The sequence below is a fragment of the Streptomyces sp. NPDC101194 genome, assembly GCF_044767885.1.
Classification (GTDB): domain Bacteria; phylum Actinomycetota; class Actinomycetes; order Streptomycetales; family Streptomycetaceae; genus Streptomyces.
This window is the reverse complement of record NZ_JBIWOS010000007.1, coordinates 115,344-171,060: the sequence shown is the minus strand read 5'-3', so window position 1 is coordinate 171,060 and position 55,717 is coordinate 115,344. Positions and strand designations below refer to the sequence as shown.

Annotated in this window: 50 protein-coding genes and 1 tRNA gene (2 of these 51 only partly in view); 25 read left to right on the top strand and 26 right to left on the bottom strand. The window is 71.5% G+C overall.

Translation table 11 applies throughout. The annotated features are described in order from the left end of the window. A protein-coding gene (locus ACIRP2_RS25495) for a hypothetical protein (protein ID WP_404254025.1) crosses the window boundary here: on the bottom strand, positions 1 to 295 show its 5' end (the start). The gene continues 365 nt to the left of window position 1, outside the view; the window shows 295 of its 660 coding nt (coding positions 1–295); the start codon lies at positions 293 to 295; the stop codon falls past the left edge of the window. A 47-nt stretch (positions 296 to 342) separates the two neighbouring features. Between ACIRP2_RS25495 and ACIRP2_RS25490 the strand changes: the two genes are divergently transcribed. Next, positions 343 to 531 (top strand): DUF5703 family protein, encoded by a 189-nt coding sequence (locus tag ACIRP2_RS25490; RefSeq protein ID WP_030918345.1) that lies wholly within the window; start codon positions 343 to 345, stop codon positions 529 to 531. Between the two features lie 67 nt (positions 532 to 598). Here ACIRP2_RS25490 and ACIRP2_RS25485 read toward each other — a convergent pair whose 3' ends face one another. The 3 genes from ACIRP2_RS25485 to ACIRP2_RS25475 all read right to left on the bottom strand — a co-directional run bounded on the left by ACIRP2_RS25485 (position 599) and on the right by ACIRP2_RS25475 (position 3,233). After that, the gene (locus ACIRP2_RS25485; protein ID WP_404254023.1) at positions 599 to 1,339 is read right to left on the bottom strand and encodes a chaplin; all 741 of its coding nucleotides are present in this window, start codon (positions 1,337 to 1,339) and stop codon (positions 599 to 601) included. Positions 1,340 to 1,477: 138 nt separating this feature from the next. Continuing rightward, positions 1,478 to 1,711 (bottom strand): chaplin ChpH, encoded by a 234-nt coding sequence (gene chpH, locus ACIRP2_RS25480; RefSeq protein WP_376278252.1) that lies wholly within the window; start codon positions 1,709 to 1,711, stop codon positions 1,478 to 1,480. Between the two features lie 196 nt (positions 1,712 to 1,907). Then, positions 1,908 to 3,233: a M20/M25/M40 family metallo-hydrolase gene (locus ACIRP2_RS25475; RefSeq protein ID WP_404254021.1), complete on the bottom strand. Its 1,326-nt coding sequence runs from the start codon at positions 3,231 to 3,233 to the stop codon at positions 1,908 to 1,910. A gap of 183 nt (positions 3,234 to 3,416) precedes the next feature. Between ACIRP2_RS25475 and ACIRP2_RS25470 the strand changes: the two genes are divergently transcribed. The 4 genes from ACIRP2_RS25470 to ACIRP2_RS25455 all read left to right on the top strand — a co-directional run bounded on the left by ACIRP2_RS25470 (position 3,417) and on the right by ACIRP2_RS25455 (position 7,428). Continuing rightward, positions 3,417 to 3,501: transfer RNA gene (locus ACIRP2_RS25470), tRNA-Leu, on the top strand. 286 nt (positions 3,502 to 3,787) lie between these two features. Continuing rightward, a complete protein-coding gene (locus tag ACIRP2_RS25465) occupies positions 3,788 to 5,110 on the top strand; it encodes a hypothetical protein (protein WP_404254019.1) in 1,323 nt (440 codons plus the stop codon). Positions 5,111 to 5,145: 35 nt separating this feature from the next. Then, positions 5,146 to 6,375 carry a hypothetical protein gene (locus ACIRP2_RS25460; protein ID WP_404254017.1) on the top strand — a complete coding sequence of 410 codons (1,230 nt, stop codon included), beginning with the start codon at positions 5,146 to 5,148 and terminating at the stop codon, positions 6,373 to 6,375. Positions 6,376 to 6,492: 117 nt separating this feature from the next. Beyond that, on the top strand, positions 6,493 to 7,428 hold the full coding sequence (locus ACIRP2_RS25455) for an RluA family pseudouridine synthase (RefSeq protein WP_404254015.1): 936 nt from the start codon (positions 6,493 to 6,495) through the stop codon (positions 7,426 to 7,428). Between the two features lie 10 nt (positions 7,429 to 7,438). On the opposite strand, the gene ACIRP2_RS25450 is transcribed toward ACIRP2_RS25455, so the two are convergent. Together ACIRP2_RS25450 and ACIRP2_RS25445 are read right to left on the bottom strand one after the other, a co-directional pair. Next, entirely contained in the window at positions 7,439 to 8,068 is a 630-nt protein-coding gene (locus tag ACIRP2_RS25450; RefSeq protein ID WP_404254013.1) for an MBL fold metallo-hydrolase, read from the bottom strand. Further along, the gene (locus ACIRP2_RS25445; protein ID WP_404254011.1) at positions 8,068 to 9,153 is read right to left on the bottom strand and encodes an S-(hydroxymethyl)mycothiol dehydrogenase; all 1,086 of its coding nucleotides are present in this window, start codon (positions 9,151 to 9,153) and stop codon (positions 8,068 to 8,070) included. Before ACIRP2_RS25445 ends, ACIRP2_RS25450 begins: the two co-directional genes overlap by 1 nt. 248 nt (positions 9,154 to 9,401) lie before the next feature. Between ACIRP2_RS25445 and phsA the strand changes: the two genes are divergently transcribed. Further along, a complete protein-coding gene (gene phsA, locus ACIRP2_RS25440) occupies positions 9,402 to 11,321 on the top strand; it encodes an O-aminophenol oxidase PhsA (RefSeq protein WP_404254009.1) in 1,920 nt (639 codons plus the stop codon). A gap of 193 nt (positions 11,322 to 11,514) precedes the next feature. Here the strand turns inward: phsA and ACIRP2_RS25435 are convergent, their stop codons facing one another. Beyond that, complete coding sequence (locus tag ACIRP2_RS25435) at positions 11,515 to 12,216, bottom strand: FCD domain-containing protein (protein WP_351084230.1); 702 nt, start codon at positions 12,214 to 12,216, stop codon at positions 11,515 to 11,517. A 145-nt stretch (positions 12,217 to 12,361) separates the two neighbouring features. On the opposite strand from ACIRP2_RS25435, the gene ACIRP2_RS25430 reads away from it, so the two are divergent. The 3 genes from ACIRP2_RS25430 (at position 12,362) to ACIRP2_RS25420 (ending at position 15,184) form a co-directional block, all read left to right on the top strand. After that, entirely contained in the window at positions 12,362 to 12,871 is a 510-nt protein-coding gene (locus tag ACIRP2_RS25430) for a gluconokinase (RefSeq protein WP_351084232.1), read from the top strand. Between the two features lie 11 nt (positions 12,872 to 12,882). After that, complete coding sequence (locus tag ACIRP2_RS25425) at positions 12,883 to 14,280, top strand: GntP family permease (RefSeq protein WP_404254006.1); 1,398 nt, start codon at positions 12,883 to 12,885, stop codon at positions 14,278 to 14,280. Between the two features lie 454 nt (positions 14,281 to 14,734). Then, positions 14,735 to 15,184: an ASCH domain-containing protein gene (locus tag ACIRP2_RS25420; RefSeq protein WP_404254004.1), complete on the top strand. Its 450-nt coding sequence runs from the start codon at positions 14,735 to 14,737 to the stop codon at positions 15,182 to 15,184. Positions 15,185 to 15,484: 300 nt separating this feature from the next. Here ACIRP2_RS25420 and ACIRP2_RS25415 read toward each other — a convergent pair whose 3' ends face one another. The 3 genes from ACIRP2_RS25415 to ACIRP2_RS25405 form a co-directional block, all read right to left on the bottom strand. Beyond that, positions 15,485 to 17,305 (bottom strand): acyl-CoA dehydrogenase, encoded by a 1,821-nt coding sequence (locus ACIRP2_RS25415; protein WP_404254002.1) that lies wholly within the window; start codon positions 17,303 to 17,305, stop codon positions 15,485 to 15,487. Positions 17,306 to 17,507: 202 nt separating this feature from the next. Beyond that, on the bottom strand, positions 17,508 to 18,023 hold the full coding sequence (locus tag ACIRP2_RS25410) for a hypothetical protein (protein WP_404254000.1): 516 nt from the start codon (positions 18,021 to 18,023) through the stop codon (positions 17,508 to 17,510). Next, positions 17,965 to 19,620 (bottom strand): FAD-binding dehydrogenase, encoded by a 1,656-nt coding sequence (locus ACIRP2_RS25405; protein WP_404253998.1) that lies wholly within the window; start codon positions 19,618 to 19,620, stop codon positions 17,965 to 17,967. The genes ACIRP2_RS25410 and ACIRP2_RS25405 overlap by 59 nt, the downstream gene beginning before the upstream one ends. A gap of 204 nt (positions 19,621 to 19,824) precedes the next feature. Here ACIRP2_RS25405 and ACIRP2_RS25400 point away from each other — a divergent pair, with 204 nt between their 5' ends. The 6 genes from ACIRP2_RS25400 to ACIRP2_RS25375 all read left to right on the top strand — a co-directional run bounded on the left by ACIRP2_RS25400 (position 19,825) and on the right by ACIRP2_RS25375 (position 23,607). Beyond that, positions 19,825 to 20,718, top strand: coding sequence for a DMT family transporter (locus ACIRP2_RS25400; protein ID WP_404253996.1), 894 nt, complete (start codon positions 19,825 to 19,827; stop codon positions 20,716 to 20,718). A gap of 72 nt (positions 20,719 to 20,790) precedes the next feature. Continuing rightward, complete coding sequence (locus ACIRP2_RS25395) at positions 20,791 to 21,453, top strand: TetR/AcrR family transcriptional regulator (protein ID WP_404253994.1); 663 nt, start codon at positions 20,791 to 20,793, stop codon at positions 21,451 to 21,453. Further along, a complete protein-coding gene (locus ACIRP2_RS25390) occupies positions 21,450 to 22,223 on the top strand; it encodes a glucose 1-dehydrogenase (protein WP_404253992.1) in 774 nt (257 codons plus the stop codon). Before ACIRP2_RS25395 ends, ACIRP2_RS25390 begins: the two co-directional genes overlap by 4 nt. Before the next feature lie 31 nt (positions 22,224 to 22,254). Beyond that, positions 22,255 to 22,776 (top strand): NUDIX hydrolase, encoded by a 522-nt coding sequence (locus ACIRP2_RS25385; protein WP_404253990.1) that lies wholly within the window; start codon positions 22,255 to 22,257, stop codon positions 22,774 to 22,776. A 127-nt stretch (positions 22,777 to 22,903) separates the two neighbouring features. Beyond that, positions 22,904 to 23,299: a DUF202 domain-containing protein gene (locus ACIRP2_RS25380; RefSeq protein ID WP_351074890.1), complete on the top strand. Its 396-nt coding sequence runs from the start codon at positions 22,904 to 22,906 to the stop codon at positions 23,297 to 23,299. Continuing rightward, a complete protein-coding gene (locus ACIRP2_RS25375) occupies positions 23,296 to 23,607 on the top strand; it encodes a DUF202 domain-containing protein (RefSeq protein WP_404253988.1) in 312 nt (103 codons plus the stop codon). Before ACIRP2_RS25380 ends, ACIRP2_RS25375 begins: the two co-directional genes overlap by 4 nt. A gap of 27 nt (positions 23,608 to 23,634) precedes the next feature. Here ACIRP2_RS25375 and ACIRP2_RS25370 read toward each other — a convergent pair whose 3' ends face one another. After that, positions 23,635 to 24,579, bottom strand: a complete 945-nt coding sequence (locus tag ACIRP2_RS25370) for an NADP-dependent oxidoreductase (protein ID WP_404253986.1) — start codon at positions 24,577 to 24,579, stop codon at positions 23,635 to 23,637. Between the two features lie 68 nt (positions 24,580 to 24,647). Then, entirely contained in the window at positions 24,648 to 25,937 is a 1,290-nt protein-coding gene (locus ACIRP2_RS25365) for a glucarate dehydratase family protein (protein ID WP_404253984.1), read from the bottom strand. A 152-nt stretch (positions 25,938 to 26,089) separates the two neighbouring features. Here ACIRP2_RS25365 and ACIRP2_RS25360 point away from each other — a divergent pair, with 152 nt between their 5' ends. Together ACIRP2_RS25360 and ACIRP2_RS25355 are read left to right on the top strand one after the other, a co-directional pair. Beyond that, entirely contained in the window at positions 26,090 to 27,112 is a 1,023-nt protein-coding gene (locus tag ACIRP2_RS25360) for a phosphotransferase family protein (protein WP_404253982.1), read from the top strand. An 8-nt stretch (positions 27,113 to 27,120) separates the two neighbouring features. Continuing rightward, complete coding sequence (locus ACIRP2_RS25355; protein ID WP_404253980.1) at positions 27,121 to 28,338, top strand: acyl-CoA dehydrogenase family protein; 1,218 nt, start codon at positions 27,121 to 27,123, stop codon at positions 28,336 to 28,338. A 109-nt stretch (positions 28,339 to 28,447) separates the two neighbouring features. Here the strand turns inward: ACIRP2_RS25355 and ACIRP2_RS25350 are convergent, their stop codons facing one another. Both ACIRP2_RS25350 and ACIRP2_RS25345 read right to left on the bottom strand, forming a co-directional pair. After that, positions 28,448 to 33,103, bottom strand: a complete 4,656-nt coding sequence (locus tag ACIRP2_RS25350) for a HEAT repeat domain-containing protein (RefSeq protein WP_404253978.1) — start codon at positions 33,101 to 33,103, stop codon at positions 28,448 to 28,450. 57 nt (positions 33,104 to 33,160) lie between these two features. Further along, entirely contained in the window at positions 33,161 to 33,325 is a 165-nt protein-coding gene (locus ACIRP2_RS25345) for a hypothetical protein (RefSeq protein WP_404253976.1), read from the bottom strand. Positions 33,326 to 33,399: 74 nt separating this feature from the next. Between ACIRP2_RS25345 and ACIRP2_RS25340 the strand changes: the two genes are divergently transcribed. Further along, positions 33,400 to 34,389: a LysR family transcriptional regulator gene (locus tag ACIRP2_RS25340; protein ID WP_404253974.1), complete on the top strand. Its 990-nt coding sequence runs from the start codon at positions 33,400 to 33,402 to the stop codon at positions 34,387 to 34,389. Here the strand turns inward: ACIRP2_RS25340 and ACIRP2_RS25335 are convergent. The 3 genes from ACIRP2_RS25335 to ACIRP2_RS25325 all read right to left on the bottom strand — a co-directional run bounded on the left by ACIRP2_RS25335 (position 34,328) and on the right by ACIRP2_RS25325 (position 37,438). Further along, entirely contained in the window at positions 34,328 to 34,921 is a 594-nt protein-coding gene (locus ACIRP2_RS25335; protein WP_376208664.1) for a TetR/AcrR family transcriptional regulator, read from the bottom strand. The two genes, ACIRP2_RS25340 and ACIRP2_RS25335, sit on opposite strands and share 62 nt — an antisense overlap. 97 nt (positions 34,922 to 35,018) lie before the next feature. Further along, the gene (locus ACIRP2_RS25330) at positions 35,019 to 36,677 is read right to left on the bottom strand and encodes an AMP-binding protein (RefSeq protein WP_404253972.1); all 1,659 of its coding nucleotides are present in this window, start codon (positions 36,675 to 36,677) and stop codon (positions 35,019 to 35,021) included. Next, the gene (locus tag ACIRP2_RS25325; protein ID WP_404253970.1) at positions 36,674 to 37,438 is read right to left on the bottom strand and encodes an SDR family oxidoreductase; all 765 of its coding nucleotides are present in this window, start codon (positions 37,436 to 37,438) and stop codon (positions 36,674 to 36,676) included. Before ACIRP2_RS25325 ends, ACIRP2_RS25330 begins: the two co-directional genes overlap by 4 nt. A 185-nt stretch (positions 37,439 to 37,623) precedes the next feature. Here ACIRP2_RS25325 and ACIRP2_RS25320 point away from each other — a divergent pair, with 185 nt between their 5' ends. Beyond that, on the top strand, positions 37,624 to 38,898 hold the full coding sequence (locus tag ACIRP2_RS25320; RefSeq protein ID WP_404253968.1) for an exo-beta-N-acetylmuramidase NamZ domain-containing protein: 1,275 nt from the start codon (positions 37,624 to 37,626) through the stop codon (positions 38,896 to 38,898). A gap of 86 nt (positions 38,899 to 38,984) precedes the next feature. Here the strand turns inward: ACIRP2_RS25320 and ACIRP2_RS25315 are convergent, their stop codons facing one another. Further along, positions 38,985 to 41,813, bottom strand: coding sequence for a penicillin acylase family protein (locus tag ACIRP2_RS25315; RefSeq protein WP_404253966.1), 2,829 nt, complete (start codon positions 41,811 to 41,813; stop codon positions 38,985 to 38,987). A gap of 225 nt (positions 41,814 to 42,038) precedes the next feature. On the opposite strand from ACIRP2_RS25315, the gene ACIRP2_RS25310 reads away from it, so the two are divergent. Next, entirely contained in the window at positions 42,039 to 42,650 is a 612-nt protein-coding gene (locus ACIRP2_RS25310) for a hypothetical protein (RefSeq protein ID WP_404253964.1), read from the top strand. Between the two features lie 57 nt (positions 42,651 to 42,707). Here the strand turns inward: ACIRP2_RS25310 and soxR are convergent, their stop codons facing one another. Next, positions 42,708 to 43,181, bottom strand: coding sequence for a redox-sensitive transcriptional activator SoxR (gene soxR / locus ACIRP2_RS25305; RefSeq protein ID WP_404253962.1), 474 nt, complete (start codon positions 43,179 to 43,181; stop codon positions 42,708 to 42,710). A gap of 127 nt (positions 43,182 to 43,308) precedes the next feature. Between soxR and ACIRP2_RS25300 the strand changes: the two genes are divergently transcribed. Then, a complete protein-coding gene (locus tag ACIRP2_RS25300) occupies positions 43,309 to 43,770 on the top strand; it encodes a MaoC family dehydratase (RefSeq protein WP_404253960.1) in 462 nt (153 codons plus the stop codon). A gap of 37 nt (positions 43,771 to 43,807) precedes the next feature. Here the strand turns inward: ACIRP2_RS25300 and ACIRP2_RS25295 are convergent, their stop codons facing one another. From ACIRP2_RS25295 to ACIRP2_RS25285, 3 genes are all read right to left on the bottom strand, one after another. Continuing rightward, positions 43,808 to 44,431: a TetR/AcrR family transcriptional regulator gene (locus ACIRP2_RS25295; protein ID WP_404253958.1), complete on the bottom strand. Its 624-nt coding sequence runs from the start codon at positions 44,429 to 44,431 to the stop codon at positions 43,808 to 43,810. Between the two features lie 81 nt (positions 44,432 to 44,512). Beyond that, positions 44,513 to 44,803 carry a YiaA/YiaB family inner membrane protein gene (locus ACIRP2_RS25290; RefSeq protein ID WP_351074861.1) on the bottom strand — a complete coding sequence of 97 codons (291 nt, stop codon included), beginning with the start codon at positions 44,801 to 44,803 and terminating at the stop codon, positions 44,513 to 44,515. A gap of 100 nt (positions 44,804 to 44,903) precedes the next feature. After that, a complete protein-coding gene (locus ACIRP2_RS25285; RefSeq protein WP_404253956.1) occupies positions 44,904 to 46,055 on the bottom strand; it encodes an acyl-CoA dehydrogenase family protein in 1,152 nt (383 codons plus the stop codon). Positions 46,056 to 46,119: 64 nt separating this feature from the next. On the opposite strand from ACIRP2_RS25285, the gene ACIRP2_RS25280 reads away from it, so the two are divergent. The 4 genes from ACIRP2_RS25280 to ppk2 are packed head-to-tail and all read left to right on the top strand — an operon-like array spanning position 46,120 to position 49,540. Then, entirely contained in the window at positions 46,120 to 46,794 is a 675-nt protein-coding gene (locus tag ACIRP2_RS25280; RefSeq protein ID WP_404253954.1) for a TetR/AcrR family transcriptional regulator, read from the top strand. A 15-nt stretch (positions 46,795 to 46,809) separates the two neighbouring features. Further along, positions 46,810 to 47,532, top strand: coding sequence for an ArsR/SmtB family transcription factor (locus ACIRP2_RS25275; protein ID WP_404253952.1), 723 nt, complete (start codon positions 46,810 to 46,812; stop codon positions 47,530 to 47,532). Between the two features lie 33 nt (positions 47,533 to 47,565). After that, the gene (locus ACIRP2_RS25270) at positions 47,566 to 48,549 is read left to right on the top strand and encodes a DMT family transporter (RefSeq protein WP_404253950.1); all 984 of its coding nucleotides are present in this window, start codon (positions 47,566 to 47,568) and stop codon (positions 48,547 to 48,549) included. After that, the gene (gene ppk2 / locus ACIRP2_RS25265; RefSeq protein WP_404253948.1) at positions 48,515 to 49,540 is read left to right on the top strand and encodes a polyphosphate kinase 2; all 1,026 of its coding nucleotides are present in this window, start codon (positions 48,515 to 48,517) and stop codon (positions 49,538 to 49,540) included. Before ACIRP2_RS25270 ends, ppk2 begins: the two co-directional genes overlap by 35 nt. Positions 49,541 to 49,611: 71 nt before the next feature. Here ppk2 and ACIRP2_RS25260 read toward each other — a convergent pair whose 3' ends face one another. The 4 genes from ACIRP2_RS25260 to ACIRP2_RS25245 all read right to left on the bottom strand — a co-directional run. Beyond that, positions 49,612 to 51,153, bottom strand: coding sequence for an FMN-binding glutamate synthase family protein (locus ACIRP2_RS25260; RefSeq protein ID WP_404253946.1), 1,542 nt, complete (start codon positions 51,151 to 51,153; stop codon positions 49,612 to 49,614). Between the two features lie 243 nt (positions 51,154 to 51,396). Further along, entirely contained in the window at positions 51,397 to 52,476 is a 1,080-nt protein-coding gene (locus tag ACIRP2_RS25255; protein WP_404253944.1) for a Zn-dependent alcohol dehydrogenase, read from the bottom strand. A 51-nt stretch (positions 52,477 to 52,527) separates the two neighbouring features. Further along, the gene (locus ACIRP2_RS25250; protein WP_404253942.1) at positions 52,528 to 53,922 is read right to left on the bottom strand and encodes an aldehyde dehydrogenase family protein; all 1,395 of its coding nucleotides are present in this window, start codon (positions 53,920 to 53,922) and stop codon (positions 52,528 to 52,530) included. A gap of 336 nt (positions 53,923 to 54,258) precedes the next feature. Beyond that, on the bottom strand, positions 54,259 to 55,717 hold the 3' portion of the coding sequence (locus ACIRP2_RS25245) for an ABC transporter ATP-binding protein (RefSeq protein WP_404253940.1). Its footprint extends 428 nt past the window's final position; 1,459 of the gene's 1,887 nt are visible here — the last part of the coding sequence; the start codon falls outside the window, past its right edge; its stop codon occupies positions 54,259 to 54,261.

Here is a 55,717-nt window from a genome sequence, read left to right as displayed (position 1 = left end):
CGTAGTCGCGCCGGATCAGCACGCTGAGCGCGTTCGGCTCCTCGGGGCCGGCGTACGGCGGCAGGGAGTCCTCCGCACCCGGGATCTCGAAGGGAGTGACCTCGTCGTAGCGGTCGTAGAGCAGTTCGTCGTAGAACTCGGCAGCGGCGGCCAGTGCGTTGAACGCCTCGTAGACGGCGGGGTCGTCGTTCCCGGTCCGGCGTTCGACCGCATCGAGGTGACGGTCGAGCGCGGCTTTGATCGCTTCGGCGGCGGCACGTACCTCGGCAGCGGTGGGCTGCGCAGCATCAGACATAGTGCAGACGCTATCCGTACACGGGCTCTGCCCGCACAATAGATGCGATGCCGGAATACGAATTTGTCGATGTGTACGTGCCGCGCGGGGTGTCCCGCAAGGAGACGGCCCGCCTGCTGACCGACCACGCCGAGTACGGGCACTGGGAATTGGACCGACTGACGCTGCGCCGCGACGGCAGCCGCAGGGTGCGGCTGCGCCGACGGATCATCCGCCAGCTCCGGGCCACCTGGTGAGACGGAGCGGGCCCCGCAGTCGCGGGACCCGCTCCCTCAGCCCTGCTCTCGCCGCCGGTCCGGTCCGCTACGCGGACATCCGGGCGCGGCGGTAGAGGACCGTGCCCGCACCCGCCAGCAGCAGGCCCGCACCGGCCGGGATCAGCAGGTCGAGCCCGCCTGCTCCGGTGTGTGCGAGCTGCGCGACGTTCTGCACCTCGGGCGCGTTCGGCACGGTTCGCGGTCCCGGTGCCGGCGGCTTGCTCTGGGTGGCCGGCGTGACCGGGGTGCCGACCGGCGGTGTGACGACATCCGTGCCGTTCTCGCACGTGTTGCCCGTGACGGGGTTGAGCAGCCCGCCGATGGTGACGCTGTTTCCACAGGCGTTCACGGGGATGTCGATGGGCACCGCGATGTTGTTGCCCGAGAGGACACCGGGCGAGCCCTGCGCGACCCCCTCCGCCGTCGCCCCGCTCCCGGCGTCGCTCGTGACGGCCCGGTGCTTGCCGGTCCCCGCCCTGTGGGCCCGGGTCCGGTCCTCGGACACCTGGTCGCCCGAGGCGTGCCGGCCCTGCGCGGCGCTGCGCGGACCGTTCCCGCAGGCGTTTCCCGCCGCCGGGTTGAGCAGTCCCACGACGCTCACGGAGTTGCCACAGACATTGACCGGTACGTGCACCGGGATCTGGACCGAGTTCCCTGAAATCACCCCCGGGGAATTCGATGCGCCGCCGGACGCTCCCGCGTCGGCGTGCGCGTAGCCGCCGCTCAGCGCGAGCACGCCGCCCGCGGCCGCCACGGTGATCAGGCCTTTACGCGTGACCTGTCGCATAGGTTGTTTCCTGCCTTCTGCCTTCCGGAGTACCCCCGGACTCGACCGTGCGGGGGCGGAGTACCCAGCGGCCCCGGAGCGCGTGGTGTGCGCTTCGGGGCCGACCGGATTCAAACCCTTACGGGTTGACGCACAACGTCAGGCGTTGATGCAGGTGTTGCCGAAGGCGGGGTTCAGCAGCCCGATCACGGAGATCGTGTTGCCACACACGTTCACCGGCACGTGAATCGGGGCCTGGACGACGTTGCCCGAGAGCACGCCGGGGCTGCCGACAGCGGCGCCCTGGGCACCGGAGTCCGCGACGGCCATGCCCGCACCCGCGAGCACCAGACCACCAGTGACAGCCGCAGCAGCGACGACCTTCTTGATCATTGTTCCTCCTAGTTGGCAATGCGGTCCCAGCCGCGGACCGCATCACCTGTAACGAGGAAGAGGTAATCGGGCTACGAGCGTATGGTTCCTTTCACTCGTTCCGGTCAAATGCGCACACGCAGACGATTGTTGGCGCGGAAAACTGCCGGACCATCACCGTAGAACCGGCTGGGCACCGGAACCGGGCGGCGGAGAGTCAGCAGTTGTCGATGAAACGGTCGAGCACCCGGACACCGAACTGCAGACCGTCCACCGGAACACGCTCGTCCACACCGTGGAACATGCCCGCGAAGTCGAGCTCCGGCGGGAGCTTCAGCGGGGCGAATCCGAAGCAACGGATACCGAGGTCGTCGAAGGACTTGGCGTCGGTGCCGCCGGAGAGCATGTAGGGGACCGCACGGGCGATCGGGTCCTCGGCCTTGAGGGCGATCTGCATCGCATCGACGAGCGAGCCGTCGAAACTGGTCTCCAACGCCTTGTCCCCGTGCACGTCCTCGCGCTTCACCCGCGGCCCGAGGATCCGGTCCAGGTCGGCCAGGAACTCGTCCTCGAACCCGGGCAGGAACCGGCCGTCCACATGGGCGGTGGCCTGTCCGGGGATCACGTTCACCTTGTAGCCGGAGCCGAGCATGGTGGGAGCCGCGGAATTGCGGAGCGTCGCGCCGATCATCTTGGCGATGCCGCCCAGCTTGGCCAGCGTGGCATCCATGTCCTCCGGGTCGAGCGGGGTGCCGAGCGCGTCGGACAGCTCGTCGAGGAAGGACCGTACGGTCTTGGTCACCCGGACCGGCCACTTGTGCCGCCCGAGCCGTCCGACCGCCTCGCAGAGCTCGGTGATCGCGTTGTCGTCGTTGGTCATCGAGCCGTGGCCGGCGGTGCCGTCCACGGTGAGCCGCATCCAGTGCATGCCCTTCTCGGCCGTCTCGACGAGGTAGAGCCGCAGCTTCTCGTTCACCGTGAAGGAGAAGCCGCCGACCTCGCCGATCGCCTCGGTGACGCCTTCGAAGAGGCCCGGGTGCTTGTCCACGAGGTACCGCGCGCCGTACGTGCCGCCGGCCTCCTCGTCCGCGAGGAAGGCCAGCACGATGTCGCGCGGAGGCTTGCGCCCGCTGCGCATCCGGTCCCGGACGACCGCGAGGGTCATCGCGTCCATGTCCTTCATGTCGACCGCGCCGCGGCCCCACACACAGCCGTCCGCGACCTCGCCGGAGAACGGGTGGTGCGTCCAGTCGTGGGCGTTGGCCGGAACCACGTCCGTGTGGCCGTGGATCAGCAGGGCGGGCTTGGACGGGTCCTCGCCCTCGATGCGTGCCACGGTGGAGGCCCGGCCCTTGTGGGACTCGAAGATCTGCGGCTCCAGCCCGACCTCGGCGAGCTTCTCCGCGACGTACTCGGCGGCGCCCCGCTCCCCCGGTCCCGAGTGGTCCCCGTAGTTGCTGGTGTCGATCCGGATCAGCTCACGACAGAGGTCCACGACCTCGTCCTCGCCCGAGACGGTCCGGGCCGCGTTGGTCTCGCTCACACTGGTTCCTTCCACTGTCGCTGAGGTGCTCCCCCTCATCCTCCCGCGCCCGGCCCGCACGCCCAAGGCCCCCCGTCCCCCGTCATGCGCCCTTCACAGTCCCCCTGGCGTGATCGAGCACCCCCGAATGTTTGCTATTGTTTTCCACGTCGGAACGGGCCGGGCCCGCGAGACAGACACCTTGTCCGGGTGGCGGAATGGCAGACGCGCTAGCTTGAGGTGCTAGTGCCCTTTATCGGGCGTGGGGGTTCAAGTCCCCCCTCGGACACAGAGAAAGTGCCGATCAGGAGAGATCCTGATCGGCACTTCTGCGTTACGCCCCTCGGACTGCTCATGATCCCGAGCGGCCGCCGTTGAATCGGTTCACCGTGCGGCGTCCCGTGAGCCGCGCACACGCCCGCCCTGCCCCGGTACAGGTGATACGAGTACATGGGTCCCGGTTCGCGCGGGCCGAGACCTCGGGCCCGCGCGCCGGGTCGGATGCCGGGCGGATCGCACCGAACGGGACGCGGCGCCCTCGGCTCTCCCCGGGCGCCGCCACCGAGGCGCAGCGCGTGACCAAGTCGCGGGCCGGCGAGAGGGGCCGGATCGATCCGGACCACGCGGTGCAGGGGCGTCGGTTCGCAGTCGTGCGGGCCGCGCCGCCGGAGTACCGGCCCGACGCGGCGGCCGCGAAGTCCGCCTTCGCAGACGGGGAGTTCGGGCCGGACCGGGCGGGCGAGGCCCGGATCCACCCTCGCGGAGGGCACGACGTAACATCGGGGCTTTGCGCGATCTTCGTACTTCGCAAGGGGGAAGTGATGGGCGGCAGTCGCAGGCGGCGCGGCACGCTCCTCGCCGGGGCGGTCGCCGGGGCGGTCGCCGGGGCGATGCTCGTCTCCGGCATCGGGCTCTGGGCGACGGACAGTTGGCCTTTCCGGGACAGCTACTGCTGGGGCGCGTGGAAGCAGGACAGTGGTGCGGCCTTCCTCGGTGACGGCGGTGTCGCCAAGTCCGGTTCCGAGCGGCGCGCCACCGAGTCCGCACCGCCCTCGGCCGGACGTCACCATGCCCGCTGCACGGTCGCGGTGACCTCCACGGTCGCGGACGACGACTCGGACGAGCCGCTCAGGTTCAAGGACCAGGTGACGGTCGAGTACGGTCCGGTTCCCACCGGGGTCGCGGAGTATCGCGCCTGGATGGCCCGGTACTTCCACGGCTCGGCCTCCCGACTGCCCGACGGGCTCGACGGGTTGGTCGCCGGTGACCGGGCCATGCTGGTTCTGCCGGCCAGCTGCGACGTGGACGGCAGGCCGTCCACGGTGACGATCCACAGCGAGAGCACCGGCGACGGCCATCTGGGCAGAGTGAACATGCCGTTCACGATCGGCAGCCGGTACGACGTCACCCAGATGCTACTAAATGCCGCCAACACCGGTATGCGTGCGGCCGGTTGCGCACCGGACAAGCCGCTGCGCGCGACGTCGCCCATCGTGACGGTCGCCGAGGACGAAGAGGCCGCCAGATACCCGTTGTGCCGGATACCCGGGCTGACCTTCGAATTCAGCCGGGGCTCCCAGTACCAGGAGCAGGTGGGGGTGGTCGGCGAGCGCCTTCAGACCTGTTCGGTGGTGTGGCGCGCGCGAAGGGAGCCCGAAGAGCCCGCGGCGCAGTACGTGATGGCGGGCGAACCACGCATGGTCGCGCTGTTCAAGGGGCTTCCCGAAGGCGCCGACAAGGGACTCGTACGTACCGAGTGCCATGGTCGGCCGACGGTGTTCTACGGAAACGTCCAGTCGGGGCTGAAGGGTTCGGACAGCCACGACCGGCGAGTGTTCATGAACTTCACCGAGTCCGTGCGCAAGCGCATCGGGTGCGGGGCCGGTGAGGTCGCGTGAACGGCGAAGAAAGCGCAGAGAGCAGGGCATCGGCAGTGGACGACGAACAGACCCCGGTTCCTCGGGAACGGGAACAGCCCTCGGCTCCTCAGGGAGAAGAACGGGAAGAGCGGGGGGAACAGGCGCAGGAGCCCCGGCCCGGACCGTCCCCCGAGCAGCCGCCCGCTCCGGAGCGCCCTCCCCTGCTGCGCCGCCTGTTCCTCAGCCGCACCGCCCTCGCCGTCACCGCCGCCGGTCTGGTCGGCGCGCTCCTCGGCGCCGGTGCGGTGGCCTGGCGGACGGACACGCTCCCGCTGCTCGGTCCCGCCCCCTGCTGGGACTCGCTCAGCGACAGGACCATGTCGGACCTCTTCGGCGATCGCAGGACCAAGACCGAGGAGCAGTCCCTGCACGCCAATCCGCGCGGTTGGGAGGCGTCGTACGGACAGTGCCGCATCACCAGCTACAAGGACGACAACCCTCGCCGACAGGTGACCCTGCGGGTGCACCAGCTGGACGGTCTGCGGGGCACCGACGCGCACGAGTGGCCGCAGGAGTTCCTCGCGGGGGGCATGGTGTCGCTGGGCGACGGGCTGCCGGGGATGACCTCGTCGTCGCGCGCCTGGCTGGCGCTGCCGCAGAGCTGCACGGGCCGGGACAAGTTCACGGGCCCCACCGTGGTGGACATCGGCATGGGACTGGCCGGACTGGACGACGGGTCGGAGTACGACCGGAGGGACCGCGCCGCCCTGACCCGCGCGGTGGTGGAGGCGACCAATGGGGTCATCCGCGAATTCGGCTGCTCCGGCACCTACCGGATACCACGCGCCCTGCCCGCCCTCGTGGACCGGCAGGACACGAAGCCCCATGCCTTCTGCGGCGTCAAGGGCCTCACCGTCCCCGCGGCGTACCGCAAGGATCTGAGCCGGACCCGCGTCAGCGACGACGCCGGGCCCGCCCGGATCTGCGAGGCGAACGGGGGCTACGAACCCATCGTGCGGATGACCACCGTGACGGACCCGGCGCTGACCGAGATCTTCTCCAGGGGGGCGCGCAAGGCCGGTCTGCCGGTCAAGGGCTCCAAGGGAGTCGGTCGGCTCGACGGATCGCGGGCCGTCTACCGGGCGAGCTGCCAGACCGGGCCCGTGATCTTCATGGTGGAGCAGCTGGAACAGCCGACGGGCGAGGGTTTCGACCTCACGCGTGAGCTGCTGCCCGGCTACGTCGCCGCCGAGGCCGAGCGGATCGGGTGCGGCCCGGAGAAGGTGACGTTGCCGAGCGCCTGAGTCCGGGGTCGGGGCCCCGCGGGGCGGGCGGAACGGGCGATACTGTGCGCACACCGGCGAGACGAGAAGAGGGGCCCACCGCATCATGTTCACCGCCGCACCGGCAGGCGCACCCCGATGAGGGGGCGCGCGAAGCCCCCGGCGGCGCCGCTGCCGCAGCGGGACGGGATCGATCCGGTCCGGCTGCGCCTTCCCGAGGATCCGGACGGGCGGTGGGCGACGGTCCGCGACCATCTGCTGACACGGTTCGCGGACGCCATCGGGGCGGCGCGGGTGGACGCCATGTTCAGCGAGGGCCGGTTCGTCTCCGTGCGCGGCCCGGTGTCCGCCGACGAGCCGTACGCCGCGGGCGGGTACATCTGGTTCCACCGGGACTTCGCGCCGGAGGAGCCGGTGCCGTTCCCGGTCGGTGTGGTCCACCGCGACGCGCATCTCGTCGTCGCCGACAAGCCGCACTTCCTGGCGACGACGCCGCGCGGCCGGCACATCACCGAGACGGCGGTGGCCCGGCTGCGCCGCGAGCTGGACCTGCCGGAGCTGCAGCCCGCGCACCGGCTGGACCGGCTCACCGCGGGCCTCGTCCTCTTCGTCGTCCGGCCCGGGGAGCGGGGCGCGTACCAGACGCTGTTCCGGGACCGCCTGGTGCGCAAGGAGTACGAGGCGGTGGCACCGTACGATCCCGGCCTGGCCTTCCCGCGGACCGTGCGCAGCCGCATCGTCAAGGAGCGCGGCGTCATCGCCGCCCGCGAGGAGCCGGGCGAGCCGAACAGCGAGAGCCGGATCGAGCTGCTGGAGCACCGGGAGGGGCTGGGCCGCTACCGGCTGCTGCCCGCCACCGGGCGCACCCATCAGCTACGGGTCCACATGAACGGCCTGGGACTGCCGCTCGTCCACGATCCGGTCTACCCCGTCATCCGGCCGGAGGGTGCGGCCGACGACTGGTCGCGCCCTCTCCAGCTCCTCGCCCGATTGCTGGAATTCACCGATCCGGTCACGGGCGAGCCGCGCCGCTTCGAGAGCGGGCTGCGGCTCTCCTCGTGGCCGGACCGGTGAGCCGCCGTCCTCAGTGACCGCGGGCGATCCACTCGTCCAGTTGCGGGGCCTCCGCGCCGATGGTGGTGGAGTCACCGTGTCCGGTCCGGACCGTGGTCTCCGGCGGAAGGCCGAGCAGCCGGTCCCGGATGGAGTCGACGATGGTCGGGAAGTGGGAGAACGACCGACCGGTGGCGCCCGGCCCGCCCTGGAAGAGCGTGTCGCCGGTGAAGACGGTGGACAGCTCCGGGGCGTACAGACAGACGGCGCCCGGGGCATGGCCGGGCGTGTGCAGGACCTGGAGCGTCGTCCCGGCGATCTCCACCTCCTGCCCGTCGGTCAGTTCGCCGTCCGGGGCGCGGTCCGGGTGGGTCTGCTGCCACAGCGGCAGGTCGTCGCGGTGCAGCAGGATCGGTGCGCCGGTGGCGTCGGCGAGTGCCGGGGCCGCGTCGATGTGGTCGTTGTGCGCGTGCGTGCAGACGATGGCGCGCAGCGTACGACCGTTCAGCGCGGACTCGATGGCGGCGGCGTCGTGGGCGGCGTCGATGACGATCGCCTCGCTGTCGTCGCCGACGATCCAGACGTTGTTGTCGACGTCCCACTCCCCGCCGTCGAGGGCGAAGGTTCCGGAGGTGACGAGGTGGTCGATGCGGGCGGCCATCAGAGGACCACCACCGAGCGCAGCACGTCGCCCTCGTGCATCCGGTCGAAGGCCTGCTCGACGTCGCCGAGTCCGATGGTCTCGGTGACGAACGCGCCGAGGTCGATCCGGCCCTGCTGGTGCAGGTCGATGAGCATCGGGAAGTCGCGCGAGGGCAGGCAGTCGCCGTACCAGGAGGACTTGAGCGAGCCGCCGCGGCCGAAGACGTCGATGAGCGGCAGTTCCAGCTGCATCTCCGGGGTCGGGACACCGACCAGGACGACGGTGCCGGCGAGGTCGCGCGCGTAGAAGGCCTGCTTGTAGGTCTCCGGACGGCCGACCGCCTCGATGACGACGTCCGCGCCGTTGCCGCCGGTCAGCGAGCGGATCGCCTCGACCGGGTCGGTGGAGCGGGAGTTGACGGTGTGCGTGGCGCCCATCGTCTTCGCCGTCTCCAGCTTGCGGTCGTCGATGTCCACGGCGATGATCTTCGCCGCGCCCGCCAGCCGCGCGCCCGCGATGGCCGCGTCACCGACGCCGCCGCAGCCGATCACGGCGACCGAGTCGCCGCGCCCGACCTGCCCGGTGTTGATGGCGGCGCCGATGCCCGCCATCACGCCGCAGCCGAGCAGCCCGGCGACGGCCGGGGAGACCTCCGGGTCGACCTTGGTGCACTGACCGGCGGCGACCAGGGTCTTCTCGGCGAAGGCGCCGATACCGAGCGCCGGTGACAGTTCCGTGCCGTCGAGCAGCGTCATCTTCTGCTCGGCGTTGTGGGTGTTGAAGCAGTACCAGGGGCGGCCGCGCAGACACGCACGGCACTGCCCGCACACGGCACGCCAGTTGAGGACGACGAAGTCGCCGGGCGCGACATCCGTGACGCCCTCGCCGACGGACTCCACCACGCCCGAGGCCTCATGGCCGAGCAGGAACGGGAAGTCGTCGTTGATGCCGCCCTGCTTGTAGTGCAGATCGGTGTGGCACACGCCGCACGCCTGGATCTTCACCACGGCCTCGCCGGGGCCCGGGTCCGGGATCACGATCGTCTCCACCCGCACCGGCTGGTTCTTTCCCGGTGCGATGACCCCTTGCACCTGCTGCGACATACCGTGGTCTCCCTGTTTCCATCATTTCGCGAAGATCGAACACGAACAACCGTACGCCCCGTGAGGGTGTCACGGCGGCACGCCGCGTTGGCGGGAAACGACTGCCGTCCACCCGTCGGGATGTGCCGGTTCCGGTCAAATGATGCCGACTGCTGAACTTCGTCGGCCTCCGGGGGGTCCTTCGCTGCAGAGGGACCGCGGAACCGATACCTGCGGGGGCAGGGGTTCGTCGGTCCGGCCGAAGAGGAATGACGGATCACGGGGGAAGCACCTTGAACGAGATTGCCGAGATCACGGAGCAGACCGTCGAGCGGGTCGACGGGCCCGGACCGGCTCCCGGAGCAACCGCACCCGTCGGCGGACTCGTGCCGTACACCGACGCGTTGCCCGTGCCGCCGGTGCTGCGCCCGGACAGCGGCGACGTGCTCCGCGAGACCGAGATCGCCCTGTCACCCACCTGGGTGCGGCTGCACGCGCAGCTGCCGCCGACGCTGATGTGGGGGTACAACGGCACGGTGCCGGGGCCGACCATCGAGGTACGGCGCGGGGAGCGGATCAGGATCGCCTGGACCAACCGCATCCCCAGGGGCAGCGAGTACCCGGTCACCGCCGTGGAGGTCGGCCCGGTGAAGCCGGGCGAGCCGCTGCCGCACAACCGGCCCGGTCGCGACGGGGCCGAGCCGAACGCGGATGTGGCAGCGCTGCCCGCCTGGACGGTGACGCATCTGCACGGCGCGCAGACCGGTGGCGGGAACGACGGCTGGGCGGACAACGCCGTCGGCTTCGGCGACGCGCAGCTCTCGGAGTACCCGAACGACCACCAGGCCGCCCAGTGGTGGTACCACGACCACGCCATGAACATCACCCGGTGGAACGTCTACGCGGGGCTGGTCGGCACGTATCTGATCAGGGACGACGAGGAGGACGCGCTCGGCCTGCCGTCCGGCGAGCGGGAGTTGCCGCTGATCCTCGCCGACCGCAACCTGGACACCGACGAGGACGGCCGGCTCAACGGACGGCTGCTGCACAAGACGACGGTGGTCGTCGAGGCGGATCCGGAGACCGGGAAGCCGGTGTCCATCCCGTTCCTCGGCCCGTACACGACGGTCAACGGGCGCATCTGGCCGCACCTCGACGTGGACGACGCGTGGTACCGCTTCCGGCTCGTCAACGCGTCCAATGCCCGGATCTACGATCTGGTGCTGGTCGACGACGAGAACAATCCGGTCCCGGGCGTGATCCGTCAGATCGGCAGCGACGGCGGGCTGCTGCCGCGTCCGGTGCCGGTCGACTTCGACGAGGTGCTGCCGCAGCTGACGATCGCCCCGGCCGAGCGGATGGATCTGCTGATCAACTTCTCGGCCCTGGCCGGCCGCCGGGTCCGCCTGGTCAATCGGGGCAGGCTCGCTGCGGGGGTGCCGGATCCGGCGGCGAGTGTGCCGTTCCCGCAGGTGATGGAGTTCCGGGTGCGGGAGACGGGGCGGCGGGACGGTTTCGAGCTGCCCGAGGTGCTGTCCGGTTCCTTCCGGCGGTACGAGCACGGCGGGGTGGAGCACGGGCACCGGCTCGTCGTGCTGACGGCGCCGGGCACGGTCGGGGGCGGTGGCCACCCGGAGATCTGGGAGATGGCCGAGGTCGAAGAAGGCGCCGATGTGCGGGTGCCCTCGGACGGGGTCGTCCAGGTGCGGGGCGAGGACGGCACGGTGCGCACGTACCGCAGGATCGCCCGGACGTTCAACGACGGGCTCGGCTTCACCGTCGGCGAGGGCACGTACGAACAGTGGTCGTTCCTCAACCTGGGCGGCCCGACGCATCCGATGCACATCCATCTGACGGACTTCCAGGTGATGGGCCGGGAGGCGTACACGCTGGACGGCTTCGATCCCGCGGTCGGCGGAACCCGCTCCCCCGTGGCGTTCGACCACGGCACCAAGATCCCGACGCCGCCGAACGAACAGGGTTGGAAGGATGTCTTCCGGGTGCCCCAGGGGCAGTTGGTGAAGGTGCTCGGCACGTTCGACGGGGCGTACGGGCGGTTCATGTACCACTGCCATCTGCTGGAGCACGAGGACATGGGCATGATGCGGCCGTTCGTCGTGATGCCGCCGGAGGCGCTGAAATTCGACCACGGTGCCGGGCACGGCGGCCACCCGGGGCACGGCGGCTGACCCGCCGACCCGGCTCCCACCGATCGCCCCCGCGGGTTCCTCCCGCGGGGGCGGTCGTGCGTCCCGGACCTCGTGGACCCGCCCGGCCGGCGGCCGGCCCGCGCGCCCTCGGCCCGCGGACGCACGGCGCGGCCGCCGCACCTGCGCACGAGGGCTCCATGGGGAGGAATGCCAAAGGCGCGCGGTACGGGCCTCAGGGCGCGAGTACGTCCAGCTCGTGCAGGGCGCCCACCGCGATCTCCTTCGTCAGCCGCTCCGCCGCCACCGCGTCGCCCTCGCGCACCGCTTCGGCGAGCCGTACGTGGAGCGTGACCGCGGCCGGGTCCGGGTCCTCGAACATCACCTGGTGGTGGGTTCGTCCCGCCAGGACCTCGGCGACGACGTCGCCGAGCCGGGCGAACATCTCGTTGCCGGAGGCGTTGAGCACGATCCGGTGGAACGCGATGTCGTGCTCCAGATAGCCCTCCAGCTGCTGGCCGCGCGAGGTGGCGACCATGCCGAGCGCGCACTCGGTGAGGGCCGCACACTGCTCCGGGGTCGCGTTGCGGGCGGCGAGCCCGGCCGCGACCGGTTCGATCGCCGAGCGCAGCACGGTCAGGGACCGCAGTTGGCGCGGCCGGTCGGCGCCGGCCAGCCGCCACCGGATGACCTGCGGATCGTAGACGTTCCACGCCTCGGTCGGACGCACGGTCACGCCGACCCTGCGCCGGGACTCGACCAGGTGCATGGATTCGAGGACGCGGACCACTTCACGTACGACCGTGCGCGAGACGTCGAAGCGCTGGGCCAGCTCGTCGGTGCGCAGTACCTGTCCCGGCCGGTGCTCCCCCGCGGCGATCTCCAGGCCCAGGGTGTCCAGCACATGTGTATGCAGCCCAGGGCCCTGTGTGGTCATGGCCACCAGCCTACGGGGCCCCCTTCGGGAACAAAAAGTACGACGTTTATGTCACAGCATCTTGAATAAGTCGTACGTATGGGTTTCAGTAGCGCGACGGACCGATGTCGAGGAAGACGTCGAAGAGGACAGCGAGGCACCACCAATGAGCACCCCCCACGTCGTCGTGGTGATGGGCGTCGCAGGGACCGGCAAGACTACGATCGGCCCCCTGCTCGCCGCCGAACTCGGCGTTCCGTACGCCGAGGGCGATGACTTCCATCCCGCGGCGAACATCGCCAAGATGTCGGCCGGCACGCCGCTGGACGACTCCGACCGGTGGCCCTGGCTCGATGCGATCGGCCAGTGGGCACACGGCCGGGCGGGGCTCGGCGGAGTGGTGAGCAGCTCGGCGCTCAAGCGCGCCTACCGGGACCGGCTGCGGGCCGAGGCACCCGGCGCCGTCTTCCTCCATCTGACCGGCGACCGGGCTCTGATCGAGGCGCGCATGGCGGAGCGCAAGGGCCACTTCATGCCCACCGCACTGCTCGACTCGCAGTTCGCCACCCTGCAGCCGCTGCAGGAGGACGAGGCCGGCGTCTCGGTCGACGTGTCCGGCACCCCCGAAGAAATCACCCAGCGAGCCGTCGCCGCGTTGCGCCGGCTCGATAACTAAGGATCACCACCGTGACCAGTCTCAGCGTCGAGATGCTGGCAGCGGACGCCGTCGAACCCATCACTTCGGCAGGCAACGCGCAGTTGGGCATCGCAGTCCTGGCGGGCATCGCCGTCATCGTTCTGCTCATCACCAAGTTCAAGATGCACGCGTTCCTCGCGCTGACCATCGGCTCGCTGGCGCTCGGTTCCTTCGCCGGCGCCGCGCCGGCCAAGACGATCGCCAGCTTCACCGCCGGCCTCGGCTCGACCGTCGCGGGTGTCGGTGTCCTCATCGCACTCGGCGCCATTCTGGGCAAGCTGCTCGCCGACTCCGGCGGCGCGGACCAGATCGTCGACACCATTCTCGCGAAGGCGAGCGGGCGGGCCATGCCGTGGGCGATGGTCCTGATCGCCTCGATCATCGGCCTGCCGCTGTTCTTCGAGGTCGGGATCGTGCTGCTGATCCCGGTGGTGCTGCTGGTCGCCAAGCGCGGCAACTTCTCGCTGATGCGGATCGGCATTCCGGCGCTGGCCGGCCTCTCCGTGATGCACGGCCTGATTCCGCCGCACCCCGGCCCGCTGGTGGCGATCGACGCCCTCGGGGCCAACCTCGGTGTCACGCTGGCGCTGGGTGTGCTGGTGGCCATCCCGACGGTGATCATCGCGGGCCCGGTCTTCTCCCGCTACGCCGCCCGCTGGGTGGACATCAAGGCGCCGGAGAAGATGATCCCGCAACGGGCCTCGGAGGAGCTGGACCGTCGTCCCGGCTTCGGCGCCACCCTGGCGACGATTCTGCTGCCCGTCGTGCTGATGCTGGTCAAGGCCCTGGTCGACATCGTCGTGGACGACCCGGAGAACCACGTCCAGCGGATCACCGATGTGATCGGCTCGCCGCTGATCGCCCTGCTCGCGGCCGTCATAGTCGGCATGTTCACGCTGGGCCGGGCGGCCGGTTTCTCCAAGGGCCGGCTCTCCACCACCGTGGAGAAGTCCCTCGCCCCGATCGCGGGCGTGCTGCTCATCGTGGGTGCGGGCGGCGGTTTCAAGCAGACCCTCATCGACGCCGGTGTGGGGCAGATGATCCTGGACTTCTCCAAGGACTGGTCGATACCGGCGCTGCTGCTGGGCTGGCTGATCGCCGTCGCGATCCGGCTCGCGACGGGCTCGGCGACGGTGGCGACCATCTCGGCGGCCGGCCTGGTCGCCCCGCTGGCCGCGGACATGTCGACGTCCCACGCCGCCCTGCTGGTCCTCGCCGTCGGCGCGGGCTCGCTCTTCTTCAGCCATGTCAATGACGCCGGATTCTGGCTGGTGAAGGAGTACTTCGGAATGAACGTCGGTCAGACGATCAAGACCTGGTCGGTGATGGAGACCATCATCTCCGTCGTCTCGCTGGCCTTCATCCTGCTGCTGTCGCTGGTCCTCTAGCGAGCGGCTGCCCGCACGGTCCTCCCCCCACGGCGCATGCCGGGACCGTGCCCGATGGCGCTCGACCGGCCCGGTACGCATGCCACGGCGTGCCCCGGGCCGGTCGAGCGCCATCGCCATGTGCCCGGTCGGCACGATCCCGATCGCGAGCGTCGGCCGGTCGTGGACGGGGGTCGCGTTCGTGCGCCACGGCAGCGGCGCAAGACCGGTGCACCGCATCGATGCCCCGGTGCCGGTCGTCACCGACGCCGCGCCCGCAATCCCGGCGCCGGTCGTCACCGGCGCCGCGCCCGCGGTCCGGGCCGCGTACAGCTTCTCTGCGCCGCTGAACCGGGGGCCGCGGGTACCTGTCCGTACCCGACGTCAACTCCGCCCGTTCACGCCATAGTTGGAGACGCCCGATCGGGTGCGCGTCCCGGCGCCGCGCCCGGCCGGACATGCCAGACTTGGCGCCATGTCGAACCGTGAACCTCTCAAGCCTTTTCTGCTCACCTTCCCCGGGCCGCTGCGCGACCGGTTGGTGGGGGCGGTGCTCGCCGGCGAGAAGGTGTCGACCACCGGATTGCTCGCGGAGTACGAGGCGGAGAAGGAGGAGCTGCCTCCCGTGGGTGAGCGGTCCGCGCTGATCGACTCCGACGGCCGGGAGATCGCGGTGCTGGAGGTGACGGAGGTACGGGTGCTGCGCCTCGGGGACATCGATCTCCAGCACGCGATCGACGAGGGCGAGGGCGACACCTCGGTGGCCGAGTGGCGTGCGGGGCACGAGAAGTTCTGGCACAGCCAGGAGATGCGGGAGGCGCTCGGTGACCCGGAGTTCACGGTCGACGACGACACCATGGTCGTCGCCGAACGGTTCCGGGTCGTCGAGCTGCTCGATCCCGTCGTGGGTGAGGCGGAACGGTAGGCGGGACGCGTCGGGCCGAGAGGAGGGCGGCGGGGTCGGCCGTCCGTGGGTCGGCGCCGGGGGCGTGGAGCGGTTGCTCGGACCGACGGGGGGCAGACGCGCCCTGATCCACCGGGTCCGGGATCGGGTTCGGACAGCCGACGGGGGCGTTCGAGGTCCTGGCCCGTGGTGTCGCTCCGGACCGAAGCACGCACGCCTGCGGCGAGGGGCGGGTCGCACCCACCCCCCGGGGGGTGGATGCGGCCCGCCCCTCGCCGACAGTGTGGAATCGGCCTTCGCCCGACCGTCCGGCGACGGTTCTCACAGAGGCAGCGGGCTGCCTTCGATGCCTTCAGGCCGGTTGATCGGGTGATCGAGGAGAACCTCGTCCACAACGGCGAATCCGTTCGTGAGGGTCATGGCCCGGGGGGCGAGCTCCTCGACGACACTCTCGGCCGCGTCGGGGAGCTGCCTCACCTGAGCACTGGTCAGGTGCCCCTCCGCGAGCAGGTCCCCACTGTGGGCCGCGACGCGGCGCAGGGTGAACAGGCGGTGCAGCAGAAGCAGTTGGCGCTCCGCCTCAGGATCATCGGCCTGGACTGCGGCATCCAGAAGAGCTTGTGCCGCCTGGCGGTGCGCGAACGCGTCGACCAGTTCCAGAGCCGGTGTGACGGTGGTGTTCCATCGGTTGAGAGGGTCGCCGGCCTTTCCGCTGCGCAGGCGGGTACGCGCACGCTGATGCCAGATGCCTTCGATGTCCGCCAAGAGGTCTTGGAGGAAGACCGGATCGTCGAGCTCGCGGTCCTCGGGCGGCGCATCGTGGGACGCCTTCGGAGTGAAGTGCCCGAGGAGCATCTCACCGGCCGCCTTGACCCAGATGACAAGGTTGTCGCCCTCCGCCGTGATGGTGCCCTCGTTGGCCGCCAGCTGGCCCGCGATCCCGTTGGCCAGGAAGAGCCCCTGCGCACCGCAGCGTTCGCGGCACTCGGTCATGACTGCGCGGGCCCGCCAGGTGATCCAGCCCTTGGCTATGGCCGCGAACCGCTCGCCGTTCTCCCGCTCCGATTCCGTCGCCTGCGCCCACTGCCGTACCGCGGCGCGGTGCAGGAGCGTCGCGGCGTAGGTGGTGGCGATGGCGTCGATGAGCGGGGCGTGGTGGCTGCGGTGCGCGAACAGCGGAACGCTGCCACGGGCCGAAACCCCGGAAGTCTGCCGCGTGTGGGCATGTCGTACGGCCACGGCGAGCGCGTGGCGCGTGACACCGAGGCTGTAGCCGCTCATGCAGAGCTTGCCGGTGGTGACGCGGCCGATGGAGCGCAGGAAGCGCTTGCGGGGGCTGCCGATCGAACTGGTGAAGACGCCTTCCGGTGTGAGGTGCCCGTGGTCGGACTGCAGAAGCGCATCCTGCGGCAGCCGGACATGGTCGAAGGACGTGACGCAGTGGTCGACGGGGGCGGTGGCCGTCTGCGGCAGCCTGCGTATCTCGACCCCTGGCATCGGGAGCCCGGCATCGTCGCTGAGCGGAGTGAGAAACAGGAAGACGCCCTGGTCCTTCCCGTCCACGATGAGGCGGGCGGCGACGACAGCGGTCTTGGGACCGCCGGTGGGACTGGTGTTCGGCATGAACTTGCGGGCGGCCGCGTGGGGGGTGTTCAGCACGAACTCGCCCGTGGCCCGTTCGTACGTGGCGGTGGTCTCCAGTTGCGCGGCGCTGTTGCCGTGCCCCGCCTCCGTGCACAGGAACGTTCCCGTACGCCGCAGCTCGGCGAACTCCCGCAGATCACGGTCCGGGCCCGCCGTGTGATCGAGGAGGCTGCCGAGGAAGAGGTTGTAGTGGATGCTCGCCACTGTGCCGAGTCCCGCGTCCACCGGGCCGACCCACTCGTGGAGTGCCGCGAGTCGTTCCACGTCGACCACGAGGTCCTCGGGGCTGTCGAGTGCGTCGTTGATCAGGTGTAAACGCTCGTAGGACAGCGCGGCGCGTTCATCGGGCGACAGCCCTTCCCTGAAGCGGAACGGCTCAGTACTGAACAGCTTGCGCCAGGGCTCGTGGAATTGCTCCAGCTGTCCGCCGAAGAGCACCCGTTTCAGCGCCGCGACGGTGGAAGCTGCCTGGTCGGAGGAGAGCGAGGTCTTGATCACGCTTCGGAACGCTAGCTCATACGTTCGGTCATCACGGAGTGGTGATCAACACGATTAAGATCATCCGAATGACGGTATCTGCTCACTTCGAGGTCTCGGCAACCCTGCTCGGGTCAGGGAATGAGTGAGGGCCCCGACCGGCCGACACCCGGAGGGCCGGGGCCTCTGCTCAAAGACGGAGCAGCCACCGCTGCCGCCTCCATCAGGGGGAGTCGTCACCCTCCGCGCCCCGCCGGTCCATGTGGGCGGCGACGCCCTCCGGGCTCCGGATCGGTGCCTGCGCCGACGGGCCCGGCGCGCGGGCGGCCGAGAGAGCCGGCCCGACGCTGTGGCCGATCGGGTCCAGTGGCACCGCCGGCCGGACGATCCGGGGGTCGTCCCGGATGAACAGGCCGGGCGGCGCCGCGACGACATCGGCCTCCAAAAGGAGTTGACGAACAGTCAGAAACGATGTGGTCCCGACCCGGTTCATCGGCAGCGGCATGCCGTGCCGGGCGAAGAACTCCTCGGCCTCCCGCCGCGGAGCGGTCTCCGCGCCCGGCAGGACCCGCGCGTGCTCGGTGAACGCCTCGCCGACGACGGTGGCGGTGACGCCACGGCCCCGGTCCGGGGCGGGCCGGGGCGGGCCCGGAAGCCGGGGACCCGAGGATGTGCGTGCCCTACCCCACCGCCCGCGCGGCCGCCCGGCCCGCCGTGCGGCCGGAGAACATGCAACCACCGAGGAAGGTTCCTTCCAGCGAGCGGTAGCCGTGCATCCCGCCGCCGCCGAATCCGGCCGCCTCCCCCGCCGCGTACACGCCGGACAAGGGCGTGCCGTCCTCGGTGAGCACGCGCGAGGACAGATCCGTCTCCAGCCCGCCGAGCGACTTGCGGGTCAGGATGTTGAGCCGTACGGCGATCAGCGGGCCGGCCTCGGGGTCGAGGATGCGGTGCGGCGGCGCCGTACGGATCAGCCTGTCGCCGAGATAGGCGCGGGCCCCGCGGATCGCGGTGATCTGGAGGTCCTTGGTGAAGGGGTTGGCGATCTCGCGGTCGCGCGCGGTGATCTCGCGGCGCAGTTCGGCCTCGTCGATCAGTGGTTCGTCGGTGAGCGCGTTCATCCCGCGGACCAGCGCGCCGAGGTCCTTCTCGACGACGAAGTCCGCCCCGTTGTCCATGAACGCCTTCACCGGGGCCGGTACGTCCGCGCGGGCCCGGCCGATCACGTCGCGGACCGACTTCCCGGTCAGGTCCGGATTCTGCTCGGAGCCCGAGAGCGCGAACTCCTTGCCGATGATCTTCCGGTCGAGGACGAACCAGGTGTGGTCGTGGCCGGACCTCATGATGTGTTCGAGGGTGCCGAGGGTGTCGAAGCCCGGGAAGAGCGGGACCGGCAGCCGTTTGCCGCGGGCGTCCAGCCAGAGCGAGGACGGTCCCGGCAGGATCCGGATGCCGTGCCTGGCCCAGATCGGGTTCCAGTTCTCGATGCCCTCGGTGTAGTGCCACATCCGGTCGCGGTTGATGTGATGGGCACCGGCCTCCTCGGCGATGCCGAGCATGAGTCCGTCGACATGGGCGGGGACGCCGGAGAGCATCTTCGCGGGCGGGGTGCCGAGCCGACCGGGCCACTGCTTGCGTACGAGGTCGTGGTTGCCGCCGATGCCGCCGGAGGTGACGATCACCGCCTGGGCCCTCAGCTCGAAGGTGCCGGCCGTCACCCGGCTGGACGCGGTGCCCCGGGCGGCCGCGCTCGGCTCCAGGATCTCCCCGGTCACCGTGTCGACGGAGCCCGTGGTGCGCGCGAGCCCGGTGACCCGGTGGCGAAACCTCAGCCGGACGAGTCCCTTGGCCACGCCCTCGCGGACCCGTCGCTCGAAGGGGGCGACGACGCCGGGGCCGGTGCCCCAGGTGATGTGGAAGCGGGGCACCGAGTTGCCGTGCCCGTTCGCGTCGTAGCCGCCGCGCTCCGCCCAGCCGACGACGGGAAAGAGCCGCAGCCCCTGGGCGTACAGCCAGGAACGCTTCTCACCGGCGGCGAAGTCGACGTACGCCTCGGCCCACTTCCGTGGCCAGCGGTCCTCCTCACGGTCGAAGCCCGCCGTGCCGAGCCAGTCCTGGAGGGCCAGCTCATGGCTGTCCTTGACGCGCAGTCGGCGCTGCTCGGGCGAGTCGACGAGGAAGAGGCCGCCGAAGGACCAGTGCGCCTGGCCGCCGATCGACTGTTCGGGCTCCTGGTCGAGCAGGATCACCGACCGGCCCGCGTCGACCAGCTCGGCGGTGGCCACCAGCCCCGCGAGTCCTGCCCCGACAACGATCACATCAGCGTCGTACGCCATGGGTTCCATCCTTTTCGGGGTGATCCGGTCACGGCCACGGTGGCGGTCCGGCTCGGACGCCGGAAGTTACTCGTGCGTCAGATCCTCTGCACCGGCCGCCGCGGCGTCAACCGCCCGGTCGGCCGCACTCCGGCCGCACCCTCGGGGCGCAGGCGCTATCGTCGAAACAAATCACCCACCTCCGGCCTGACTTGAGGTAGAAGCGTGTCGGTGCTGGTTTTCGTGCTCGCCGTGAGTGCCGCCTGCTGTCTGGGGTTCGGCTTCGTCCTTCAGCAGGCCGCCGCTTCGCACGCCCCGAGGAGCGACTACCTCTCGCCCCGGCTGCTGCTGGACCTGATGCGGGTGCCGAGCTGGCTGGCCGGGATCGGGCTGATGGTCTGCGGCATGGTGCTGGGCGCCCTGGCTCTGGGCAAGGGCGAGGTGTCCGTCGTCGAACCCCTGCTCGCCACCAACCTGCTCTTCGCGATGGCCCTGTCCCGCCATCGCACCGGGCAGCGGCTCGGCCGGCAGGGCTGGTCCGGGCTCTGGCTGCTGGCCGGCGGGGTCACCGCGTTTCTGCTGGCGGGCGAGCCGAGGGGCGGCGAGGCGGTGACCGATCCGCTGCGGCACTGGCTGTTGATCGGCGCGGTCGTGGGCGCGGCCCTGCTGCTCACCACTTTCGCCAAGCGCTCGCAGTCCGGCGCCGCCCCGGCGCTGCTCGCGGTGGCGGCCGGACTGCTGTACGGACTCCAGGACGCCCTCACCCGGCTCAGTGGCCAGCGCCTGTCCGAAGGGGGGTGGATGGAACTGGTGACGTCGTGGCAGCCGTACGGGGTGGTGGCACTGGGGGTGACGGGGCTGCTGCTGGTGCAGAGCGCGTTCGAGACGGGCCCGCTGAGGGTCTCGTTGCCTCCGTTGACCGCGTCCCAGCCGCTGGCCGGGATCGCCTGCGGGGTCGGTTTCCTCGGTGACCAGTTGCGCACCGACGCCGGCGCGCTGGCCTGGCAGGCCGTCGGCCTCGCGGCGATCGTCGTCGGGATCGTGCTGCTGGGACTGCATCCGGCGATGCCGGAGGGGCCCGTGGGCGGACGCCGGGAGAAGAGTCTCCAGCCGAACTGAACCGACGTCTGTCCGGTCACAGGGGGGGTGACCGCCCTGGTTATTAATAATGGCCAGCATTAGAGTGTCCGCATGGCGAGAACGTCAGGGACAGAGACCAGGGACAAGCTGATCCGCGCGGCCGAGGAGGTCTTCGCCGCGCAGGGAACGGACGGCGCCCAGCTGCGGGACATCGTCCGACTCGCGGGGCAGAGCAACCCCTCCGCGGTCCAGTACCACTTCGGCTCCCGGGCCGGGCTGCTCGACGCGGTGATGGAGGGGCGGCAGGCCCGTACCGAACGGGTGATCGCACCGCTGCTCGACGAACTGGCCGCGGACTGCGGCGTACGGGAACTGCTCACCGCGCTGGTGACGGCCGAGGCGAGCCTGCTCGCCGACGACCGGGGCCGCCGCTGCCTGCGGATCTCGGCCCAGCTCAGCCACGAGACCGGGCTGCGGACCGGCCGGCTGCACCCCGCCCTGGACGGCACCGCCTACGGGCGGCTCATCGGACGCGTCGGGGACCGCCTCGACGCCCTGCCCGGACCCGTGCGTCTGGAGCGCCTGGACCTGGCGCTCACCCTGATCGGCGCGGCGCTGGCCGACCGCGCCCGCCAGGGTCTCGACGGCACCCGGTCGCTGACCGGCGAGGAGTTCTTCCTCGCCGATCTCGTCGAGACCACCACCGCGTTCCTGCACGCGCCCGTACCGGGCGACGCGTGCATCACCCGCACCACACGAAGGACAGTGTCATGACCGACCAGAACAAGCTCAGCGACAAGACCGTCGTCATCACCGGCGGCGCCCGGGGCCTCGGCGCCGAGGCCGCACGTCTCGCCGTGGCGCGCGGCGCCGATGTCGTGATCACCGATGTGCTCGACGAGGAGGGCGCCGCCACCGCGGCCGCGCTCGGGGCGCGGGCCCGCTTCCTCCACCACGACGTGACCTCCGAGACGGACTGGCAGCGCGTCGCCGAGTTCGCCGTGGCCGAGTTCGGACGGATCGACGGCCTGGTCAACAACGCCGGCGTATCGACCGGTCAGCCGCTGGAGACCGAGACGGTCGAGCACTTCCGCAAGGTCATCGACATCAACCTGACGGCCGTCTTCATCGGCATGAAGACGGTGATCCCGGTGATGAAGGAGAACGGCGGCGGTTCGATCGTCAACATCTCCTCGGCCGCCGGACTGATGGGCCTCGCCCTGACGTCCAGCTACGGTGCCTCGAAGTGGGGTGTCCGCGGTCTGTCGAAGGTCGGCGCGGTGGAGCTGGGCACGGCGAAGATACGGGTGAACTCCGTGCACCCGGGCATGGTCTACACGCCGATGACGGCGTCCGTCGGCATTCAGCAGGGCGACGGCAACTACCCGAACACCCCGATGGGCCGTGTCGGCGAGGCCACGGAGATCGCGGAGGCCGTCGCCTTCCTGCTCTCGGACGCCGCCTCGTACATCACCGGTGCCGAGCTGGCCGTGGACGGCGGCTGGACGACGGGCCCGACCGTGAAGTACGTCATGGGTCAGTGATCACCCCCGGCGGTCGATGTTGGATGGGGGCATGACTCCTTCTGACGAGATCCTGGACATCGTCGACGAGAACGACGTGGTCGTGGGGCAGGCCCCGCGCGGTGAGGCGACCGCGCGGGGCCTGCGCCATCGCTGCGTCTTCATCGAGGTCCGTGACCCCGCGGGCCGGCTCTTCGTGCACCGCAGGACCCCCACCAAACTGGTCTTCCCGTCCCACTACGACATGTTCGTCGGCGGGGTGGTCGGGGCGGGCGAGTCGTACGACGAGGCCGCGCTGCGGGAGGCCGAGGAGGAACTGGGCGTCTTCGGCCTCCCCCGCCCCGAGCCGCTGTTCAAGTTCCTCTACGAGAGCGCGGAGCACTCCTGGTGGAGCCACGTCTACCAGGTGCGGTGCGAGCTGCCGGTGAACCCGCAGGCGGAGGAGGTCGCCTGGCACACCTTCCTCACCGACGCGGAACTGGCGGCACGGCTCGGCGACTGGGAGTGGGTGCCGGACGGTCTGGAGACGTACCACCGGCTGCGCGCCTTCCGGGCGGGCGGGACCGCCTCCTGAGCCCGGCCGCGAGGCGCAGGGACGTCACATACCAGACGCATGGGGACGTTCCGGCAACGCAGCGAGGCACCGTGGCTTTCGTCGCGCGCCCGCCAGGGGGCGCGGGGACAGCCCTTAGGGTTCACGCGTGAACGATTTCGTGCAGAGCCTGCGCCTGTGGTTCGCGCCGCAGCGCGTCCGCGAAGAGGGCGACACACCCGACTACCGGTTCTCGCTCGCCAACGAGCGCACCTTCCTCGCCTGGATCCGTACGGCACTCGCCCTGATCGGCGGTGGTTTCGCGGTCGACCAGTTCCTTCCGGAGCTGGCGTGGGGCATACGGGCGGGGCTGGCGCTGGCGCTGCTGGCGGCCGGTGTGCTGTGCGCGCTGCGGGCGGTCAATCACTGGGTGCGGTGCGAGCGGGCGATGCGTCGGGGGGAGGATCTGCCGGTCTCCCGGTTCCCGTCGCTGCTGGGTCTCGCGGTCGCCGTGGTCGCCGTGGCGATGGTGGTGGTGGTCCTCTTCGGCTGGGAGGGACGGTGACGGACGGCGGGCGTGATCCAGGGCTGCAGCCCGAGCGGACCAGGCTGGCGTGGCGGCGTACGACGCTGTCCTGCACAGTGGCCGCGCTGCTCGCGGTCCGGCAGGCGCTGCGCGGCGGCGCGACGCCGGTCGGGATCCTCGCCGTGTCGCTGAGCGCGCTGGCCTGGCTGGGCTTCCTGGTCGTGGCGCACCGGCGGGTGCTCGGGATGGGGACCGCGCGGCCGCGGCCGCTCCCGGCGCTCGGCGCGCTGACCGCGGCGGCGTGCACGGTCGCGCTCGCGGTGTTCGCCGCGGCCACGCTGTTCTGAGTGCCGGGGTCCGGCGCACCGGACGGGTCAGACGTCCGGAGTCTCCCAGGGAACGGTGACGACGATCTTTCCCCGGGTGCGCCCCTGCTCGTTCAGCCGGTGGGCGTCCGCAGCCCGTTCCAGGGGGAAGACCCGGTCCACATGGACCGTGACGACGCCCTGCTCGGCCAGTTCGGCCAGGTGGGCGAGATCCTTGGCGTCGGGGCGCACGAAGGCGTAGCGGCCGCCGTAGGAGAAGACTTCGGCGTCCGTGATGGAGGCCAGCCGGCCGCCGGGCCTCAGCACTTCGGCGCTGACGCGGAGCGCCTCCCCGCCGACGGTGTCGAACGCCGCGTCGACGCCGTCCGGGGCCAGTGCCCGCAGCCGGTCGGCGAGGCCGTCCCCGTAGGCGACCGGCTCCCCGCCGAGCGCCCGGACATGGTCGTGGTTGGGTTCGCTCGCGGTGCCGATCACACGGGCGCCCGCGTGGCGGGCGAGCTGGACGGCGAGCGAGCCGACACCGCCCGCCGCCGCGTGGACGAGCACCGTCTCGCCGTCCCTGATCCTCAGGGTGCGGTGCAGCACCTGGTACGCGGTGAGACCGGCCAGCGGAAGGCCCGCCGCCTCCTCGAAGCTCAGGTTCAGCGGCTTGCGGGCGAGGGTGCGCACGGGCGCGGCGACGTACTCGGCGAACGTACCGCGGCAGAGGAAGTCCTCCCGCACATAGCCGATCACCTCGTCGCCGACCGCGAACTCGTCGACGGCGACGCCGGGCTGCACCACGACACCGGACACGTCCCAGCCCGGAATCACCGGGAAGACGGCGTCCAGACCGGAGTCGAGGTGGCCCTCGCGGGCCTTCCAGTCGACCGGGTTGACCGCCGCGGCCCGCACCTTCACCAGGACGGTGTCGGGACCGACCTTGGGGTCGGGCCGTTCCCCGTACTCCAGGACGTCGGCACCGCCGTAGCCGCTGTAGCTGATCGCCTTCATGTACCGACCCTCGACGCGGGCCGGGGCACCCGCAACTCAGGCCGTGGGCGCCCCGGGGAACCGCTCCGTCACCAGCGCGGGATCGAGGGGGCGCGCCAGCCGGGCTCGGCCTTGCGCATCGCGGCCTCGTCGTCCCGCTCGCGCATCGTGCCGTCGTCGTCGAGCCAGCGCCGGTGCAGCACGGCCAGGCGTTCGCGGTCGAGCTCCACGCCGAGTCCGGGCGCGTCGGAGACGGTGAGCCGGCCGTCCCGGAAGACGTGGCGGGTGGTGATGACGTCCTCCGTCTGCCAGGGGTAGTGGCTGTCGCAGGCGTAGTCGAGATTGGGGACGGTGGCCGCCACATGGGTCATCGCGGCGAGGCTGATGCCGAGGTGGGTGTTGGAGTGCATGGAGAGTCCGACGCCGAAGGTGCGGCAGATCCCGGCCAGTTCGCGGGTGCGGTGGAGCCCTCCCCAGTAGTGGTGGTCGGAGAGGACCACCTGGACCGCGCCGCGCGCGAAGGCCTCCGGGACCTCGGCGAGGGTCGTCACGCACATGTTGGTGGCGAGGGGGACGTCGGTGGCGGCGGCGACCTCGGCCATCAGGTCCGTGCCGCTCGCCGGATCCTCCAGGTACTCGAGTACGTCCTTCAGCTGCTCGGCGACGTACAGCGAGGTGGCGACCGACCAGGCACCGTTGGGGTCGAGGCGCAGCGGCCGGCCGGGGAACTCCTCGGCCAGCGCGCGGATCGCGGCGATCTCCCGGTCGGGTTCGAAGACGCCGCCCTTGAGCTTGAAGGAGGTGAAGCCGTGCTCGCGGGCGAAGCGCCGGGCCTGGGCGACGACTCCGGCCGGGTCGACGGCGGCGCCCCAGTCGTCCGGCTCGCCGCCCTCCGGGTGAGCCGCCCAGCGGTGGAAGAGGTACGCGCTGTACTCGACGTCGTCGCGGAGCCTGCCGCCGAGCAGGGCGTGCACGGGCAGCCCGAGGGACCTGCCCAGCGCGTCCAGGCAGGCGACCTCGAAGCCGGAGACGACGGAGAGGCGGAGCTTGTCGGCGGTCTGGACGCCGCGCAGACCGCCCGCGTCGACACGCTCGTCGGCCGCGCGTGAATCACCGCACACCTCCTCGGCCAGTGCGAACAGGCCGTTCAGATCACTGACCGGGCGTCCGACCAGGGCGGTGGCGAGCGGCCGGGCGAGTTCGAGGTACTTGCCGTCCCCGTACGTCTCCCCGACACCGGTCACGCCCCCGCGGGTGACGACTTCCACGATGAGCCGCGGGGTGTACGGCTGGTGCACGCCCTGGGTGTTGAGCAGGGGAGGGTCGGCTATCAGGATCGGGGTCAACCGGACGTCTTCGATGAGGAACCCTGGTTTCATACATGAACTCTATTCAGGGATGCGACTCGACACCAGACATCGGGCCACGCCGGACCGGAGTCCGCCCGTCGGATCCGGGCGGTTCACTGGACGACATACCGACTGGTCGGCATCATGAACACCGACCGTCTCTCACCCCGGAGGTGCGCACGATGAGCCCAGTCCAACCGCCAGGTCTCGACCTCGACCGGCTGCGCGGACATCTCGACCGCGAGCGGCCGGGCCTGGTGCACGGACCGCTCGAAGCCCGGCTCATCGAGGGCGGCCGGTCGAATCTGACGTACCTCGTCACGGACGGTGCCGGGCGCTGGGTCGTCCGCAGGCCCCCGCTGGGTCATGTGCTGGCCACCGCGCACGACATGAAGCGCGAGCACCGGGTCATCAGCGCCCTGCACCCGACGGCCGTCCCGGTGCCCGAACCGGTGCTGCTCTGCGAGGACGACTCGGTGATCGGGTCGCCCTTCTACGTCATGGAGTACGTCGAGGGCACGCCGTACCGCACGGCCGAGCAGCTCGCCCCGCTGGGCGCCGAACGCACCCGGGAGGCCGTCCTCGGCCTCGTCGACACCCTGGTCGCCCTGCACGCCGTGGACCCGGGATCCGTCGGGCTCGGCGACTTCGGCCGCCCCGAGGGCTTCCTCGACCGGCAGCTGCGCCGCTGGGGCAAGCAGCTGGACGCCTCCCGCAACCGCGAACTGCCCGGGATCGACGAACTGCACGCCGCGCTCGGCCGTGAGCTCCCCGTCTCCCCCGCACCCACCGTCGTACACGGCGACTACCGCCTGGACAACGTCCTGATCGGCCCCGACGACCGGATCAAGGCCGTCCTCGACTGGGAGATGTCGACGCTCGGCGACCCGCTGACCGATCTCGGCCTGCTGGTGATGTACAGCTCCGACCTCGGCCTGAAGAACTCCCCGGTGTCCACCACCAGCGGCGCGGCCGGCCACCCCGCTCCCGCCGAACTGATCGAGCGCTATGCCGCGCGCTCCGGCCGGGACACCTCCGCCATCCCCTGGTACACGGCGTTCGCCTGGTTCAAGCTCGCCGTGATCCTGGAGGGCATCCACTACCGCTACACCCTGGGCCGGACCGTCGGCACCGGCTTCGACCGCATCGGCGACCTCGTCCCCGTCTTCATCGAGCACGGCCTCACGACCCTCCAGGAAGGCTGATCACCGCCATGGACTTCGCTTTCGACGCCCGCACCGAAGAGCTGCGCGCCAAGCTGCTCACCTTCATGGACGAGCACGTCCACCCGGCCGAGAGGATCGCGGACGAACAACGCGCGCAGTCGGCCTCCCCGTGGGACACCCCGGGGATCGTCGAGGACCTGAAGGCCGAGGCACGGCGGCAGGGACTGTGGAACCTCTTCCTCCCGGATGCCGTCCACGGGGCCGGGCTGACCAATCTCCAGTACGCCCCGCTCGCCGAAATCACCGGACGTTCACCGCAGTTGGCGCCGACTGCACTCAACTGCGCGGCCCCGGACACCGGAAACATGGAGGTGCTCCTCCAGTTCGGCACCGAGGAGCAGAAGAAGCAGTGGCTGGAGCCGCTGCTCGCCGGGGAGATCCGCTCGGCCTTCGCGATGACGGAGCCCGAGGTGGCCTCGTCGGACGCGACCAACATCGAGACCCGCATCGTGCGCGACGGCGACGACTACGTCATCAACGGCCGCAAGTGGTACATCTCCGGGGCCATGAACCCGGACTCCCGGATCTTCATCGTGATGGGAAAGACTGCGACCGCAGACGACGTCGACGTCCGCCGACAGCAGTCGATGATCCTGGTCCCGCGCGACACCCCCGGTCTCCAAGTGCGGCGCGCCATGCGGGTGTACGGCTACGAGGACCACTACCACGGCGGTCACGCCGAGGTCGTCCTCACGGACGTACGGGTGCCCGCCGCGAACCTGATCGGCGAGGAGGGCGGCGGATTCGCCATCGCCCAGGCCCGGTTGGGGCCGGGGCGCATCCACCACTGCATGCGGCTGATCGGCATGGCCGAGCGGGCGATCGAGCTGATGTGCAGGCGGGCCGTGTCCCGTACGGCCTTCGGCAAGCCGCTCGCCCAGCAGGGCGTCGTACAGAACTGGATCGCGGACGCGCGGGTCACGGTCGAGCAGCTGCGGCTGCTCGTCCTGAAGACGGCATGGCTGATGGACACGGTGGGCAACCGGGGCGCACACACCGAGATCCAGTCCATCAAGATCGCCACCCCGCGGGCCGTGGTCGACATCCTCGACCGGGCGGTGCAACTGCATGGCGCGGGGGGCGTCAGCCAGGACTTCCCGCTGGCCGAACTCTGGGCGGCGGCACGGACGCTGCGCCTGGCGGACGGGCCGGACGAGGTGCACCAGCGGTCGCTGGCCCGGCGCGAGATCAAGCGGTACCTGTAGGCGGTGGCCCGGCGCGGGGTGTGCGCGACCACCGCCCGGTTGCCGCCCGGTCCTCGATCGCCGAACGGGCCCGGCCCGCGGCGCAGGGCTCCTTCGTGACCGGCCGTTCTCAGTCTCCGCGTGGGCTCCGGTCGTCGCCGGGTCGCCTCGCCTCGCCGGCGGGCGGGTCCGGGGTGTTGCCGTGCGGGTCCGGTCGTCCGATCCGGTCGAGGACGTCGGTGTAGAGGGAGCGTCTGTCGGGGCGGGCGTGGGCGGCGGCCCGGCGCAGGGCACCGATCGCCGCCCCGCCCATCCCGGCCAGCCCCTCGGCCGCCGTCCTGCGCACGACGGGATGCGGGTGCGCGAGCAGTGCCGTCACAGCGGGGATCGCGGGCTCCCAGCCGGCGTGGCAGAGCGTACGGATCGCCGAGCGCGTCACGTCCGGCCGGGGGTCGTCCAGCAGGAGCATCGTGTGGTCCAGGTGGGTCCGCCGGTCCAGCATCGTCCGTGAGGTGCGATGGGCACGCAGGCGGACCCCGACCCGGGGATGGGTCAGCAACTCCGCGAGCAGATCACGCAGTCCGGGATCCTCGTCCGGGGCCGGGCCCGCGTGCGCCTCGACCAGTTCCGTGAGGGCCCGGCCGATCTGTTCCGGGGTACCGGCTCGGGCCAGGTCGAGCAGTTCCCGCCGGGACGGCCGGCGCGGGGCTCCGGCCGGCGCGGCAGCGGCACGATCGCCGGGCGCGGCCGAAGCCGCCTCGTCCCGCGGGACGGCGCCCGGATCACGCAGCGGACCGTCGACGAGCAGGAGCCGGTCCGCGAGTTCGCCGCGGCCCTCGGCGCGCAGCCGGCGACAGGTCCGCGTGAGCGCCGGGGTCCGCAGCAGTCCGCGGTCGAGGAGCAGGTCCAGGAAGCCCCGGGCCCCGGCGTCGAGGCGGTCGCCGAGTGCCCTGGCGAGCGCGTCGGCGGGGTACGCGCGCAGTGTCCGGCCGAGCGCGGGTCCGACGGTGGGCGGGGCCTGTTCCCACCACTCCAGCAGCAGTGGTACGAGCGGTTCCAGTGCCCACGGGTCGAGCCTCGATGCCACGAGAGCCACCCGGTCGCGCAGGATGTCCTCCCCCCGGAGCTCCGTCTCGTCGACGGCACCCAGCGCGCGGGCGAGGTCGGCGTCGACGGGTATGTCGACGCGCCCGCGGAGGAACGCGCGCAGCACCGGCAGCCGGGCCTCGGGCTCGGGCCACTTCGCCAGCGCCAGGGCAGCGGTCTTGCTGCGGTCCGGGTGGGTCGATCCCAGCATGTCCAGCAGGCGTTCCCGCAACGCGGTCGAGCGGGGCTGGTCGAGATCGTCGACATGCACCTGCCGGGGCAGCGGCGCGGGGGTGCGGGCGGTCTCGACGATGGTCCAGGGCGGCGCGTCGAGGGGCTGGAGCGCCGTCATCCAGTCCAGCAGCGCGGCCCGGACGTCGGGGGCCGCGCCGTGGTGGACCTCGATCAGCGCGTTCAGCCGGTCCCGTGAGCCGACCGTGCCGTCGTCCCGTCGCCGGAACTCCTCCAGCGTGCCGGGGTCCCGCACCGCGCCGTCCAGCGCCGCCCACCATGCCCGCGCCTCGGCCGAGATGTCGGCGGTGGCGGACTCGGGGACCGCGAACGCCTCCCTCAGCACGGCGGTCCCGGCCCGCCGGGGGTCGGCGCCGAGCCGGGCCGACGCCAGTGCCTGGTCGAGGTCAGTGCGGACCAGTACCGCGCCCAGGCCGCGCAGCAGCGCCAGCGTGGACCGGCCGGGCGTCGCGGCTGCGGGGCGCAGGGCCCGTATCGCGGCGGCGACGACGGGCCGGCCGGCCGCCGTCAGTTTCGGCGCGACCTCTTCGAGTACCGCGAGCAGGTCGTGCCGGTCCTCGTCCCGGGCGTCCGCGAGCGCGTCGAGCAGGACCCGGGTGGACCGGGCGAACACCGTCAGCTCCCCGGCCGTGCGGGGCGCGGGGCAGACACGCAGCGCGAACCGCACCGTCCTGTCCCGCACCGCGGGCCGGGAACCGGCCAGGCGGAGCCAGTCGGTGAGCATCGGCCGCAGGTCGTTCAGCCGCTCGGGGCGCAGCGGCGCGTCCCGCTCCACGACGCGCAGCGCCACCGACGGGCTCCAGCCGCCGTCCACCAGCGACCTGATGTCACGCTCCGCCGCACTGTCCGCCACCGGCCCTCGGGCAGCGGCCGATACGGTGATCCCGTGTCTGGCCAGCGGTACCGCCAGTTCCCTCACCTCTCCGGAGGCCAGGCCCACCCGCCTCTCGGCCACCAGGGAGAGCAGGCGGGCCGCCACCGGTGAGGCCTGGTCGTCCAGCGCCAGGACCGACCGGGCCGTGAGCGCGCCGTCGAGCCCTTCCAGCAGCAGTACGCGGGTACGGTCGTCCCGGCTGTGCTCGGCGGCGGCGAGGAGTGTCGCCGCGTAGGCGTCGCCGAGGACGGCGCGCAGGGCCGCGACGAGCGCTGCGCGCAGCCCCGGGTTGTCGTGGTGCCCGAGCCAGAAGAGCAGTTCGGGCAGCACCGCCGGGGTCCCCGCGCGGACCAGCGCCTCGGCGGCGGTCTTCTTGATGTTCATGTTCGGGCGGCCGAGGCATGCGGCGATCGCGGTGGACGCCCAGTGGGCCCGTGCGTGGCCCAGGGCGAGGAGGGCCTGCCGGACGGTCTGGATGTCCCGGGCGGTGGTGAGCGCGATCAGGCCGGCCGACAGCGCCTGTGCGTCCTCGCCGGTGGCGTCGCGGGCGAGCAGGGCGATGACGTGCTTGCGCACATGCCGGTCGCGGTGGCGCAGCAGCCGGTGGACCCGGGCGCGGGTGCCCGCCCAGGGGGCCCGCCGCAGCAGTTCGAGCAGGATCGCCTGTTCGCGGTCGGACAGACCGGGCCGGTCCAGCAGATCCAGCGCCGTGGTCGCGACGAGTGCGTGACCGGCCTCTCGCGCGTCCGCCGCGTCCAGCAGGCAGACGGGCCGGATCACGCCCCGCTCGTGGAGGCGGCGGCCGAGGGCGTGCACGGCGTCCAGGGCCTCCTGCGGCACCACGGGCTCACCGCCCGGCCGTCCGTGTTCCCGGTCGGCCGACGCCGCCAGGTCGGTCACGACGCGCAGCAGCAGGTCGGCGACGACGGGCAGGGTGCCGGGACCGGCGTGGGCCGCCAGCCTGCGGAGCGCCGCCATCGGCTCGTCCGGCTCCGGGCGAAGGCTCAGCAGGGCCAGTTCGCGTTCGTCCGGGCCGCCGAGGTCGGCCGCGATGCGTGCCGGCAGGTCGGCGGGATCCAGGCGCGGGAGGAGGTCGCGCCGTTGCTCCGGGTCCCGGGTCAGCTGCCACAGCAGTTCGAGGGCACGGTGGCGTACGGCACGCAGATGGGGTGCGACGGCGTCCCGGGTCGGGCCCAGGCCCAGTCCTTCTCGCAGGGTCAGTACCGTTCGCTGCCCGCCGATGGCCTCCAGGGCCTCCAGGGCCGACGCGGGAGCCGAGGGCAGCAGAGCGAGCACGGCTTCCTCGGCGTCCGCGTGGCGCAGCTCACGGATCGCTTCGAGGAACGGACCGGGGACGGCGGTCGAGGAGAGCGCGCGGGTGATCGCCTCGCCGATCGGGAGCTCACCCGTGCCCTGCCCGGCCAGGGCCACCAGCAGGGCGAGCCGTCGTGACCGGCCCGGATCGTCGGCGATCGCCTCCGTCAGCAGTCCGAACACCTGTTTCCGGCAGGTGTACAGGATCGTCGCTACCTCGCCGGGCGGAATCGAGTGGTCGGCCAGGGCCAGGCCGATGACGGCCGCGACGTCCGGACCGTCCACGAACAGCCCGCGCCGGTGCAGTCCGCGCAGGCAGGCCGTCGCCGGTCCGCCGAACAACAGGGGGTCGTCCGCGGCGACGGCCACGAGTCCACCGATGTCGTCGCGGCCCGCCAGATCACCGAGCAGTTCCATGCCCCGTCGGCGCAGTCGCGGCGGAAGGTCCGGATCGGCGACGACCCGGCACAGCAGCTCCTTGTGGCCGTGGCGAGCGGCGGCCGTGAGGGCCGCATCGGCCACCGCGGGGCGCGTCCGGACCGGACCGGCGGCGAGAAGAGCGGTGAGGCGTCCCGCGGGCAACGGCTCCACCGCCGCCCACGGCTCGGCGAGTTCGGCCAGTGCGTCGGCGACGACCTGGTCGCTGTCGGCGCCGAGCTGGCCGACCAGGCCCTCGCGGACCAGCGCGGGAGCCAGCAGTCCGGCGTGCAGCCCCTGCCGGGCGAGCCGCAGCGCCTCGGCCTGCAGCACCGGATCGCCGCTGTCCGCCAGTTCGCCCACCAGGCGCGCCGGCCGGTGCGCACCGGTGATGTCCGCCTCCCGTACCGCCTGGTAGAGGAGTTCGCCCGGGGCTTCGTCACGGATCACCGCGGGCTCGACGAGGAGTTCGGCGCGCAGCCACGCGATCCTCACCCGTACCGGTGTCCCGGCCGTGCGCCGAAGCGGCTCGGCCCGGCCCCCCGGCCTCGGGCCGAGCCGCTCGTACAGCCCTGCCAGGAGGAGATCCGCCTCCGGCGGTCCCATCAGCTCCACCGGGAGCAGAGCGGCGAGTTCGGCCGTCTCCGATGCGTCGGAGAGACCTGCGGCGACGCGCTCGGTGAGCAGGACCGCCCCCAGATGACGCACGCCGGGGTCCTCGTGCCGGATCAGTCGTCCGAGCACCGCCGTCGAGCAGTCGTGCGCGTCCAGGAGCCGGGACAATCGGCCGGTGTCGGCCCCGCGGACGCCGTCGTGGAACTGTTCGTCGGTCGGCGTCTTCACCGTCGGATGCTAACCGGGCCGTTCCCGGCCCCACCAACGGAATTCGCCTCTCCGCCGTCAGTAGCCGCCGAACGGCACATGATCCGCCAGGGCCAGGTCGCGGGCGAACGCCCTCACCCGCAACAGGCACCGGGCGGCGAGGCGGACGGCCGGTCCGTGGCGCGGGCCGTAGGCCGCCGCCCAGAGCCCGGGGACGTGCGCGGACCGCTGGATGTGAGTCATACAACCAGCTTCGACCCGTTCCGGTGGTCGGTCCAACAGATGGTTCAGCTGGCTGCCATCGATATCGTGGATGGATGGAGATTCGACAACTCCGCCACTTCATGGCGGTGGTCACGCACGGCACGTTCACCGCCGCCGCCCGTGCGGAGCTGATCGTCCAGTCCGCGCTGAGCACATCCGTACGCAACCTGGAACGGGAGCTGGGTGCCGAGTTGTTCGACCGGACCGGCCGGCGGGTGATCCTCACCGAGGCGGGCCGGGCGCTGCTGCCGTCGGCCCGCTCGGTGCTCGCCGGGGCCCGGGCCGGACGGGACGCGGTGGCCGCGGTGTCGGGGCTGACGACCGGACGCGTGCGTATCGGCACCATCCAGACGCTGACCTGCGTGGACCTGGCGGCCGAGCTGGCCGCCTACCACCGGCTCTGGCCGGGGGTGCAGATCTCGCTGCGCGAGGCGACGACGCCGGAGCTGGTCGCGGGGGTGCGGGCCGGTGAGCTGGACCTCGCCTTCGTCGCGCCGGACGCGGCCGAACTCCCCGATGGCATCGTCGGGTTCGCGACCTGGCACGAGGACCTGGTGCTGATCACCGCGCCGGGCCACCGGCTGGCCACGGCCGGACGCACCCTGATCAAGGATCTCGCCGACGAGCCGTTCGTGGACTTCCGCGCGGGCACCGGTCTGGAGACGGCGGTGCGGCGGCTGGCCGCGCACTGCGGGCTGGAGCGCCGGATCACCTGTGACGTCACCCAGATCCGGCTGCTCGTCGAACTCGTACGGGCCGGGATCGGAGTGGCGATCGTGCCGCGTCGGATCGGTGAGGACGCGGGACTGCCGTGTGTCGGCATCCGCCAACCGGAACCCGGGCGGACGGTGGTGCTCGCGGGCCGGGCGCCCCGCCCGCGCAATCCCGCGGCGGAGGCGCTCCTCGACCGGCTGACCGCCGGACGGGCGCCGGCGACGCGAGCCCCGTACCCCCCGGACGGGGGTGACCGAGGGACAGCCCTCAGGGGCGCAGGGCGCGCAGCAGCAGATCGGCCAGGTGGTCGGCGACCTCCTGCTGGCTGAGCGGGCCGTCGGGGCGGTACCAGGTCGACAGATGGTGGACCGAGCCGAAGTGGTAGTCGACGATCAGGTCCGCCGGGGTGGCCGTGGAGAACACCCCGCTTCGCTGGCCCTCCTCCACCAGGGCCCGGAAGCGCTCGTGGTAGCGGCGCCGCTCGGCCCTCACCTGCTTGTTCTTCTCCGGGCTGAGGTGGTGCATGGACCGGAAGAAGATCGAGGCGTCGTCGAGGTTCTCGATGGTCGTGACGACGACGTCCGCGGCCGCGTCCCGCAGCCGCTGTTCGACCGGGGCGTCGGCGTCGGCAAAGGCGTCGAGGCGCTCCTGCTGGAGCCGGAGCACTCGGGCGTAGACCTCCTGGAGAAGGTCCTCCTTGGAACCGAAGTAGTGGTACAGAGCACCCTTGGTGACGCCCGCCGCCTCGACGATCTCCTGGACGGAGGTCCGGTCGTAGCCCCGCTCGGCGAAGAGCCGGGTGGCGGCGGCCAGCAGCCGCTGAGGGACGGGGGGCGTCTCCCCGTCCGTCGCCTTGGCCATTGCCGCCACCTTCCTTCCGTACCGTGCGCGAATCCGTGCTGTGCGTGCGTGCGACGGACCACCGTGCGTGAAAGCGGTCCGTCATGCCCGAGACGGTCTATCGGCGGGAACGCAGTTCCCGCCTGAGGATCTTCCCACTCGCCGTCTTCGGGAGTTCGGCCAGGATCTCGACCTCGCGCGGATACTTGTACGCGGCGAGCCGTTCCCTGCAGTACGCGGCCAGCTCCTCGCCTCCGGCCGCGGTGCCCGGCCGGAGGCTGACGTAGGCGCGGACGGTCTCGCCCCGGTAGGCGTCGGGGACACCGACGACGGCCGCCTCCCGGATGGCCGGGTGGGTGTGGAGGACGTCCTCCACCTCACGCGGCCAGACCTTGAAACCGGAGGCGTTGATCATGTCCTTCTTCCGGTCGACGACGTACAGCCAGCCCTCCCGGTCCATGAAGCCGATGTCGCCGGTGCGCAGCTCGCCGTCCGGGAAGGCGGCGGCGGTGGCCTCGGGCAGCCGCCAGTAGCCGGACACCACCTGCGGCCCGCGGACCGCGATCTCGCCCTGCTCGCCGAAGGGCACCTCCTCACCGTTCTCGTCGAGGATCCTGACCACCGTGTCGGGGCCCGGCACGCCGACGGAGAGCGTTCCGGAGGCCGGGTCGACGGGGGCCTCCCGCTCCGGCGGCACGGAGGCGCAGGGGGCCGTGCACTCGGTGAGGCCGTAGCCGTTGCGGATGTACGGGCCGAACCCCGCCCGGAACTTCTCGACGAGGGCGGGAGGCAGCGGCGCGCCGCCGGAGGAGATCACCTGGAAGGAGGAGAAGTGCTCGGGGGTGACGCCGGGGTGGGCGGCGAGTGCCATGAACGCGGTCGACGGGCCCACCGTGTAGGCCGGGCGGTGTTCGGCGAAGGCATCGAGGACGACGCCGGGGTGGAAGCGGTACGCGAGGACGAGGGTGCCCGCGTTGGCCAGGCAGGCGGCCAGCTGGCACACCATGCCGGTGATGTGGAAGAGCGGGGCGAGCGCGAAGTAGGAGGAGCCCTCGGCGACGGGGTGCCCGGCGCGCTGGCGCTCGGCGTTGACCATGATGTTGCGGTGGGAGTTCATGGCGCCCTTGGGTGTGCCGCTGGTCCCGGAGGTGTAGCTGATCAGCGCCACGTCGGCACGGGTGGGTCCGCGTCCCTCGGGCGCTCCGGCGCCCTGCCGCGCCACGGCGAGCAGATCGTCGGCGTCCTCGGGGACGGGCAGGCGCTCGAAGCCGAGTACGCGCGCGTCGTTGCGTGCCTGGAGGTCCAGCTCGCTGGTGGTGAGCGCGATCCGCACGCTCGGGGCGTCGGCGGCGGTGTCCCGCAGATACGCCTCCCAGGCCCGGTCCGCGCAGATCAGCGCGGTGACCTCGGCATCCTTCAGCACGTGCCCGACCTCGCCGGACTTGTACATCGGGTTGAGCGGGACGACGGTGGCACCGGCCTTCCAGGCGCCGAGCAGCGCGAGCACGAACTGCGGGGTGTTCTGCAGCATGATCGCGACGCGGTCGCCGCGCTCCAGGCCCCTGGCCGCGAGGTGTCCGGCCACGGCGTCGGAGAGCGCGTCGGTCTCGCGGTAGCTCTGGCGTCCGTCGAAGTAGGCGAGCGCGGTGTGCCCGGGGCTGCGGGCGACGGAGGCGCGGAAGGCGTGGACCAGGGTCTCGGCGGGGCTGACGGGGGCCCGCTGGGCCTCGCTGAGCAGCTGGATCCAGGGCTTGGCCGCGTAGACGGACCCGGTCATGCGCCGGTCTCCTCCCACTTCTGCTGGAGGTGGTTCATGTTGCCGAGCCAGTGGTCGGTGTCCTTGGTACGGGCCCGGTAGTACCCGGCGACCTCGGGGTGCGGCAGGACGAGGAAGCGGTCCTCGGCCATGGCGTCGAAGAGCGCGTCGGCGACCGCCTCGGGCTCGATGGCGCCGGGGACGAGGACGAGCTCGCCGGCCGATCCGGCGGCGGTGAGCATGTCCGTGCGCACGCCCTGCGGGCAGATGGCGTGGACCTTGATGCCGCGGTGGCGGTAGGTGAGCGAGAGCCATTCGGCGAAGGCGACGGCACCGTGCTTGGTGACGCTGTACGGAGCGGCGCCGATCATCGTCAGCAGCCCGGCGGCCGACGCGGTCGAGACGAAGCGGCCGCTGCCGCGCCGCAGCCAGTCGGGCAGCAGCGCCCTGGCCGCACGGACATGGGCCATCACGTTGACGTCCCAGGCGGCGGCCCAGACCTCCTCGTCGGCGAAGGCGTCGCCGGGCGAGGCGAGGCCCGCGTTGGCGCAGTAGACGTCGACGGTGCCGTCCAGCACGTCCCGGGCGGCGCCCACGATCCGCGAGGCGTCACCGGCGACGGCCGTGGCGCCGATCTCCTCGGCCAGCGGACCGATCCTGGCCTCGTCAAGGTCGTTGACCACGACCCGCGCGCCTTCCGCGGCGAACCGGCGGGCCAGGGCGGCCCCGATGCCGCCTCCGGCCCCTGTGACCACTACGCCCGCGCCCTGCACCGTACCCATCGGGTCCCGCCTCTCTCAGCCGACTGCACCAGCAGACTAACCAGTCGGTATGTCGCGATGGAAGAGGTTGGCACCGCTTGGGCGGCACTCCTGTCACACCCGTCACGTCCGGCTCATTCCGTATGGCCTGAACGCGCGCTAGCGTGCGTGACCATGACAGAGGTCGCGATCATGGAGGTAGCCGAATGAGCCTGTCCAGACGTGGTTTGCTGGCCGCCGGCGGCGCGGTGGGGGCCCTCGCGGCGACGGCCGCCGGGACCGGGGCCGCGACCGCCGCCCCCGCGTCCGGCAAGGAGCGGGACAACGGGCGCCGGGTCCGTACCGGCTTCGATCGGCTGGCGGCGGACGGTTACGCACTGCTGAAGGGCCAGAAGGTCGGCGTCGTCACCAATCCCACCGGGATCACCTCCGATGTGCGCCACATCGTCGATGTGATGCACCCGGACGAACGCGTCGACCTGATCGCCGTCTTCGGGCCCGAGCACGGGTTCCGCGGCACCGCGCAGGCGGGCGGCTCGGAGGGACGCTACGACGATCCGGCGACCGGACTCCCGGTGTACGACACGTACTTGAAGAGCGGTCAGCCGCTCGCGGACGTCTTCACCGCGTCCGGCGTGGACACGATCGTCTTCGACATCCAGGACGCCGGAGCCCGCTTCTACACGTACATCTGGACGCTGTACGACTGCATGGAGGCGGCGGCGCTCGCGGGCAAGCGGTTCGTCGTCCTGGACCGGCCGAACCCGGTGACCGGGCGGGCGGCGCTCGGTCCGGTGCTCGACCCGGCCTTCGCCACGTTCGTGGGCCGACGGGAGATCGCGCAGGCGCACGGCATGACGGTCACCGAGCTGGCGCTGCTCTTCAACGCGGAGTTCCTGGCCGAGCGGCCGGTGGACCTGCGCATCGTGAAGATGTCGGGGTGGAAGCGCTCGGACTTCTTCGACACGACCGGGCTGCCCTGGGTGCCGCCGAGCCCCAACATGCCGACGCCGGACACCGCGCTGGTGTACTCGGGGACCTGCCTGTTCGAGGGGACGAACCTCTCCGAGGGGCGCGGCACCACCCGGCCGTTCGAACTGCTCGGCGCGGAGGGCATCGACCACCGGTGGGCGGCGGCCGTGAACGCGCTCGGTCTGCCGGGGGTCGCGTTCCGCGAGGCGTACTTCGCCCCGACGTTCTCCAAGTTCCAGGGGAAGACGGTCGGCGGGGTGCAGCTGCACGTCCACGACCGTGCGGCCTTCGACCCGGTTCGCACCGGGATCGCGCTGCTGGTGACGGCGAAGCGGACCTGGAGCGGGTTCGAGTGGCGCTCGGACAACTGGATCGACAAGCTCACCGGCAACACCCGCGTCCGCACGATGATCGACGCGGGGGCGGACACGGACGAGGTGGTCGGGGCCTGGGCGAAGGACCTCGCCGCGTTCCGGTCGGTCCGCAAGCGGTATCTCCAGTACCGGTGACACGGTGAAGCCGGGTGGGCCCGAGAGTTCGGGCCCACCCGGCGCACGCGTTCCGCCCTCGAAGGGCCGGACGGTCCACGGATGCCCTACCGATGGGCGGGGAACTCCACCACCTGCTGGTACGTCGGGCGGTTCTGCCAGTGGACGGACTTCTGGGCGATGCCGCCCAGCGGCCGGTGGACGATCGAGTCCGAGCACCACTGCTCGCCGGCCTTGCAGTCGTCGTCGCCCGGGTAGACCTCCGCCGCCGGCTCGGCCGCGGCCTGCTTCAGGGAGGACAGCAGCGCGTCACGGCAGGCGGCCGGATCGCCGTTCCCGCAGTACGCCTCGGCCAGCGGTCCCTTGACGGGCTGTCCGAGGACCCGGCGCAGGTCCTTGTCCACGAAGCCCCACCAGCCGTACTGGAACGCCGAACCGCTGTGCGCCCCGCTCGGTCCGTGGCCGGCCGCCGGGGACTCGTCGGTGGCGAGGTTGGCGGTCAGCGCCTCGTACAGTCCGTCGCCGAGGCCCGGCCTGAATTCGGCCTCGACCAGCTTCGGCCACCACGCGTCCATGATCCGTACCGCGTCGGCGTGGGTGTACACGTGCGATCCGGGACTGCTCTCCCTGCGCTGCGAGCCGGCCGCTCGCCAGGACTCCAACTGCTGTACGGCGGAGTTCAGTTCCGGGTCGGTGACCGGCCGGGAGCGGATCACCTTCAGCAGTTCGGGCAGCAACTGCTCGCCGCGCAGATCGGTGACAGCGGCCTGGGCCATCGCCCGGGTGAGGGAGGCGCGGGTCACGCCACCCTCCTCGACCAGCTTCGCCACCCGCTCGTCCAGCAGATCGGCCCGGTGCACCGCGCCGAGCCCGAAGCCCGCGGCGGCATACCCCTTGGCCTGCTTGTTGTTCCAGGAGACGTAGTAGTCCTGGCCGCTGGAGCGCGGGTGCTCGGCGAACGAGGTGTACGCGGCGGTGTTGGCGGCCGGGTCGTATCCCTTCCACTCGTAGGCCCGCTCGGCCTTCACCGGCAGCGCCGGGTCGACGCCCGCCGCGCGCACCGGGTTCATGCCGCTGTTGTAGTACGCGGCGGTGCGGGAGTCGGCGTAGAACCAGTTGAAGGCGTAGTCGATGTTGCTCGCCGCCCGCTGGAAGGAGGCGGCGTCCTTGACGTACGACGGATCGTTGAGCATCTGGAAGCCGATGATCGAGTCGGCCTCGTGGCGGTAGGTGGTGCGCAGCGAGGTGTACGCGACGGGCTTGCCGCCCACGGTGGCACGGTGGGTGACGATGCCGTAGTGGGTGCGCCGGACCTGCATCCGGTAAGAACCCTTGGCCGTGGAGTCGGCGACGGTCGGCTTCCAGGAGTTGGTGCGCTCCAGGGTCTCCATGGCGGTGCAGGTGCCACGGTAGAGGTAGTGCGTGGAGTCCTTGGTGGGCGCGGACCCGTCGGGCTCGCACAGGTCGACGGCGTAGGTGTCGGTGATGTCCTGACCGGCCGAGGTGGCGCTCCAGGCGTAGTCCTGGCCGCGGCCCATCTGGATGTACATGCCGACACCGGCGAAGGAGACACCGCGGGCGCTGATGCCGGGACCCTGGATTTCCTGGAGCATCATCAACTGCGGGGCGAAGTAGCCGGTCTGCGGCCCGAACACGGCGATCGGGTTCCCGCTCGCGGTGTGCTTCCCGGAGACCAGCAGGGCGTTGGACATGCCACGCTTCTGGGCACCGGAACCGGAACCGGGCAGCGAGCCCTCGGGGACGACCCCGTCGTCGTAGATGCCCTGGGCCTTCCTGAGCGTGGCCGGGGCCTTGACGGGGGCCTTCCTGTCGGTGCCCGCGGAGCCGGTGCGGTCGTGGATGAGGGGTTCGGCGGTGACGGACCCGGCGTCGGGCAGCGCGGTGCCGCGCGCCGTGGCGGGCTTGCCCGCGTACGGGAAGGACGTGCCGTCATGGATCGTCAGCACGGCCTCGGGGTCCTCGCGCTGGCGGAACGACTCCCAGACCTTGGTTCCCTCGGCCACGCCGTACTTCTGCTGGGCGGCCAGCAGCGAGAGCGCCGCCTGCACCTCACCGCCGCCGCCCCCGCCGAACTGACCCCCGACCACGGAGGCGATGGAGATCAGGTCCGTCAGCTCGAACGGCTGGATCTCCCCGATGTTGGTGATGGCGTCTATCTTGCCGGTGAGCACGTACTCACCGGGGAAGTACCGGCCCTTCTTGGACTTCTCGCGGTACGCGTTGATGCCGTCGACATACGCCTGGGCGTCCGCCATGGCCTGTTCGCCGCGGGCGCCCTCATGGGTCCTGATGTACGCGACCTGCGCTTCGAGATCGGCCTCGGTGTACGGGGCCTGCGGCCAGAACTGCTGCTCCAGGCCCTGGTTGGCCAGCGCGCCGCCGGCGAACGAGGTGAGTTCGCCGCGTCCGATGTGCCGGAACAGGTCCATCAGCCAGAGCCGGTCCTGCCCGGCGGCGAATCCGGCGCCGAACTCGGTGCCGTAGCGGGTGGTGCCCTTGATGTGCGGGACACCGGACGCCTTGTCACGGGTGATGGTGACGTCGTCGCGCGGCGAGGTGACGGACTCGACCTGGTCCTTGGGGACGCCGAACGAGGCGTCGTTGAAGAAATCGGTCAGCTTCCGGTCCGTGAGACCGTCGTGTCCGGCCACCAGGCCGTTGTAGCGGTCGAGTTGATCGTCGCTGTGGGCGGGGTGCGTACCGAACGCCTTGTTGCCGAGGATGTCGACCAGGGTGGCGTTGCCGTTCTCCCCGGGCGGCAGGATGTCGTCGCACTGCCCCTGGCAGTAGTCGGTGACGGGTGCCGGTTCCGCCGCCGCGGCGCCGGACTGCGGCGAGGCCGCGAGCAGGGTGGTGCCGAGCGCGAGTACCGCCGCGACGGTGGCGGCTCTGAACTTGACGGTGCGTGGGGGCATGCGTGCTCCTCCGAGAGGCCGATGCGCCGGAGGTTACCGACGGTATGACCCGCCGTTGAGGTGAACAACAGTCACCTTTTCCGAATCGCCACATGCGCGGCCGCGGGCCTCGTGGCGGCGGGACGCCCCGGACGGCGGACGGCGTCGCACATCGATGGATCCGGAACGGGCAGTCGTACGTCCATTCCTTGACGCCGAAGTACGAGCGACGGAGGTGACGGTGCAATGGCCGGATTCCGGAGTCTTGCGAGACAGGTCCGCGATCCGCTGGGCGACCTGGCGCTGCGACGGTATTCGCTGCGCAAGTGCCTGGAGAGGTTCGCCCCTTACGGGCACCGGGCGACCTGGGACCACCTGTGCACCCGGCACGGGATCGGACCCGAGGACCGGTCCCCCGATCCCGCGCGACTGGTGCGCGCACTGGACGAGCTGGAGGCGGCGCGGGCCGTCTGGCTCGGATACGAGGCGGGGTTCGCGGAGCGCCGCAGGCGGGAGAAGCACGACGGACTGCGCAGCCCCGGTGCGTTCGACGACTGGCACCGGCGCACCTGGGGCGGGAACGGGGTCGCGCGCTGCGAGGACCCGAAGGTTCACCCCTCCGCACCGCTCGCCGAGGTTCTCGGCCGGCTCATCGCCGCCCTGGAGTCGGAGCCGGGGACTGTCTGCCCGGTGTGCGCGGGCGCCGAGATCACCTGGCGGCCGGACCTGCGGTCCGAGCCGTGGTCGGGTCCGGTCTGCGAGGAGTGCGGGATCCTGGTGCCGCAGCCGGTGCTCGCGCCGGGGGCGCTGCGGAAGGCCCGGAACGCGCGGCACCGGGACCTGGCGTCGGCGGCGTGACGGGCGGCGGGAGCGTCCTGCGGTCCGCCCGGCGCCCGGACGGGCGGACCCGCGCCGCTACCGGGACTCGGCCGACGGGCGCTCCGGCATCAGGCGCGAGCCGCTGATCAGCCGGCCCGACACGTCGTTCGGATTGGAGAGCACACAGTTCTCCAGTGACAGGCAGCCGCAGCCGATGCAGTCGGTGAGGTGATCCCGCAGCCGACCCAACTGCTCGATGCGTTCGTCCAGTTCGGAGCGCCACGCAGCCGAGAGCCGCGCCCAGTCGTCGCGGTTCGGGGTGCGCTCCTCCGGGAGTTCGGCGAGCGCGTCCCTGATGGTGGCGAGCGGGATTCCGACCCGCTGTGCCGCACGGACGAACGCGACCCTGCGCAGCGCGTCCCTGGTGTAGCGGCGCTGATTGCCGCTGGTGCGGCGGCTGCTGATCAGGCCCTTGGCCTCGTAGAAGTGCAGGGCCGAGACGGCGGCCCCGCTTCGCGCGGAGAGCTGGCCGACCGTGAGTTCATGGAGTGTCTGTGGGATCTGGGGCACTCCTCCAACCCTACGTGCCCGCCCCCGGCCGGTCCGTCGTTGACAGGAACGCACCCGGCAACCATGCTGAGCAAGCGCTTAGACAGGCGTGCTACGCCGGATGGCCGAGAGCTGGAAGGGCAGGGACATGGCAGAGCCGAGGATCTTCACGTCCGCGCAGGAGCTGCGCGACGGAGTGGGCGAGCAGCTGGGTCACAGCGAGTGGCTGGAGATCGACCAGAAGAGGATCGACCTCTTCGCCGAGGCCACGGGCGACCACCAGTGGATCCACGTGGACCCGGAGCGGGCCGCGACCGGACCGTTCGGCACGACGATCGCGCACGGCTACCTCACGCTCTCGCTGCTGCCGGCCCTGGTGCCGCAGATCATGCGGGTCGAGGGCATGAAGATGGGCATCAACTACGGGACGAACAAGGTCCGCTTCCCGTCCACCGTGCCCGTGGGCTCCCGGCTGCGCGCGACGGCCGTACTGAGGAGCGTCGAGGAGGCCGGGGGCGGTGTGCAGGTCACCGCCGCCGTCACGGTCGAGCGCGAGGGCGGCGACAAGCCGGTGTGCGTGGCCGAGTCGGTGTCGCGCTACTACTTCTGAGCCGCGCTCCCGCTTCCGACGACGCGACCGGTCGGCGTCACCGCTCGGCGCCGACCATGCGCAGCACGAGGCCGGCGTACAGCTCGCCGACCTCGTCCGGCGTCCGGCTGCCCCGCGCGTTGAACCAGCGCGCCACATCGATGCAGAGCGAGAGCACCGCGAGCGTGGTGCCCGGGATGTCGGGGACGTCGAACTCCCCGGCCCGCACACCCTCGCTGATGATCCGGCGCACCACGGCGTCGCTCCTGCGGCGCAGCTCGACGATCTCGGCGCGGTGCTCCTCACCGAGGGCGTCGAGCTCGTACTGGACCACGCGGGCCGTGGTGTGCCGCTCGGCATGCCAGCGGACGAAGGACCGCACGGCCTCGGCCAGCCGCTCGGCCGCCGTGCCGTCGCCGTCGGCGGCGGCCTCCAGGACGAACAGCGCACGATCGTGACCGATCCTGCTGATCCGGTGGAGCAGCTCTTCCTTCGTCTTGTAGTGGATGTAGAGCGCGGCGGGACTCATCCCCGCCCGGCCGGCGATGTCACGAGTGGTGGTGGCGTGGTAGCCACGCTCGGCGAAGGCGTCGACGGCGGCGACGAGGAGCCGCCTGGCCGCCTCGGGTGTCACCTCGGCCCACGGCGCGCCGTCGCCGTCGGTCTCCTCCGCCGTGCTCATCGTCACTCGCCCCTCTCATCGGCAGGACGAACACCATACCCCGAACCTGAGCAAGCGCTTAGAGCCTGCCCGGCGGGATCGTCAGAGCTTCTGGAAGGGATCGTGCTCGGCGAGGATCTTCTCCAGCCGGGCCTGGTCGACCCGGCTGACGATCTGCCCCGCCTCCTGACGGTCACGGATGACCTTGGCCAGGGTGAAGCAGGAGGTGACGAGGTAGAGGACGCCGATCGCGAGAAATCCGCGGACCCAGGCGTCGGCGTCCAGGAAGTAGATACCGAGGGCCACCGCGGCCATCGCCACCCCGAAGGACGCGACGGCCTGGCCGTAGAAGGCCGCGGTGCTCTGCTGCTTGACCGATGTTGTCTCACTCATGGCGCCCAGCATCGGCCGACGTGGTGTACGCCACATCCGTCCCCGTACTCAGTCCGGTACTCAGACTCCCGTTCGACGAAGCGGCCGGGAGCCGAGGGGCTCAGAAGGCGGAGACCCCCGTCAGCGCGCGGCCGATGATGAGCTTCTGGATCTGACTGGTGCCCTCGTACAGCGTCATCACCCGGGCGTCGCGCAGCAGCTTGCCGACGGGGTACTCGTCGATGTAGCCGTAGCCGCCGAAGACCTGGAGCGCGTTGTTGGCGGCGCGGACGGCGGCCTCGGAGGCGAAGAGCTTCGCCTTGGAGGCGGCGGTGGCGAAGTCCTCGCCGCGGTCGACGAGGTCGGCCACCCGCCAGGTGAGCAGCCGGGCGGCGTCCACGTCCACGGCGATGTCACTGATGAGTTCCTGGACGAGCTGGTGGCTCGCGATGGGCTTGCCGAACTGCTCGCGCTCGCCCGCGTAGCCCACGGCGGCGTCGAGGGCGGCCTGCGCGATGCCGACGCAGCCGGCCGCCACCGACATCCGGCCCTTGGTCAGGGCGGACATCGCCACGGAGAAGCCCTTGCCCTCCGGGCCCAGGAGCGCGTCGGCGGGGACACGGACGTCCTCCAGGACCAGCTCGGCCGTGGCCTGGCCGCGCAGGCCGAGCTTGCCGTGGATGGTGCGCCGACCGAGGCCGGGGGTGTCGGTGGGAACCAGGAAGGCGGATATGCCCCTGTGCCCGGGGATGTCGCCGGTGCGCGCGAAGAGCAGCACCACATCGGCCCAGGTGCCGTTGGTGATGAACATCTTGCCGCCGTTGATGACGTACGAGTCGCCGTCCCGGACGGCCTTCGTCGTCAGGCTCCCGGCGTCCGAGCCGGTACCGGGTTCGGTGAGGCCGAAGCAGCCGAGCGCCTCGCCCGAGGTGAGCCTCGGCAGCCAGTGCCGCTTCTGCTCCTCGTCGCCCCAGGCCGCGATGGTCTTGGTGACCAGGCCGAGGGAGACGGAGACGATGCCGCGGACCGAGGAGTCGCCGCGGCCGAGCTCCTCGGTGACCAGGCAGTAGGCGAGGTGGTCGCCGCCCGAGCCGCCGTACTCCTCGGGCACGGTCAGCCCGAGGAACCCGACGGAGCCCAGCTTCTTCACGATCGACTTGTCGACGTTCTCGGCCCGGTCCCACTCCACGACGTGAGGAGCGATCTCACGGGCGACGAAGTCCTTGGCGAGCTGCCGGACGGCTTCGTGCTCCTCGTCGAGTGCCAGGTTCATCCTTCGGCTCCCCACTTTAATTAGCACTGCTAGTTTTCTGTGCGCAGGCCCTACTATGTGCCGCATGGCCCGACCGCGCAAGCCCCTGCTCAGCAGAGACCGGATCGTCGAGACGGCGAGCGCACTCGTGGACTCCGAGGGGCTCGACGCCGTCTCCACCCGTCGGCTCGCCGCCGAACTCGGGGTCAGCGGACCCTCGCTCTACAACCACTTCCGCAACAAGGACGAGATCCTGGACGCGGTCGCGGACGCCGTCTCCGCCCAGGTCGATCTGTCGATGTTCGACGCGTCGGACACCCGTGACTGGCGCGCCGCCCTGCACGACTGGGCCGTCTCCTATCGTGCGGCGCTCACCGAGCACCCGCACATCGTCCCGGTGCTCGCCCAGGGGCCCGGCCGCCGCCCGGCCGGACTGCGGGTCGCCGACGCGGTCTTCGGCGCGATGGTGAGGGCGGGCTGGCCGCCCGCCCAGGCGACGTACATCGGGGCCCTCATGCGTTACTTCATCACCGGCTCGGCCCTCGGTTCGTTCGCCCGCGGCTTCGTCGACGACGAGACGGCCTACGACCCCGCCGACTATCCGCACCTGGGCCAGGCCCACCTGCTGGCCGAACGCCGCCAGAAGGTCGACGAGGGGGCGTTCGAGACCGGGCTGCGGGCCCTGGTCGACGGACTCTCCCTCCAGTACGAGCAGCTCACGTCCGCCGGGACCGTTCGGCCCGCACCGAAACGTTCCTGACGCATCCTGGAAAACATGGCACGCATGGCACATCCCGACCCGGCGGCGCCCCGGCTCGCCGCCCTGGCCGCGCTTCTCGCCGACGAGACCCGCGCCACCTTCTGCCTGGCCCTGCTCGACGGCCGCGCCTGGACCGCGGGCGAGCTGGCCAGGCACGCCTCGGTGGCACCGTCCACGGCCAGCGAACATCTCGGCAAGCTCGTCGCGGGCGGACTGCTGGCCGAGGAGCGCCAGGGCCGCCACCGCTATCTGCGGCTCGCCGACGAGCGGGCCGCGCACCTCGTCGAGGATCTGGCGGCCCAGGTGGTCCCCGGCTCCACGCCCGACCGGCCGCGCATGCTGAGCGCCCAGGGCGCCGGCAGCGCGCTGGCCCGCGGACGGACCTGTTACGACCATCTCGCGGGCCGCATCGGCATCGCGATCGCCGATGCCATGACCGAACGGGGGCTGCTGGAACAGGGCACCGGTTTCGCGCTCACCGACGACGGCCTCGGCTGGTTCGACGCACGGGGCATCGCACTGAAACCGAGAACACGGCGTCCGCTCGTACGGAGCTGTCTGGACTGGACGGAGCGCAGGCCGCACCTGGCGGGGGTCGCGGGCGCCGCGCTGTGCCGGCACGTGCTGGACTCCGGCTGGTGCGTCCGGATCGGGTCCGGGCGCGCGGTGAGGGCGACACCGGCCGGGGAGCTGGCGCTGTACGAACATCTCGGCATCGAGGCGACAACAATTCGGTAGGGGCCGAATGGTCGCTGCCCTACGGTCGGCTCCATGACGACGACACCCGACCCGACGACGACCCCCTCGGCCCCCCGTGACTGGCGGGCCCCCGCCGCGGCCTGCACCACCGTGCTGCTCTGGGCCTCCGCCTTCGTCTCCATCCGCAGCGCAGGCGAGGCGTACTCGCCCGGCGCGCTCGCGCTCGGCCGGCTGCTCACGGGCTCCCTGGCGCTCGGCGCGCTCCTGCTGCTACGGCGTGAGGGGATACCGCCGCGGGCCGCCTGGCCCGGGATCCTGAAGTCCGGACTGCTCTGGTTCGGCCTCTACATGGTGCTCCTGAACTGGGGTGAGCAGCAGGTCGACGCGGGCACGGCCGCGATGGTGGTGAACATCGGTCCGCTCCTGATCGCGCTGCTCGGTGCCAGGATGCTCGGGGAGGCGCTGTCCGGCAGGCTGCTGACGGGCATGGCCGTGTCGTTCGCGGGCGCCGCGGTGGTCGGACTCTCGATGTCCGGGCACGGGAGGGCGTCGGTGCTCGGTGTGGTGCTCTGCCTGCTGGCCGCGGTGGCGTGCGCCCTGGGGGTGGTCGGCCAGAAGCCCGCGCTGCAATACGGCTCCGCGCTGCAGATCACCACATTCGGCTGCCTGGTCGGAGCCGTCGGTTGTCTGCCGTTCGCCGGCGCGCTGGTCTCCGACGTGGCCGAAGCACCCCTGTCCGCCACCCTCAACATGGTCTACCTGGGCCTCTTCCCGACCGCGCTGGCGTTCACCACCTGGGCCTACGCGCTCGCCAGGACCACCGCGGGACGGATGGGCGCCACCACCTACGCGGTGCCCGCCCTGGTGGTGCTGATGTCCTGGCTGCTGCTGGACGAGGTACCCGCGCCGCTGACCGTCGGCGGGGGGCTGCTCTGCCTGGCCGGGGTGGCGGTCTCCCGGCTCCGTACGCAGACTGGCCTGACGCGGAGGATTCCGGCACAGCCGGTGGAGGGACGCCGACATGACGCGGAGCACCGGGGAACCGGCCGGCCGTAGGGGGACGAAGAACCGGCCCGCCGGCGGACGGGAAGCCGTGCGGGACGCCGTCAGCGAGGCGGCCCGCCACGGCGGCGCGGGGCTGCGCGGTTTCACCGTGGCCGACAGCGGTGTCGACGATCCGGTCCTCGTGACACCCGAGGGCGTGCCCAGGGACGCCTGGCGCGAGGACTACCCGTACGACGACAAGCTCGACCGGAAGGCGTACGAGAAGTCCAAACGCGCCCTGCAGATCGAGCTGCTCAAGCTCCAGCACTGGGTGAAGGATCGCGACGAGCGCCTCGTCATCCTCTTCGAGGGGCGCGACGCGGCCGGCAAGGGCGGCACGATCAAGCGCTTCACCGAGCATCTCAACCCCCGTGGCGCGCGGGTGGTGGCGCTGGAGAAGCCCACCGAACGCGAGCGCACCCAGTGGTACTTCCAGCGGTACACGGCCCATCTGCCCTCCGGCGGGGAGATCGTGTTCTTCGACCGGTCCTGGTACAACCGGGCGGGGGTGGAGCGCGTGATGGGGTTCTGCACCACCCGCGAGTACCTCGAATTCATGCACCAGGCGCCGGGCTTCGAGCGGATGCTCTCCCGCGACGGCATCCACCTGGTGAAGTTCTGGTTCTCGGTCTCGCGCAACGAACAGCGCAACCGGTTCATGATCCGGCAGATCGACCCGGTCCGGCAGTGGAAGCTGAGCCCGGTCGACCTCGCCTCGCTCGACAAGTGGGACGCGTACACGGAGGCCAAGGAGCTGATGCTCTTCCACACGGACACGGCGGACGCACCGTGGACCGTGGTGAAGAGCAACGACAAGAAGCGGGCCCGGCTGGAGGCGATCCGGCACGTGCTGCACCGCTTCGACTACACGGACAAGAACACGGACGTGGTCGGCGAGCCGGACCCGCTGATCGTCGGCCCGGCCTCCCGGCTCTTCGAGCGCGGCGAGACGGATGCCCGGCTGCTCACCACGAGCCGGGCGGCCGACGGACCCCAGGGGTAGCGGATCCCGGAACGCGGCGGGTGCTGTGGCCGGAAGGGTCGGCGAGCCGGCGAACCCTTCCGGCCGCGACGTCAGCCGGCCGGCTTCCGAGGGGCCGGATCGGTGGTGAGCAGTGCGGTGATCTCCTGGGCGAGCTCCGGGCCGAGTTCGCCCCAGCCGTCCTTGTATCCGTAGACGCTCGCCAGGGTGCGGGCGTCGTAGTCGCCGTTCATGATCTCGATGTCGGTGGTGGTGATGAGTGCCGGGTGGGCGACGCCGACAGCTCCCGAGACCTTCAGCAGCTCCTTGCGCAGGCTGCGCAGGTAGACAGCGGCCCGGGTGGCCTTCGAGGGCGCGTCGACGCCGCGCACCAGCCACGGGTCCTGGGTGGCGATGCCGGTGGGGCACTTGTCGGTGTGGCACTTCTGCGCCTGGATGCAGCCGATGGACAGCATGGCCTCGCGGGCGACGTTGATCATGTCGACGCCCAGCGCGAAGGCGACGACGGCGTTCTCGGGCAGGCCGAGCTTGCCGGAGCCGATGAAGGTGAGGTCGTCGGTCAGACCCCGCTCGGCGAACGTGCCGTAGACGCGGGAGAACCCCATCCGGAACGGCAGCGACACCGAGTCGGTGAAGATCAGGGGAGCCGCCCCGGTGCCGCCCTCGCCTCCGTCGATGGTGACGAAGTCGACCCCGCGATCACCACGCGCCATCAACGTGGCCAGCTCCTGCCAGAAGCTCATCTCCCCCACGGCGCTCTTGATCCCGACCGGCAGACCGGTCTCGGTGGCGAGCAGCTCCACGAAGTCGAGCATCGAGTCGACGTCGTGGAACGCGGTGTGCCGGGAGGGGGAGGCGCAGTCCTGGCCGGCCGGAATGCCGCGTATCCCGGCGATCTCGGGGGTCACCTTCGCGCCCGGCAGCATCCCACCGAGCCCCGGCTTGGCACCCTGGGAGAGCTTGATCTCTATCGCCTTGACCGGGGCACCGGCGACCACGTCCTTGAGCTTGTCGAGGTTGAAGGTGCCGTCCTCGTTGCGGCAGCCGAAGTACGACGTCCCGATCTGCAGGACGAGGTCACCGCCGTTGCGGTGGTACTGCGAGAGGCCGCCCTCGCCCGTGTTCTGCATCGTGCCGGCCAGCGCCGCGCCCTTGTTGAGCGCAGTGACGGCCGCGCCGGACAGCGATCCGAAGCTCATCGCCGAGATGTTCACGACGCTCGCCGGCCGGAACGCCTTGGCGCGCCCGCGCGGACCGCCCAGCACCTTGGCCGAGGGCAGCGGGGCCTGCGGGTCGTGCAGGTCGGGCAGCGTGCCGGCGAACGTGCGCTGCTTCACGTACGCGTGCCCTTGCACGTGCTCGACGTCCACGTCGGTTCCGAACCCGAAGTAGTTGTTCTCCTCCTTCGCCGACGCATAGATCCAGGTGCGCTGGTCACGGCTGAACGGGCGCTCCTCCTCGTTGGACGTCACGACGTACTGCCGCAGCTCCGGTCCGATCGTCTCCAGCAGGTACCGGGCGTGCCCGATCACGGGGAAGTTTCTGAGCAGCGCATGCTTCTTCTGGACGAGGTCGCGGGCTGCCACCAGCGCCAATGCTGTTGCGGCGGCCGCGCCGATGTTCCGAGCACGCATGAACGTTCCTCTCCTCGACTGCTCGATACCCGACTCCATCGCTGTGCGGCGGACGTCGTGGGCGTTGGGCGGCGGACACGGCCGGGCAGGCATCGGCGTCCGACGACGAAACGCCACTCGATAGTAGAGGTCGGGCGAGCGAGCAGGCGAACAGGCGAACGAACGGGTGGGCGGGCGGGTCGGGCTCCCTTCTTGAAGGCGATCGCGTCGATCACCTCCCGGTGATCCCGCTGCCGGCAGCCCTCAGAAGACGATCAGGGCCCGGCCGCCCCTGCCCGCGATCATGTGGTCGAAGGCCGTGGGGATGCCGTCCAGCGCGATCCGTTCGGTGACCATCATGGACAGGTCGAACCTGCCCGCCCGGATGTGTTCGGCCAGGACCGGCAGGTCGCGGGCCGGATCGCTGTTCCCGTACACGCAGCCCGTCAGCGAGCGGCCCCAGTGGAAGATCTCCAGGGCGTTGAAGGACACCAGCTGGTCCTTGCCGCCGATACCGACGACCGTGGTGCGGCCGCCGCGGCGGGTGGAGTCCCAGGCGCCCCGGATGGTGACGGGCCGCCCCACGCACTCGACCGCCACGTCCGCGCCCTGGCCGTCGGTGAGCTTGCGGATCGCGCGCGGGGTGGTGTCGGAGGCGATCACGTAGTCGGTCGCGCCCGCCCGCCGGGCCAGTTCCTCCTTCCCGGGAGAAACATCGACCGCGATGATCTTCGAGGCGCCTGCGATCCGGGCGGACTGGAGCACGGCGAGGCCCACCCCGCCGATGCCGAAGACGACGACGGACTCACCCGGGCGGACCCGGGCGCTGTGGTGGACCGCGCCGTATCCGGTGAGGACCGCGCAGCCGAGCAGCGCGGAGTCGGTGAGCGCGACGCCGTCCGGAGCGGGCAGCACGCACTTCGCGGCGACGACGGTCTCCTCGGCGAACGCGGCCACGTTCAGGCCGGGGTGGAGTGCGGTGCCGTCGGCGGTACGGGCATGGACACCCGCCGCACCGGACAGGGCATCGGCGCAGAGCCATACCTCACCGATCCCGCAGTGGTGACACCTTCCGCAGGAAGGAGCCCAGTTGAGCACCACCCCGTCGCCGGGAGCGACATGGTCGACGCCCTCGCCGACCGCGACGACGGTGCCCGCGCCCTCATGCCCGAGGACGGCGGGTACGGGCACCCGCATGATGCCGTCGGACAGCGAGAGGTCGGAGTGGCAGACCCCCGCGGCGGCGAGACGGACACGCACCTGGCCGGGGCCGGGCTCCGGGAGTTCGATGTCGGTGATCTCCAGGGGAGCTCCGACGGCGGGCAGTACGGCGGCGCGGACCACGAACAGGCTCCTTGACGGTCGGCAGCGGGAATGGGGGGCGGGGGCGGCCGGTCAGAACTGCAGGGACTTGGTCTGGAGGTACTCGGCGAGTCCGTGCGCACCGAGCTCCCGGCCGACGCCGGACTGCTTGTAACCGCCGAACGGGGCGAGCGGGTTGAACCGGCCGCCGTTGATGTCGACCTGCCCGGTGTCCATCCGGCGGGCGAACGCGACGGCCGTCGCGTCGTCGGCGGCCCAGACGGCGCCCGCGAGGCCGTACACCGTGCCGTTGGCGATGCGCAGGGCGTCGTCCTCGTCCTCGTACTTCAGGATCGAGACGACCGGACCGAAGATCTCCTCCTGGGCGATGGTCATCTCCGGGGTCACGTCGGCGAACACGGTGGGGCTGACGAAGTAGCCCTGCTCGCGGGGGGCTTCGGGACCGCCCGCGACGAGGCGGGCACCCTCCTCGATGCCCTTCTCGATGTAACCGCGTACCCGGGCCCACTGCCTGGCGTTGACGACGGGACCGATCCGCTCCCCCGGCACGTACTTGGCGACGGCGGTGGCCGCGAGTGCGACGGCCTCCTCGTAGCGCTCGCTGTCGACCAGCATCCGGGTCCAGGCGCTGCACATCTGGCCGGAGTTGGACATCACATGGGCGACGCCCACATGGACCGCCCTGGCCAGATCGGCGCCGGGCAGGATCACATTGGCGGACTTGCCGCCGAGCTCCAGCGCGACCCTCTTGACCGCGCCGCCCGCGATGGCGCCGATCTGCTTGCCGACGGCGGTGGAGCCGGTGAAGGAGACCAGGTCGACGTCCTCGTGCGCGGCGAGGGCCTGTCCGGCGACCGGTCCGAGGCCGGTGACCAGGTTGAAGACACCGGCGGACAGGCCGGCCTCCTCGGTGGCCTCCGCGAACAGCTGAGCGGTCAGCGGGGTGTCCTCGGCGGGCTTGAGTACGACCGTGCAGCCCGCCGCGAGGGCGGCGGCGACCTTGGCGACGATCTGGTGCAGCGGGTAGTTCCACGGGGTGATGGCCCCGACGACACCGACGGGCTCCAGCAGGACGGTGGAGTTGCCGTGCTTCTCCTCGAAGGCGTACGAGGCGGCCAGCTCCGCGTACGAACCGGCGACCAGGACCGGCAGACCCACGTGCACCGTGCGCGACAGCGGGAGCGGCGAGCCCAGTTCGGCGGTGACCGTCTCCGCGATCTCCTCCTGGCGGGCGGCCAGCACGTCGCGCAGGGCCCCGATCCGCGCGGCACGCTCGGCGGGTGCGGTGGCGGCCCAGGCGGGGAGAGCGGCGCGGGCGGCGCGTACCGCGGCGTCGACGTCCTCGGCCGTTCCCGCCGGGACATGGGCGATGACCTGTTCGTCCGTCGGATCGACCACCGCGATCGTGTCCGTGCCCGCGGCGGCGCGCCACTCGCCGCCGATGTACATCCCGTCGTGGGCCTTCATCGCGTTCCTCCCGGGGCCGTGGTCACGGCGTAGTCGTCCGCACCCCAAACTAGCGCTGTTAGTTTTTGGGCGCCAGGGTTCACCCCGCCGGGCGTGCCCTCCATCACGCCCGTCACCGTGTCACGCCGTGCGCCGGATGTCCGTCCGGCCGGGCCGCCGGTGGCGCCCTCCTCCTGGCTTCCGGGGCGAGGGCGACTCCGCCGTTCTCGACACCGTCGGGAAGGGCGAGGAGTCGGCCTCCTTCGTCCGTTCGGTCGTCGGCCCGGCGCACCGTCGCCCGTTCCCCGCCTCCGCCCACCTCCGGCGCGGCAGCCGTCGGCTCCCGGGCGGCCGTCGTCATCCGAGTTCCGCGGGCTCCGTGCCGGGGCTCTCGAACTGGGTGCGGTACAGCTCCTCGTACCTGCCGCCCGCCGCGAGGAGTTCTTCGTGGGTTCCCCGCTCCGTGATCTGCCCGTTCTCCACGACCAGGATCAGGTCGGCCGCCCGTACGGTGGAGAGCCGGTGGGCGATCACGATCGCGGTGCGGCCGGCCAGCGCTTCGGTGAGTGCCTCCTGCACCGCGGCCTCGGAGGTGTTGTCCAGGTGGGCGGTGGCCTCGTCGAGGATGACGACGCGCTGGCGGGCCAGGAGCAGCCGGGCGATCGTCAGCCGCTGGCGCTCACCGCCGGAGAGCCGGTAGCCGCGTTCGCCGACGACGGTGTCGAGCCCGTCGGGAAGCGAGGCGACCAGACCGTCCAGCCGCGAGCGGCGCAGCGCGTCCCAGAGGTCCTCCTCGGTGGCGTCGGGCCGGGCGAGCAGGAGGTTGGCCCGGACCGACTCGTGGAAGAGGTGACCGTCCTGCGTGACCATGCCGAGGGTGTCGCGCAGGGTGTCGGCGGACAGATCGCGTACGTCGATGCCGCCGATGCGTACCGAGCCCTCGTCCGTGTCGTACAGGCGCGGCAGCAGTTGCGCGATCGTCGACTTGCCCGCGCCGGACGAGCCGACGAGCGCCACCGTCTGGCCCGGCTCGGCGCGGAAGGAGACCCCGCGCAGCACTTCGCCGCCGCCGCGGGTGTCGAGGGTCGCGACGTCTTCGAGCGAGGCGAGGGAGACCTTGTCCGCGGACGGATAGCCGAACCGGACCCGGTCGAACTCCACGGCCACCGGGCCCTGGGGGACCGTCCGCGCGTCCGGCTTCTGGTCGATGAGCGGCTCGAGGTCGAGGACCTCGAAGACCCGCTCGAAGCTGACGAGGGCGCTCATCACCTCGACGCGTGCCCCGGCGAGCGCGGTGAGCGGCGCGTACAGCCGGGTCAGCAGCAGGGCCAGGGAGACGACCGCGCCCGCATCCAGTTGCCCGCGCAGCGCGTAGAACCCGCCGAGCCCGTAGACGAGGGCGAGTGCCAGCGCCGACACCAGGGTGAGGGCGGTGATGAACGCGGACTGGGCCATGGCCGTGCGCACCCCGATGTCACGCACCCGGCCCGCTCTGGCGGCGAACTCGGCGGATTCGTCGGCGGGCCGGCCGAAGAGCTTGATCAGTGTGGCGCCGGGGGCGGAGAAGCGCTCGGTCATCCGGGTCCCCATCGCGGCGTTGTGCGCCGCCGCCTCGCGCTGGAGCCTCGCCATCCGGGCACCCATGCGGCGCGCGGGCAGCACGAACACCGGCAGCAGCACCAGCGCGAGCACGGTGATCTGCCAGGAGATGGAGAGCATGACACCGAGGGTGAGGAGCAGCGTCACGACATTGCTGACGACGCCCGACAGCGTGTTGCTGAAGGCGCGTTGGGCCCCGATGACGTCGTTGTTGAGG

Excerpts from the sequence above, each read along its gene's own strand:
- ACIRP2_RS25385 (WP_404253990.1), top strand. The coding sequence starts at position 22,255 with ATGACTCCTTCTGACGAGATCCTGGACATCGTCGACGAGAACGACGTG.
- chpH (WP_376278252.1), bottom strand. The coding sequence starts at position 1,711 with ATGATCAAGAAGGTCGTCGCTGCTGCGGCTGTCACTGGTGGTCTGGTG.
- ACIRP2_RS25405 (WP_404253998.1), bottom strand. The coding sequence starts at position 19,620 with ATGGCGTACGACGCTGATGTGATCGTTGTCGGGGCAGGACTCGCGGGG.
- ACIRP2_RS25285 (WP_404253956.1), bottom strand. The coding sequence starts at position 46,055 with ATGAACCTGGCACTCGACGAGGAGCACGAAGCCGTCCGGCAGCTCGCC.
- ACIRP2_RS25360 (WP_404253982.1), top strand. The coding sequence starts at position 26,090 with ATGAGCCCAGTCCAACCGCCAGGTCTCGACCTCGACCGGCTGCGCGGA.
- ACIRP2_RS25320 (WP_404253968.1), top strand. The coding sequence starts at position 37,624 with ATGAGCCTGTCCAGACGTGGTTTGCTGGCCGCCGGCGGCGCGGTGGGG.
- ACIRP2_RS25345 (WP_404253976.1), bottom strand. The coding sequence starts at position 33,325 with ATGACTCACATCCAGCGGTCCGCGCACGTCCCCGGGCTCTGGGCGGCG.
- ACIRP2_RS25430 (WP_351084232.1), top strand. The coding sequence starts at position 12,362 with ATGAGCACCCCCCACGTCGTCGTGGTGATGGGCGTCGCAGGGACCGGC.
- ACIRP2_RS25315 (WP_404253966.1), bottom strand. The coding sequence starts at position 41,813 with ATGCCCCCACGCACCGTCAAGTTCAGAGCCGCCACCGTCGCGGCGGTA.
- ppk2 (WP_404253948.1), top strand. The coding sequence starts at position 48,515 with ATGACGCGGAGCACCGGGGAACCGGCCGGCCGTAGGGGGACGAAGAAC.
- ACIRP2_RS25455 (WP_404254015.1), top strand. The coding sequence starts at position 6,493 with ATGAGGGGGCGCGCGAAGCCCCCGGCGGCGCCGCTGCCGCAGCGGGAC.
- ACIRP2_RS25270 (WP_404253950.1), top strand. The coding sequence starts at position 47,566 with ATGACGACGACACCCGACCCGACGACGACCCCCTCGGCCCCCCGTGAC.
- ACIRP2_RS25330 (WP_404253972.1), bottom strand. The coding sequence starts at position 36,677 with ATGACCGGGTCCGTCTACGCGGCCAAGCCCTGGATCCAGCTGCTCAGC.
- ACIRP2_RS25445 (WP_404254011.1), bottom strand. The coding sequence starts at position 9,153 with ATGTCGCAGCAGGTGCAAGGGGTCATCGCACCGGGAAAGAACCAGCCG.
- ACIRP2_RS25365 (WP_404253984.1), bottom strand. The coding sequence starts at position 25,937 with ATGAAACCAGGGTTCCTCATCGAAGACGTCCGGTTGACCCCGATCCTG.
- ACIRP2_RS25300 (WP_404253960.1), top strand. The coding sequence starts at position 43,309 with ATGGCAGAGCCGAGGATCTTCACGTCCGCGCAGGAGCTGCGCGACGGA.
- ACIRP2_RS25370 (WP_404253986.1), bottom strand. The coding sequence starts at position 24,579 with ATGAAGGCGATCAGCTACAGCGGCTACGGCGGTGCCGACGTCCTGGAG.
- ACIRP2_RS25420 (WP_404254004.1), top strand. The coding sequence starts at position 14,735 with ATGTCGAACCGTGAACCTCTCAAGCCTTTTCTGCTCACCTTCCCCGGG.
- ACIRP2_RS25390 (WP_404253992.1), top strand. The coding sequence starts at position 21,450 with ATGACCGACCAGAACAAGCTCAGCGACAAGACCGTCGTCATCACCGGC.
- ACIRP2_RS25260 (WP_404253946.1), bottom strand. The coding sequence starts at position 51,153 with ATGCGTGCTCGGAACATCGGCGCGGCCGCCGCAACAGCATTGGCGCTG.
- ACIRP2_RS25335 (WP_376208664.1), bottom strand. The coding sequence starts at position 34,921 with ATGGCCAAGGCGACGGACGGGGAGACGCCCCCCGTCCCTCAGCGGCTG.
- ACIRP2_RS25295 (WP_404253958.1), bottom strand. The coding sequence starts at position 44,431 with ATGAGCACGGCGGAGGAGACCGACGGCGACGGCGCGCCGTGGGCCGAG.
- ACIRP2_RS25485 (WP_404254023.1), bottom strand. The coding sequence starts at position 1,339 with ATGCGACAGGTCACGCGTAAAGGCCTGATCACCGTGGCGGCCGCGGGC.
- ACIRP2_RS25355 (WP_404253980.1), top strand. The coding sequence starts at position 27,121 with ATGGACTTCGCTTTCGACGCCCGCACCGAAGAGCTGCGCGCCAAGCTG.
- ACIRP2_RS25310 (WP_404253964.1), top strand. The coding sequence starts at position 42,039 with ATGGCCGGATTCCGGAGTCTTGCGAGACAGGTCCGCGATCCGCTGGGC.
- ACIRP2_RS25250 (WP_404253942.1), bottom strand. The coding sequence starts at position 53,922 with ATGAAGGCCCACGACGGGATGTACATCGGCGGCGAGTGGCGCGCCGCC.
- ACIRP2_RS25325 (WP_404253970.1), bottom strand. The coding sequence starts at position 37,438 with ATGGGTACGGTGCAGGGCGCGGGCGTAGTGGTCACAGGGGCCGGAGGC.
- ACIRP2_RS25275 (WP_404253952.1), top strand. The coding sequence starts at position 46,810 with ATGGCACGCATGGCACATCCCGACCCGGCGGCGCCCCGGCTCGCCGCC.
- ACIRP2_RS25450 (WP_404254013.1), bottom strand. The coding sequence starts at position 8,068 with ATGGCCGCCCGCATCGACCACCTCGTCACCTCCGGAACCTTCGCCCTC.
- ACIRP2_RS25290 (WP_351074861.1), bottom strand. The coding sequence starts at position 44,803 with ATGAGTGAGACAACATCGGTCAAGCAGCAGAGCACCGCGGCCTTCTAC.
- ACIRP2_RS25490 (WP_030918345.1), top strand. The coding sequence starts at position 343 with ATGCCGGAATACGAATTTGTCGATGTGTACGTGCCGCGCGGGGTGTCC.
- ACIRP2_RS25395 (WP_404253994.1), top strand. The coding sequence starts at position 20,791 with ATGGCGAGAACGTCAGGGACAGAGACCAGGGACAAGCTGATCCGCGCG.
- ACIRP2_RS25435 (WP_351084230.1), bottom strand. The coding sequence starts at position 12,216 with ATGACCACACAGGGCCCTGGGCTGCATACACATGTGCTGGACACCCTG.
- ACIRP2_RS25340 (WP_404253974.1), top strand. The coding sequence starts at position 33,400 with ATGGAGATTCGACAACTCCGCCACTTCATGGCGGTGGTCACGCACGGC.
- ACIRP2_RS25280 (WP_404253954.1), top strand. The coding sequence starts at position 46,120 with ATGGCCCGACCGCGCAAGCCCCTGCTCAGCAGAGACCGGATCGTCGAG.
- phsA (WP_404254009.1), top strand. The coding sequence starts at position 9,402 with ATGACGGATCACGGGGGAAGCACCTTGAACGAGATTGCCGAGATCACG.